Source organism: Hamadaea tsunoensis DSM 44101 (assembly GCF_000428945.1).
GTDB classification, from domain to species: Bacteria; Actinomycetota; Actinomycetes; order Mycobacteriales; family Micromonosporaceae; genus Hamadaea; species Hamadaea tsunoensis.
This window is the reverse complement of record NZ_AUAX01000018.1, coordinates 173,014-230,007: the sequence shown is the minus strand read 5'-3', so window position 1 is coordinate 230,007 and position 56,994 is coordinate 173,014. Positions and strand designations below refer to the sequence as shown.

The window sequence follows — 56,994 nt, the reverse complement described above, 5'->3', positions numbered from 1 at the left end:
TGGGCGCCGACCGGGACGGACAGGGCCAGCAGCAGCGAGCTGATCAGGGCGCCCGCGACGGTGCCGACGCTGAAGCCGGCGTGGAACCGCGACATGATCGAGCGGCCGAGCCGGCGCTCGACGACGGTGCCCTGGACGTTCATGGCGACGTCCCAGATGCCGTTGGCCAGGCCGAGCAGGAACAGCCCGGCCGCCAGCACCGGTACGCCGACCGTGTAGCCGGCGGCGATGACCGCGAGCGCCCCGCCGAGGGCGATCGCCGTCGTCATGACCGTGCGCCGGGAGCCGAACCGAGCGACGATCCAGCCGGCGATCGTCACGCCCAGGAACGCGCCGACCGACAGCGACAGCAGCACCAGACCGAGCGTGGCCGGGGTCAGCCGCAGATGGTCGCGCACCTGCGGGATGCGCGCCGCCCAGCTGGCGAAAGCGAAGCCGGAGCCGATGAAGGCGGCGTAGGTGGCCGTCCGCGCGGCGAGTACGGGCCGGGGTGTCGTGGTCATGCCTCTGTCCTGACGGTCTGGATGGTCACGCCCGCACCGGCGAGCGCTTCGGTCGCGGCGGCGGGCGCGCCGTCGTCGGTGACGATCGTGGTGATGCTCGCGGCCGGCGCCACCACCGCGAGCGCCGTGCGCGTCAACTTCGTACCCTCGGCGACCGCGATCACTCGGCGGGCCGCCGCGATCGCGGCCCGCTTGACCGCCGCGTCGGCCAGGTCGTAGGCCGTCAGACCGCTCTGCGCGGTCAGGCCGCAGCAGCCGATCACGGCCGTGTCGAAGCGCAGCGCGGCGATCGACGCCTCGGTCAGCGGCCCGGTCAGCGCCAGCTCTCCCGGCCGCGGCTCGCCGCCCGGCAGCAGGAGGCGTACCTGGGCCGCGCCGGTGAGGGCGTTCGCGGCGTGCAGGGACAGCGGCATGATCGTCAGCCGTCGTCCGGCCAGCGCCCGCGCCACCTCCAGGCACGTCGTCCCGCTGTCGAGGAGCACCGATTCGCCGTCGCTGATCAGCTGGGCGACCTGCGCGGCCAGTCGCCGCTTCAGCTCCAGCCCCTCCTGTACGCGCAGCGCGAACGGCGGTTCGTCGCCCCGCAGGATCAGGCTGCGCGCGCCGCCCCGGTAGCGTTCGAGCAGGCCCTGAGCGGCCAGCGCCTCCAGGTCCCGGCGGATCGTCATGTCGGACGCGCCGGTCAGCTCCATCAGCTCGGCGACGGTGCAGCGGCCGGCGGCGCGTACGGCGTCGACGATCTGCTTCCAGCGGTCAGGGCTGCCCATCAGCGCATTAAACACGATCCTTGTTCGATCATGCTAGTAGCGAACGTGATTTGTGTTCGATACGACCGCTAGACTCCTTCGCGCAGTGCTTGGAACAGCCGCTCCACGCGTACGCGATGGTCGGCGGCCACCGCGTCGGCCGGATCGCCGGCGACCAGGCGGCGGGCGGTCTCGACCAGCACCGTGCCGTAGCCGGCGACGAAGAAGGCCGCGAACAGCGCCGGATCGCCGGCGAAACGCGGGTCGCGGTCCAGCTCCACGGTCAGGGTCTGCTGCAATTCGGCGGCGATCTCCCGGGCGCGCGCGATCAGAGCCGGCGATGCCGCGACCGTGCGGAAGAACGGAACCGATCCGTCGGCGACACCGGACAGCGCGTGCCGCTCGTCCAGCAGGCGCAGGCTCGCCTCCCGGAGCGACGCCCGCACGTCGGTTCCGTCGGCGCGGTCGCGTACGGCGGAGCGCAGGATGTCGGCGGCGTCGATCTCGCGGTCGAGGAGCAGGTCCTCCTTGCGCGGGAAGTGCTTGAAGACCGTCACGCTGGAGACGCCGGCCGCCCGCGCGACCTCCGCGACCGTGACCGCGTCGAAGCCGCGTTCGAGGAACAGCCGGGTCGCGACCTGCGAGATCTTCGCGCGCGTCTGCGGGCCGCCGCGTTCCGCCGTTCTCGGCATCGGATCACACTTCCTTGCGTCACTAAATTTAGTCACATAACATAGTGGCATGTCCACCGCCACTGTCCCCGATAAGAGTGTCCCCGGTAAGAGTGCCCCGGGTACGCGAGCCCGCGGCCCCGCCGCACGCCCACCGCGCTCCTTGGGGGAGGCATGGGTGGCACTGGCCGGGTTGTCCGCCGTCTTCCTGTTCGAAATGCTCGACAACTCCATCCTCAACGTCGCGCTGCCCACGATCGGCCGGCAGCTGCACGCCTCGACGACCGCGCTGCAATGGGTGACCGGCGCGTACGCGGTCGCCTTCGGCGGGCTGATGCTGGCCTTCGGCGCACTCGCGGACCGGTTCGGCCGCCGCCGGATCATGATCATCGGCCTGGCCCTGCTCGGCGCGGCCAGCCTGGCGACCGCCTTCGTCACCACGGCCGACCAGCTCATCGCCGTACGCGTCGCGACGGGGATCGCCGCCGCGATGACCACGCCGGGCTCGATGGCGCTCGCCTTCCGGCTGTTCGACTCCGACCGGCTGCGGGTGAGCGCGACGACCCTCATCTCGACCGTAGGCCTGGTCGGTCTCGCCATCGGGCCGACCGCGGGCGGCCTCGTCCTCGCGGTCGCGCCCTGGCAGGTGCTGCTCCTGGTGAACGTGCCGATCGCCGTACTCGCGATCCTCGGCGTCCGGTTCGGGATCGCCGCGGACGATCCGGCGGGGCTGCACCGCGACCCGATCGACGGCGCGGGCGCGCTTCTGGGCACGGCGACGATCGTGCTCGCCCTGGTCGCGCCGACGCTGTTCGTCCACGACGGCACCGGCTCGTGGCTCCCGTGGGTCACGGCGGCCGCCGCCGCGGCCTGCGCGCTGCTCTTCCTGCTCCGCGAGCGTTCGGCCCGCCATCCGCTGCTCGACCTGCGGCTCGTCGCCCACCCGCTGGTCTCCGGCGGCCTGGCGTTCAAGGCCGCGGCCGGGCTGGCGACCGCCGGCCTCGGCTACCTCGTGACCCTGCAACTCCAGCTCGACTGGGGCTGGCCGCCCGCGCTCGCCGCGCTCGGGATGCTGCCGCAGGTCGTCGTCCTCATCGCGGGCGGCGCGTTCATCAATCCCTTCGTCCGGCGCGTCGGCCTCGACCGCGCCGCCTGGATCAGCGCCTCGGTGGTCGTCGGCGGCCTGGCCGTCTACGCCCTGTTCGGCCGCCACGGGTACGCCTGGGTCGCCGTCGCCCTGATGCTCGTGGCCGCCGGGATGCGGGTGGTCGGCGTGGTCGCCGGGGTCAACGTCCTGCGCGGCCTGCCGGAGAACCGGACCACGATCGGTGCGGCTCTCACCGACACGGCCGCCGAGGTCACCTCCGGTGCGGGCATCGCGCTCACCGGCACGATCCTCGCCGCGCTGTTCACCGGCAGCATCGCCACGACGCACTGGACCGCACGGCAGACCGCCGAGTTCCGGACAGCCACCACGATCGCGGGCCTCACGATCACGGCCCTCGCCGCCGCGCTGGTCGCCTGGGGCATCCTGCGTACGCGCGACCGCGCCGCTACGGCAGGGCAACCTGCAGCAGGTGCTCCACCAGTTCGCGCGGCCGGCTGAGCGCGGCGAGGTGGCCGCCGGGGATCTCCGTGATCCCGATGCCCAGCCGCTCCCGGGCGATCCGCCGCTGGAACTCCAGCGGGAAGAACCGGTCGTCCACACCCTGCAGGAAGGCCGTCGGCACGTCCGGCCACCCGTCGAGCGGCCACGGTTCGGCGAACAACCGCTCGGAAGGTCCGGACGGCGTACCGGCCATGGCTTCGGCGGTCACGTCGGCCGGCACGTCGTGGAAGAAGTCGTCGAGGAGGTCGAACTCCTTGCCCTGCCTCGCCTTCGCATGGCCGACGTCGTCCCACCACTGCCCGGCGGTCTCCCCCGGCGCGGGCACCATCGCGTTGACGAGCACGATCCGCTCGACCGGCGTACGCGTGGCGACGACGGGTGCGATGAGGCCGCCGAGGGACTGGGCGACGAGGACCGGATTCCGGAGATCCTTCATCGGACCCAGGACGGCGTCGGCGTACGCGTCGTAGCCGGCGTCGGCCGACCGCGGGAAGTCGACCGCGACCGCCTCATGGCCCTGCTCCCGCAGCAGCGGAACGGCACGGTGCCAGTACCACGCCTGGCCGTCCGCCCCCGGTATCAGGACGAACGCCGTCATGACAGGGCCCCCGGGAACCGGGTGACGAAGTCGAGCGTGCCGACCCAGTCCGGGGTGAGGCCGATGCGGACCATCCGGCGGCCGGACCGCTCCACGTCGGCGATGTTGCGGGCGCCCTGTTCCGGTCCGTAGTAGCGGTGGTGGGCCGACGCGTACTCCGGAATGATGCCCTCGGCGTCCGTGACCTCGGCGTTGCCGCGCAGCAGCAGGACTTCCGGCGGCGGGCCCGGCGTGTCGATCGTGATCGCGACCGCGGGGCGGGAGCGCAACGCGGCGATCTTGGCGCTGCCGGCGAACGTGCCGAACACGAACTCCGTGCCGGTCCAGTGGAACATCACCGGAAAGACGCGGGGCGTGCCGTCCTTCGCCACGTACGCGACGCGCGCCAGCTCGGCCGAGGCGAGCAGCCGCCGCGCGAGCTCCGTCTCCAGCAGCCTGAGGTCTCCCTGCTTCACGGTCATACTCCTAACTTAGGAGTAACCACTACCAGAACGCAAGTGTCCGGCCCTATGATGTCCCCGTGGTGAGCGAGACGGCCGGCCCGCGCGGGTTCGACGATCCCTGCGGGGTGGCGCGGGCCCTCGGCGTCGTGGGCGAGCGATGGGCGCTGCTCGTCGTGCGGGAACTGCTCCTCGGCCCCAAGCGGTTCACCGAGCTGAGCCGCGGCCTGCCCGGCATGAGTCAGAACGTGCTGTCGCAACGACTCCGCGAACTGGAGCGGTCCGGGATCGTCCACAAGCGACGGATCGGCCCGCCGGTGAGCGCCACCGCGTACGAGCTGACGGAGGTGGGGCGGCTGCTCGATCCGGTCCTCGTCGCGCTCGGGGCCTTCGGCAGCCGGCTCCCGCTGCCCGCCACCGACGCGCCGATGAGCGCCGACGCGTTCATCCTCGCCCTGCGGACGACCTTCGCCCCGGCGGCCGACTTCTCCGGCGTCTACGAGCTCCGGCTGGACGGCGACGTCTTCCACGCGGCGGTGCGCCCCGGCCGGTTCGAGGTGGCCCGGGGAACGGCGGCGCATCCGGACGCGACCATCACCGGCAGCGTCGCCGCCCTGCGCGCGGTGGTCTTCGGCGGACAGCCGATCGAGGAGCCGCTACTGGTCGAGGGAGACGAGGACGCCGTTCGGCGGTTCGCCGGCGCCTTCCCCCGCCCCCGGCCATATCCCGCCACCTGACGCGCTTCGGGAAGTATCGGGACTATCGCTGGAATGCCCCGCGGCCGTCTCAGCCGACACGATTCAGGCCACACCACACCGCCCTGCGTACCCGCCTCCACCAGGGTTTTTCGGCCTCGAACGAATGTCATTGATGATCAATAATCCGCATGGCTCAATGTCTTCACCCTCACAACGGGCGCCCCGGCGCCACCTGCTCATCAGCGACCTCTCACCCGCGGCCGCACGGCGTACAGCGCCCTCGACCCAACAACGGGAGATGCCATGCTTCGTCACGCAAAGCGGCTAGCACTGGTCGTCGTGGCCCTGGTCACGATGACGGCCGGCGTACAGGAGGTGGCGCACGCCGACCTCGGTGCGCCGCAGTACTGCACGGCATGGGTCAACGTCGGTCAGTTCCGCCACCAGGCCTGTGTCACCAAGATGCCGGCCACCATCCTCTTCGAGCACTACGTCCAGTGGACCGGCGGCGGCAGCTCGACCATCTCGCAGTGGATCAACCGCGTGGTCGGCGGCTCCGCGTACACCTGCAACTCCTCGACCAACTCGTACAGCACGTACTACCTGTACTTCTCGTGCAGCACCGGGCGGATCGCCGGGCAGACGTACCGGACCGACGCCTTCATCGCCGGCGCGCAGACCAGCTCGCAGACCATCACCGGCTGAGATGACCGGCCGGTCCGGCTCTGCGCGCGCCCGCCATGGCGCCGGGTCGGACCGGCCACACCGCTCACTCCGGTTCTTCTGCCCGATCACTGTCCGAGCGGCTCAGGGCCTGGTCGCGCGGATCGGGCGTCCGGGCGTACCCCGACGCCTGACGCCGTACCGGCCTACCATCGGTGGATGGCCCCTGACCTGCACCGATACGCGGTCCGTCTGCGTACGGGCGTGACCGTCTCCGCCGTCGCCCAGGGCGACCGCTTCGGGGTGCCGGTCGTGCTGCTGCACGCGTGGGGCGAATCGGCCCGCAGCTTCGACCGGCTGCTGCCGCTGCTGCCGCCGGCGTGGCACGTCGTGGCGATGGACCAGCGCGGCCACGGGGCGGCGGACAAGCCCCCGGCCGGCTACGCCCTGGCGGACCTCGCCGAGGACGTCGAAGCGTTCCTGGAGGCGTTGAACCTTCCGCCGGCCGTGCTCGTCGGCTCCTCCAGCGGCGGCTACGTCGCCCAGCTCGTGGCGGTACGCAGTCCGGAACGCGTACGCGGGCTCGTCCTTGCCGGTACGCCGCGCAGCCTGCGGGGCCGGGCGCCCTTCGCCGACGAGCTGGACCGGCTGACCGATCCCGTCGACCCCGCCTGGGTACGCGCGTGCCTGGACTGGTTCCCCCGCTACCAGAAGGTGCCCGACTGGTACGTCGAGGACCGGGTCGAGGACGGCGCCGTGATGCCGGCGGAGGTCTGGCGGGCGTCCCTGGCCGGCTTGTCCGAGGCGGTCCCGCCGACGGAGACCGGCCCGATCACGGCGCCGGCGTTGATCCTCCGGGGCGACCGGGACGAGGTGCTGCCCGCCGCCGACCATGAAAAGCTGGCCGCCGCGATCCCCGGAGCCCGCCTGGTCGCCTACGCGGACACCGGCCACCTGGTCCTGTGGGAGCAGCCCGGACAGATGGCCGCCGACCTGGCCGGCTTCGTGGCCGAGCTGCCCTAGCCGGCCACCGCCTCGGTCTCCCGGAGTACGCGTACCGCGTTGTGCCAGGTCAGCTTGCCCAGATCGGCGTCGGACCAGCCTCGCGAGGACAGCTCTTCGAGCAGCCGCGGATAGCCGGCGACCGAGGACAGGCCGTCCGGCAGGGCGACCACTCCGTCGAAGTCGCCGCCCAGGCCGACGCAGTCGAGGCCGGCGATCTCGCGTACGTGCTCGACGTGGTCGGCCGCGTCGGCGACCGTGCACGGCGGCCGGGGGTTCGCCCGCAGCCAGGCCGTCTCGGCTTCGAGGTACTCCGGGCTGTCCTCGGCGAACCGTTGCGCCGTCGCCTGCGAGACGGCCATCATCTCGTCCATCCACACACGACATTCCTCGGTGAGGAAGCCCGGGACGAACGTCACCATCACGATGCCGCGGGTGTCGCGTACGCGCCGCAGGACGTCGTCGGGGACGTTGCGCTCGTGGCCGCACAGCGCGCGGGCCGAGGAGTGCGAGAAGAAGGCGGGCGCCGCGGAGACGTCGAGCGTCGCGTGCATCGTGGTGTCGGCGACGTGCGACAGGTCCGCCATCATCCCGAGCCGGTTGCACTCGCGGACCACCTCGCGCCCGAAGTCCGACAGCCCGCCGACGCCCGGCACGTCCGTGGCGCTGTCGGCCCACTCCGTGTTCTTCACGTGGGTCAGGGTCATGTAACGGACGCCGAGGGCGTACATCATCCGCAGGACGCCCAGCGAACCGGCGATGGAGTGGCCGCCCTCGATCCCGATCAGGCTGGCGATCCGCCCCGCCGCCCGGGCGTCCTCCATCTGCGCGGCGGACGCGACGAGGACCAGGTCGTCGGCGTACCGGGCGGCCATCCGGTGCACGGCGTCGATCTGCTCCAGCGTCGCCGTCACCGCCTCGTGCTTCGGCAGGCCGCACGGCACGAACGCGGACCAGAACTGGCCGCCGACCCCGCCGAGCCGCAGCCGCGGGAGGTCGGTGTGCAGCCCCGCCCCAGTCGTGTCCCGGCCGATGTCGAGCGCGTCGAAGTCGTAGCGCGCGCGTACTCGGTGGGCCCAGGGCAGGTCGTTGTGCCCGTCGACGACCGGCGTGTCCCGCAGCAGCGCCTCGATGCGCCCAGTGATCATCGCCCTACGGTAGTGGAGATTCGGCGCTCGCGGGTGACGGATGGGCCGCAGCGATCGAGGAACCCCCAATGAACAGGTCGACGTCGCGCATCGCCTCGCTGAACACCTCGGCCGGCACCTCGGCCAGCGGGGCGGCGGTCCAGACGCCCGCCTCCCGGCGCGCGAAGCGTACCTGGCCGGTGGTGCAGAGGCGGGCCTCCCAGTCGAACCGGTCCCCGTTGTCGACGAGGTCGTGGAAGAACGCGGCCCGCCAGGTTCCGTCACGGAACTCCTTGACCGCCGTGCTGTGCCCGCCGCCGTCCCAGGCGCCGAGATAGGGCGCGTCCCAGCCGCGTACGCGCATCAGGGCGTTGGCCTGCCGGTAGCGCAGGATGTGCGCGGCGAACCGGTGCGAATGGGTGGCCGTCTGTTCCTCGGCCGGGGTGAGCCGGTAGATCTCGCGGTACACCTGCCGGACCGGCTGGCGGTCGATCCGGTCACGCCAGCGGCCGACCTCCGCCGGCGTGGCGTGCAGCGGATGCCACAGGGAAACCCGCTCGCCGCGCGCCCGCTCACCGTCCAGTCCACACAGGACCCAGCCGTCGGGGTCGCGCTCCGGCAGGCCGACCACGCCGCCTTCCGTCCGCCAGAGCAGCGTCCGGCCGAACACCGCGGTGACCGGGTGGTCCAGGTAGCGCTGCTGCCAGTCCGCCCACGCCCAGGTTCGGCCGGCCGAGAACAGCCCGTCGATCCGCTGCCGCTGCGCGGCGAGCGTCTTGCCGATCTCCTTCACCGCCGCCCGCAGCGGCCCGATCTCGTCCTTGACCGCCTCGGGTACGCCGGTCAGCGCCCGGCCGCCCCGGCGGACGAACAGGCGGGCCTTGTCCGCGGTGACCTCGACGACCACCTCGTACGCCCCGACGGCCGTGACGAGCCGCCCGTCGGCATCGAGGCCGTGGTCGTCGACGGCGAGCTCCATGACCTCCGCCGGCGCCCAGCCCCGGGCCTCCGCCGCCGTGGCCAGAGCCGCCTGGACGCGGTTCGCCAGCGCCTTGTTGCGTACGCTCGACGCCAGCCGGGCCAGCGTCCGCAGCGCGACCTCCGGGCGGCGACGGCCGAGCGCGGTCACGGCGGAGGCGGCGAGCCTCGGCGCGCGCGGGTAGCCCGGCAGCCCCGCGGGTGTCGACGCGGCGGCGACCGCCACCCGGGCGAGGAGTTCGGTGTCCTCCTCGTCGGCAGCCTCGTCGGTGTCGTCCGCCGGCAGCCACACCAGCCCGCGCAGTGCCGTCTCGGTGTCCTCGGGCAGGTCCGAGCGGTCGCCGCGCGCGCCGGCCGCGCAGAACAGCTCCAGCACCGCCCGCTTCGCCTCGCCGGACCGGGGCGCGGCGGCCATGAGCGCGCGGGCCCTGGCCGTCCGCGCGCGGGTCGGTTCGACCTTGACCTGCCCGAGGCAGTGCTGCACCACCTCCGGTACGCCGTCCGCCGACATGATCTCCGTCAGTCGGCCGGTCTCGGCGGCGGCCTCGGCCGGGACAGGGCTGAGCAGGCTGCGCCACAACGGATCCAGCGACGGGCCGGCCCGGTCGAGAAAGTCCGCGATACGCTGCCGCAACGCCGGGCCGTCCGCGTCCGGCGGCTCGGTCGGCCGCGCGCCGAGGCGGTCGGCGATCCAGGACAGGCGTTGCGAGACCGCGCCGGCGTCGAACCCGTCCAGCGCATCGGCCGCCGCCACCGGGGCCAGGTACGCCAATCCCCAGGGCAGCCGGGTGAACGCGGCGGCGTCGAGCATCCACTCGACCTGTGCCAGGTTCCAGGCCGGCTGCGGCCGGGCGGCGACCTCCCGGACGAACCGCTCGCACCAGGTCCGGCCGAGGTGCTCGCCGGTGACCAGTTGCCGGTGGGCCCACAGCAGCACGGCCCGGAAGTCCTCATCGGACCATTGCCCGCGCAGGCCGTCCGCATCGAGCCCGAGACGGGCGGCCGTGAGCGCGGCGTTCTCCGCCCGGTCGGCGTCGGCGGACACCACTGCCAGCATGTGATCATCTCCCCGTGGTCGCGGGGATCATGCCACCGGCCACCGACAGAACGCGGCGGCGGCTGACAGCTGCTGGGGATTGACCCTACTGCTGGGGATGGGCCGCGGGGCTGCCCTCAGGCGCGGGCGGCGCGTCGATACGTCGCTGCGGCGGTCCCGCGACCGCCTGGTCGATGATCTCGTTGAGCTCGTTCTGCACCTTGTCGATGTCGGGCAGCGCCCGCAGGACCGACTGCCCCCGCTCGCCCGCCGACTCGATGACCATCGTGCCGCAGCCGAGCATCCGGTCCAGCACGGTCTGGCTCGTCGAGTGGTCGTTGATCCGGTTGAGCGGGATGTCGCGGCGGTCTCGGCGTACGACACCGGAACGCAGCATCACGCGCTCGTTGGTGAACACGTAGTGCGTGCTGCGCCAGTCCACCCAGGGCCAGACCGCGAGCCAGACCACCGCCAGCACCGCGAGGATGGCGCCGATGCCGACGACGTACTGGTTGCCGATCCAGAGCGCGACGGCTAGCACGAGCACCATCGCCAGCACGGCCAGCAGCACCCGGCCGAACAGCACCTTCCAGTGCGGCCGCAGGTGCAGGATGACGTGCTCGTCGGCTGTGAGCTGGTCGTCCGGGAAGGCCACCGGGTACTCCTTCGCGTCGCGTACCTCTGACCGCATTCTGCCTGGCCGGGCGCGGCATATGCGGCAGATGCCGGAATTAGCTCAGGCGAGGCGCGCCTGCAGGTCGGCGGCCCGCGCGTGGCCGGTGGCCTCGTAGATGCCCAGAGCGTCACGCCAGGCCAGCCTCGCCTGACCCCGCTCCCCCGCGGCCGCGTGCGTGTCGCCGAGATTGGTCAGCGTGTCGGCCTCGGCACCGCGGTCGCCCAGGCCGCGGAACAGGGCGAGCGCACGGGCGTAGCAGGCGGCCGCATCGGCGTACGCGGCCCGGGCGTGGTGGGCCACGCCCAGCGTGTCCCACGCGGCGGCCTGCCCCGGCTCGTCGGCGAACTCGGCGAAGCGCTCCAGCGCCAGCCGCCCGTGCTCCAGCGCCGCGGCATGCTCGCCCAGCGCGCTGTGATCGCAGCTGATCTGGTTGAGCGCCAAGGCTTCCCCGTGCCGGTCCCCGGCCGCGCGGAACAGCTCCAGCGCCCGGCGGTCGTCGGTCATCGCCTCCGCGTGCCGCCCGCGGCGCCCCGCCAGCCCGCTCAGATTCAGCAGCGTACGCGCGCACCCCCGCTCGTCACCGAGGAGTTCGTAGAGTTCGAGGGCCTGGCGCGAATGCTTCTCGGCGTCGTCGAGCCGTTCCAGCCGGGCGTACGCGCGGGCGAGGCAGCGGTGCGCGTGGGCCTGTCCGGGGGTGTCCCCGAGCCGGACGGCCGCCGCCAGCCCGACCTGGTGCGTGGCCGCGTACGCGCGCCAGTGCCCCCGGCGCTCGAAGTAGGTCATCAGCGTCCAGGCCAGCCGCCACGTGTGCTCGTCGAACCCGCCGGTACGCGCGGTGTCGACGGCCGCCATCAAGTTGTCGTGCTCGGCGGCGAACCAGGCCAGCGCGTCGGGGGCGGTGGCGAACGAGCGCGGACGGACGGACCGGGCTGCCCGCGGCAGGCTGATCGGCAGCCGGTTGGGTTCCAGGGCCACGTTCGCCGCGTACGCGCTGTGCAGGTAGTAGTCGAGGATGCGGCGTACGCCCGCCCGCCGGATCCGTCCCGAGTCGACGGTTCGGGTCAGCTCCGCCGCGTACGCGCGCAGGAGGTCGTGCAGCCCGTAGCGAGTGGGACCGGAGCGGTACACGAGGTGCGCGCGGACGAGATCGTCGAGGAGCGCGCGCGAACCGGTCAGGGTGACGGCCGCCCCGGCGCCGAACGTGCGGCCGGGATGCAGGCCGAGGCGCCGGAAGGCCCGCGCGGTCTCGACGGGCAGCCCGCGGTAGGACCAGGAGAGCACGCCGCGCACGACACTGTGCGGATCGCCGCCAGCGTCGAGCAGGTCGAGCCGGCAGCGCTCGTCGGCGAGCTCGGCGACCAGGTCGGCCAGCGGCGCCGCGGGGCGGCCGGCGGCGAGTTCCGCGGCGACCCGCAGGGCGAGGGGCAGGCCGGCGCACTGCGCGGCGAGCGCGGCGGCCGCGGCCGGGTCGGCGGCGACCCGGGGGCCGATGAGCAGGCGCAGCAGCGTGGTCGCCGTGTCGGTGGCGAACGGGGCCACCTCGACCCGGGCCGCACCGTCGCGGGCGGCGAGGCCCGGCAGCTCGTCGCGGCTGGTGACGAGGACGAAGCAGGCGCCGGCGCCGGGCAGCAGCGGCCGGACCTGCTCCACTGTGGAGGCGTTGTCGAGCAGGAGGAGCAGCCGCTTGCCGGCCAGCAGCGTACGCAGCAGGGCGGCCCGCTCGTCGGCACCGGGCGGCAGGGAGCGGCCGTCGACGCCGAGCGACCGCAGGAAGCCGCCGAGGGCGTCGGCGGCGGTCACGGGGCGGCCGGGATCGTAGCCGCGCAGGTTCACGTAGAGCTGCCCGTCGGGGTACGCCGTCCGGACCGTGTGCGCCCAGCGCAGCGCGAGCGCGGTCTTGCCCACCCCGGCCGTCCCGCACAGGACGGTCAGCCGGCCGGCCGCGGCGTACCGGTCGAGGTCGGCGAGTTCGCTTCGGCGGCCGGTGAACGCCGTCGGTTCGGCCGGCAGCTGCGCCGGGCGGGGACCGGTGCCGTCCGGGCCGTTGGCCGCCCGCTGCCACAGCTGCTCCCACTCGTCGGTCCAGGGCTCCCCGAGCTTGCCCACCAGCGCCGTCAGCTCGTGATACTCCGGCGCCGTCCGCCGCGTCCGGACCAGGTACTGCAGCGTGCTCTTGGACAGCCCCGTGTGCCGGGCGAACTCCCGGAACGTCCAGCCCCGGCGCCGGCGGGCGGCGTCGAGGCGGCGGCCGAGCGCGCGTACGGGGTCGTCCACAGGCAGCTCCGTCCGGCGTTGTCCTAATCCGTCCCAATGACGCTATCAGGGTAGGCATCGACGCGCGACGATCAACGCAGTCGGCTCGCCGCCGGGCGGGCCACAGCTCGTGAAGGAAGAGCGCATGAGCGTACCGAAGGGCCTGCTGCGCCGGGCCGGGGTCGCGGTGGTGGCGGCGGCCATCGCCGCGACCGTCGCCGCCTCGCCGGCCAGCGCGCAGGTGGGCACCAACTTCTGTGTCAGCCAGGGGCACGACGTCTACTCCAGCGCGTCGGTGAACTCCACCCGGGTGGGCTGGGTGTCCTACTACGACGTCTGGCACCACTACTCGACCAGCGGCAACTGGAGCCTCGGCTACGTACGCGGCAATCCGGGCATCGCCGGCTACGTCCCGCTCGGCATCCTCGCCCAGGACCTGGGCAACTCCAGCAACGCCACCAGCTGCCCGTACCACTGAGACCGGAGGACACATGAAGACCATGCGCAAGCTCGCCCTCGCGGCGGCGGCCACGACCGTGCTCACCGGTACCGTCGTCGCGGCCACCGCCGGCCCGGCCCTGGCCCTCGAACGCCGGACGGTCTGCGCCCAGAACGTCTGGGTGCGCTCGGCCCCCGGGAGCGCCGCGATCGCCATCCTCTACCAGGGTGAATCGTTCGACTACGACCACAGCGCGACCATCAACGGCTACCAGTGGGCGTACGGGTTCGCGTACGGCGGGGAGAACGTCTGGGGCTGGGTGTCCTACAGCGCACTGACGAACAGCAGCGGCCAGTGCTGAAGCGCTTCGCCGTGCTGATCGCGGCCGTCCTGACCGTCGGGGCGGCCGCGGCCCATCCGGCCTGGGCGGTGAACCGCCACACGATCATCGCCAACGCCCCGAAGCCGGCGGCCGCGTGCGGCAACACCGGCACGATCCCCGCGGGCACGTGGCTGCAGAACAAGCCGTGCGGCTACTTCGTCGGGATCGCCCGCGCGGGCACGTCGTTCGGCGTCCACGAGACCACGGCCAGCGGCTACCACTACGGCCGCAACTACGGCAGCAACAACTTCTGCGCCTGGATCCCGCCGGGCGCGGTCTCCGGGCCGACGGCGACCGGCCTTTCCGCACGGGAATGCGGCGCCTCCTGACGAACGGGGACGCCGCGTTCCGCCGTGCTCAGCGGCCGACGATCACCAGTTGCGCCACGTTGCCCGGCATCCCGGCGATCGACACGCGGCTGCCCTTCGCGGGGGTCGGCGTACCGTTGCCGGGCAGGGTGCCGAACGCGCTCCAGGTCCCGTTCGCGGCCCGGATCCGGTGGTAGACGGCGTCGTCGGCACCGATGATCACGACCTGCGCCGCACCGTCGGCCGTGCCGGCGATCGAGACGTCCTGGGCGACCGCCGGGGCCGTCGTCCCGACTCCGGGGACCGGCTGGAACGCCGACCAGGTGCCGTTGGCGTACCGGATGCGGTGGTGCAGGGCGCCGCCACCGCCCGCGATGACCGTCTGCGAGGAGCCGTCGGGCAGGCCCGTGATCGCGACGGCGCTGCCGAGCGCGGTCGCGGTGGTGCCGTTGCCGTTCAGCGGCCCGAAGGCGGACCAGCTGCCGCCGGCGCCGCGTACGCGGTGGTAGATCCCGTCGTCCATGCCGACGATGAGCACCTGGGCGGAGCCGTCGGGCATCCCGCAGATCGCGACGTCCTTGGCGCCGGCCGGTGCCGTCGTCTGGTAGCCGCTGACCCGGGTGAAGTCCTGCCACGTGCCGTTGGCGTTGCGTACGCGGTGGTAGACGGTCCCGTCGGCGCCGATCATGAGCAGCTGCGCGCTCCCGTCCGGCAGGGCCGCCAGGCTGATCCGCTTGGCCTTGGCGGCGCTGGTCGTCCCGACCCCGACGACCGGCTGGAACGACGACCAGGTCGCGTTGGCGTTGCGTACGCGGTGGTACACGCAGTCGTCGGCGCCGATGATCGCGACCTGGGCGCTGCCGTCGGCGAACCCGGCGATCGCCATGTCCTTCGCGTTGCCCGGCAGCGTCGTCAGGTATCCGTTCAGCGGCTGGAATCCGCTCCACGCCCCGCTCGCCGCCCGGATCTCGTGGTACATCGGGCCCGACGTGGGAGCCGGCGACCCCGGATGCGCCGCGATGTACGCGAGCGGGTCGATCCGCGTACCGCTGGGGTCGATCATGTGCCAGTGGCAGTGCGGGCCGGTGGAGCTGCCGGAACCCGGTGCGCCGGCCGCCCCGCCGGACAGGCCCACGATGGCGCCGGGGCCGACGGCGGTGCCGTTGGCGAGCAGGAACTGCGAGAGGTGCATGTACTGGCTGCGGTAGCCCTCGCCGAGGTCGATGGTGACGGTGTTGCCGCCGGTCCCGTTCTCCGGGATGTTGGTGACGACGCCGGCGCCGCAGGCGGGCAGCGGCGTGCCGACGGGCATGACGAAGTCGATGCCGCCGAGCGAGCCCCGGTTGATGTGGTCCTGCCACCCGTCGCTGATCGGGTAGCCGGCGAAGGGGTTGTAGACGGCGGGGAAGGCGAAGGCGGGGGTGGCCAGGAGGATGCCGCCGGCGGTCGCTCCCAGGGCGGCGGCTCCGGTGGTGGCGGCGAGACGAAGAACATCGCGGCGGGCGAGGCCCATGTACGGCTCCCTCGGGGGTTCAGGGGGTGTCGGAGCCTGAGATTAAAGTTACGTTGATCTATTGCCAACCCCACGGATCCGCGAAGATGCGGGCCTGCTTTCCAGCCGGCTTGGAACGACGTTCCAAGCCGTGCCAGGATGGATGCATGGCAGGGAGAACCACGGAGCGGCGCGAGCAGGCGCTGTCGCGCGAGCGCATCGTCGCCGCGGCGATCACCCTTCTCGACGCGGACGGCGAGGACGGGCTGACCTTCCGCGCGCTCAGCGCCCGCCTGGCGACCGGTCCCGGCGCGATCTACTGGCACGTGGCGAACAAGAACGAGCTGCTGGTCGCCGCCACCGAGGCGGTCCTCGCCGGCGCGACCGGCCGGCCCGACGCCGCCGACCCGGCGCAGGCCGTCCGCGCGGTCGCGCTCGCCGTCTTCGACGCCGTCGACGAGCATCCCTGGGCCGGCGCGCAGCTCTCCCGGGCCCCGGCCCAGCCGGCGATGCGGCGGATCCTCGAACGGCTCGGGCAGCAGACCCTGGCGCTCGGCGTACCGGCGGCGGACCGGTTCACCTCGGCATCGGCGCTGCTGAACTACATCATCGGCAGCAGCCGGCAGAACGCCGCGAACGCGCGTACGCAGCCGCCGGGCGGCGACCGCACCGCGATCCTCGCGGCCGAGGCGGCCGCCTGGCGGACCCTCGACCCCGACGAGTACCCGTTCCTGCACGAGATCGCCGACCAGCTGCCCCGGCACGACGACCGCGCCCAGTTCCTCGCCGGCGTCGACCTCATCCTCGCCGGCATCGCCCGCCTGCCGGGCTGAGGTCCGTCGCGCTGGCGACACAACGACCCCACAACCTCCCCGCCGTACGCATACTGCGCCTGTGCGGCGTACGAGCGCGTTCCTCCTGAGCCTGGCCGGAGTGCTGGGCGTCCTGCTGACTCCGTCGACCGCCCAGGCGGGCGCCGCTTCCGGGTACGCGTACCTGTGGGCGGACCAGCCGTCGGCGGCGGCCTACGACCCGGCCGCGGCCTACAGCTTCAACTCGACCGGCGGCGTCAACCACGTGGTCCGCCTCGCCGCCGGCCAGTACGAGGTCCAGCTGCCCGGGCTCGGTACGAGCGGCGGCGTGGCGCACGCGACGGCGTACGGCTCGTCGGGCAACACCTGCCAGATCGGCTTCTGGACCTGGTCCGGCGACCTCCTGAAGATCCGGGTCTACTGCTTCCACGGCACCGCGTACGCCGACACCCAGTTCACGGCCGCCTTCACCAACCGCCCGGCCGCCCCGGAGTACGCGTACCTGTTCGCGGATCAGCCGGGGGCGGCCGCCTACACGCCGACGGCGACCTACCAGTACAACTCGTCGGGGCAGCTGAGCACGATCCAGCGGCTCGGGACCGGCGACTACCGGGTGACCGTGGCCGGCGTCCGGGGCGTCGGGGACGTCCAGGTGACCGGGTACGGGTACGCCGCCAACCCGTGCTCGATCGCCAGCTTCGCCTCCCCCGGCTACCCGGACTTCGGCGGCACCGTGTTCGTCCAGTGCGTCGACGCCGCGAGCGCGCCGGTCGACGCGTACTTCACCCTCACGACGTCCATCACGACCGGGTTCCTCGGGCACGTGCCCGCCGCGTACGCGCGGATCGACCCGCCGGCGCCGCTCAGCCGGACCACGCCGTACACGCCGACGACCTCGTACAACACGACGGGCTCGGCGATGACGGTCACGCGTACCGGGGTCGGGCGGTCGGTGGTCACGATGCCGGGACAGCCGTTGACCGGCGGGAGCGTCCACGTGAGCGCGTACAGCTTCGGCATGGAACGGTGCGGGGTCGTGTTCTGGTGGATCACGGGCGTCGTCGTCCAGTGCTGGCAGGGCTCGGCGGCGTTCGACAGCCCGTTCACCGTGGACTTCAGCGTATAAATCGGCCGCCGTCTTAGCGAACGCCTGCTACAACTGGACCGTTCGCGAAGCGGGAGGTCCACAGTGGCGCATCAGCGGCGGGGCCCCCGGGCACCCCGGTCACCGTATCGGGGCCCGGGCTGGAAACAGCAGCCCACGCTCGGCGTCGACGTCGGCGGCGTGATCGTGGCGCTGGCCGGGCGGGACGAGGACACCTCCTTCTTCGGCACCCGGCCGCTGGAGACCCCGGCGACCGACGGCGTCTTCGAAGCCCTCGCGACCCTCGCCGCGGGCCCGTACGCCGGCCGCGTCCACCTCGTCTCGAAGGCCGGCCCCAAGGTCGAGGCCAACACCCGGGCCTGGCTGGAGCACCACGACTTCTTCACGCGTACCGGGGTGGGCCGGGGCGACGTGCACTTCGTCCGGGAGCGGCGGGACAAGGCCCCGGTCTGCGAGCGCCTCGGCATCACCGATTTCGTCGACGACCGGCTCGACGTGCTCGCGTACCTGGAGACGGTCGACCGCCGCTACCTGTTCACCGGCGGGACCGCGGAAGCCACCGCCGGCGAGCTGCCGGACTGGGTGACGGCCGTCGACTCCTGGGCGGCCCTGACGGTCCTCCTCGGCGGCGGCGGCGAGGCGCTCTGACGGTTGCCCGTCCGACGGCCGGTCGCCGAACCGACAGTCCACATCGCCCCGATCGGGACATACTCGCCACGTCGCGGCGCACCGACGGCGACTGCCCGTTCGATCGGAAGCGAGGGCCCACCATGGCTGATCCGCTCTTCGTCATCCTCGTCAGCGGCGACCCGGAAGGGCACGACGACGGCTTCGCCCGCTGCGCCTGGCTGCGCGTCGGCGAACTGGTCGCCCAGTTCTACCGCGACCGGGCCAAGCCCGGGGCGGTCGTGAAGGACGACACCGTCCTGCGGTTCGTCCACTTCGACTGCCACTCGGCGAGCACCCTGATCTACGAGCACGACTTCGCGACCCAGAAGGGAGTCGTCGCCGATCCCGCCGCCCGCCACGTGCAGCGCAACTGGGCGACGCTGGACGCGGACTTCGCCACCGCGCACGGGCCGCTGGACGCCGCGAGCGATCCGAAGAGGTTCGTGGACTGGCGGCCGGTCGCGGCCGCCCGGGCCGCCGCGTCCGACCACGCGGTGTCGATCGTCAACGCGTACCACACCGTGCGCAGGGCGCCGCGGGGCAGCGTGCTGGAGCTGAGCATCTTCTCGCACGCCTTCGTGGACGGGCCGGTGCTGTTCAACACCTCCGCCGGCGCGGGCGACCGGCGCGATCCCGACGACACCGACGGCCGGGCGGCCGTCGACTTCCAGCCCGACATGGGCGAGGACGGCGCAGCCAACACCCACGCGCTGGAGGAGTTCCGTCTCGGGTTCGCCCCGGCGGGCAGCTTCCGCGTCTGGGGCTGCAACATCCAGGACATCGTCGAGACGGTACGCGTACCGGGCAGCACGTCCACCGAACGCTGCCTGATCATGAGCACCGTGCGCCAGGTCGTCGACGAGGCGTACACCCGGCAGCTGCGGCTCGGCGGGACGGTCGCCGCGCTGCTGCGGGACGCGAAGCTGCCGCCCGGCGACACGAAGGTCATGCTGGACATGGACCGGCAGTTCTCCCACGAACGGGAGCTGCAGTCCGATCCGCACGCCGGGCACGGGTTCACGCCGTTCCCGGTCGCGCGGCTCTTCGAGATCCGCTACGACGAGGTGTCCGCCGGGCACGCGTACCACGATCTGTTCCGGGGCGAGCGCGACAGTCACCACCACTTCGCCCGCACGATCACGCGTACGCTCTCCGACGTCGTGCGGTTCGTCGCGCAGGAGACGCTGCCGAGCTACTTCTTCGTCGCCGCCCGGGCCTTGCGGACGGTGACGGTGGTGGGCGGCGCGCCGGGCACGAGCGCCGAGCTGGACGCCGCCGGGCAGCAGATCATCGGGCCGGCACGGCTGGACCAGGCCCGCTTCTTCAGCAAGTTCTTCGGCGTCTCGATCACCGATCCGGAGGCGGTGGTGCAGCGGCACTACGCGTTCCTCGACAACCAGGGCGACGCAGTGCGCACGATCCTCGACCGCGCCGCCCACGGCCTGCCCTGACCCGGGCCGGGGTCGTGGTAAGAATCCGGTAACAGCCCTGGTCGACGCTCAGCCGGTGGCCAACGCAGTGATGTTCGTCGGGTTCGCCGCCCGCCGCTTCGAGGTGCGGAACAACACCGGCAAGGAAATCAAGACCCGTCCGCGGGTGGTCGCTCCGGCCGGGACGGCCCTTGCATTGTCACAATGCAACAGCCACACTCGTCGCCATGACCCAATCGGGGGACGTCGTCCTCGACGGCGTACGCAAGGCGTTCGGACCGGTGACCGCGTTCGACGGCGTCAGCCGGGCCTTCGGGCCCGGCACGATGACCGCGGTCACCGGGCCGGGCGGCTCGGGTAGGTCCACGCTGCTGCACCTGATCGGCGCCGCCGACGCCGCCGAGACCCTGGCCCGCGGGGAAGGCCCGCGCCGGTGATCCGCCTGATCTGGGCCCAGTTGCGCCTGCGCCGCGGCCGTTCGGTCGCCACCCTCGCCGCCGTCGCCATCGCCGTGGCGAGCTTCGCGCTGCTGTTCTCCGCCGCCCGCCAGTCGCGGCTCGAACTCACCGCCACGGTCACCGACGCCGCGCGTCCGGCCTACGACCTGATGGTACGCCCGGCCGACGCCGTCACCCCCGTCGAGCAGGCCCAGGGTCTCGTCCAGAGTGGACAGCTGGCCGGGATGTCGGGCGGCATCACCGAGGCGCAGTGGCGGCGGATCGCGGCCCTGCCGGACGTGGACGTGGCGGCGCCGATCGGCGTCGGCGGCTACGTCATCCAGTACGGCCGGGTGAAGATCGACCTGACGCCCTATGTGAAGTCCGGCGTGGACCAGCAGGTGCTGCGGGTCTCCCCGACCTTCGTCGCGGACGGCGGGACCAGCCGCCTTCCGGACGGGGACATCTACCTGTACGTGACGAAGAACCACATCGACTGGGACGGCAGCCGGCTGCACGAGCGGATCGGCGGCCGGTCCGTCGACGTGTGCGGCAACTCCGGCGGCTACTCCGACACCAACCTGCTGCCGTCGCAGCGGCGGGTCCTCGTCTGCTGGTCCACCGACCCCACCTCCGCGTCCATCCTGGAGGACGGGATGTCCGGCGGGCATCCGTACGTCTACGTCCAGTTCGGCTTCCCGATGCTGGTGGTCGGCGTCGACCCGGCGCAGGAGGCGCGGCTGGACGGGCTGGACACGGCGGTCACCGCCGGCCGCTACCTGACCGCCGCGGACGGGCCGTCGACGCGGACGATCTCCCAGGTCCCGGCCGGATCGCGGATGCCGCCGGGGTCGTATACCACCGCGACCATCCCGATGTTGCTGGCCGGGCGTACGCAGGTGGACGAGCGGGTCGAGCTGTCGGTGTCCCGGGTGGACGGAGTCCCCGCCGTCACGACCGTGTCCGACAGCACCGCCGCGATGAACGTCCTCGACGAGCGGCCCGGCCAGGTGGTCGGCCACGAGACGGTGGGCGCCGACACCGCGTACGCGGACGTGGTCCGGGCCGTCACGAAGGTGCACGACCGGCCGGACGACTACTACGCCGAGGTGAACAACCTCGTGGTGACCGGTCCGGTGGCGGTGGATCCCGCCCTGCGCGCCCAGGCCGTCCCGCCGTCGGCGCAGCTGATCGCGGGGCCGTTCGACTACTGGGGCTGGCAGAACCCGATCGACCTCGGCGACACGATGGTCCGGCCGTTCACCGACCGCAGCCCGGACGGCGCCTCCTACGAGCAGGTCGAGGACGGCACGTGGGTCAAGCAACTGCCGGACCTGCAGGCCGTCGGGCAGTTCGATCCCGATCGCATCGTCACCGGGCCCCAGTTGACGCAGGCGCCGATGGACCTCGCGTACGTGCCGGGGGCGACCGCCGCCGACGACGCCGCCCGGGCCGCGCTCGGCGACCGCAAGCTGCTGCCGTCGACCAATCTCGGCGGCCTGATCGCCCACCGCCCGTCCGTCGTCACCACCCTGGCCGGGATGCAGGCCCTGCTGCGCGATCCGTTCCGGCAGGTCACCAACGCCGACAAGCCGATCAGCATGGTACGCGTACGCCTGACCGGCGACGTCGGCCTCGACGACCTGTCGACCGAGCGGTTGCGGGCGGTCGGCGACCGGATCCACGCGCTGACCGGGTTGCGGGTCGACGTGGTGGTCGGCGCGTCACCGTCCAACGTGGACATCAGCCTCCCGGCCGGGAAGTACGGGCGGCCCGCGATGGTCGTGGCCGAACCCTGGTCGAAGAAGGGCGTCGCAGCGAACGTCGTGACCGCCGTCGACCGCAAGACGGTCCTGTTCGCCCTGCTCGTCCTGATCGCCTGCGGGCTGGCCGTCGGCAACGCGACCTCGGCGGCCGTGCGTACGCGCCGCACCGAGCTGGGCGTCCTGTCCTGCCTCGGCTGGCCGGCCCGGCGGCTGTTCGGCCTGGTCCTCGGGGAGGCGGCCGCCGTCGGGCTGGCCGCCGGCGTCCTGGGAACCGGCGCGGCGTTCGGGCTCGCACCGCCGCTCGGCGTACCGATCCAGCACCGGGTGGCATTGCTGGCGGTCCCGGCGGCGGTCGGGCTGGCCCTGCTCGCCGGTCTCGGCCCGGCCGTCCGGGCCACCCGGGCGACACCCGCGGCGGCCCTGCGCCCGGCGGTGACGGCACGCCGGCACGGTGTCGCGCTGCGCGGCGTGTTCGGGCTCGCCGTCCGCAACGTCGCGCGTACGCCCGGCCGCAGCGTGCTCGGCGCGTTGAGCCTCACCGTCGGCATGACCGCCGTCGTACTGCTCGCCGTGATCGACGTGGCGTTCCAGGGCGGCATCACCGGTTCGCTGCTCGGCAACGCCGTCACCGTGCAGGCCGCCCCGGCCGACTACCTGGCCGCCGCGATCACCGCCCTGCTGGGCGCGGTCTCGGTCGCCGACGTGCTCTACGTCAACGTCCGTGAACGATCCGCCGAGTACGCCCTCCTGCGCGCCACCGGATGGGCCGACCGGCCGCTGGCCCGGCTCGTCGCGTACGAGGCCGCGTTGATCGCCTCGGCCGGGGCGGTGGCCGGCGGCGTCCTCGCCCTCGGGCTGACGGCTCTGCTCGCACCGCAGCTGACCCGCGACGCGTACGCGGTGGCGGCGGCCTGCGCGGCCGGGGGCGTCGTGCTGGCCCTCCTGGCGTCCGCGGTGCCGATGCGGATGATCCGGTCGATCCCGGCCGCGCGGCTGCTCGCCGAAGACTAGGCCCGGATGGTTCGCGGTCCGTCGGCTCCAGGGTGGCCGGCGGTCCGCATCGTGGTCGCCGGACATCGACGGGGCGGCCACGGCTGGTACCGTCCGGCCGGTGGAACTGCGGCTGCTCGGTCCGATCGAAGCCGAGGTCGACGGCCGTCCCGTCGTGATCGCCCGCCGCCAGGAGCGGCTGCTGCTGGCCGTCCTGGCCCTGGAGGCCGGCCGGCTGGTCCCGGCGGCCCGGCTGGAATCGCTGCTGTGGCCCGCCGGTGCGCCCGACGGCGCCCGCCAGGTCGTGCAGACCTACCTCTCCCGGCTGCGCTCCGCGCTCAGACGGGCCGGCGCCCACGACGGCGTCATCGAGCGCCGCGACAACGGCTACCAGCTGAACGTACGCCCGTCCGATGTGGACGTACACCGGTTCGACGAGCTCGTCCGGCGGGCACTGGCCGACCCGACCCCGGCCGGGCGGGCCGCGCTGCTGCGTACCGCGCTGGAGCTGTGGCGGGGGTCGGCGTTCGGCGATCTCAGCCTGCATCCGACCCAGACGGCTCTGCGTACCGGACTCGACGAGCGGCGGCGGCGGGCTCTCGTCGAACGGATCGCCGCCGACCTGGCCCTCGGCCGCGATGCCGATCTCGTGGCCGAGATCCTCGCCGCGCTCGCCGAGACGCCGGCCGACGAACGCCTCATCGGGCTGCTCATGCGCGCGTACGCCGCCTCAGGTCGCCGCGAGGAGGCGCTGACGGTGTTCCACACGGCGCGTACGCGCCTGTCCGAGGAGCTCGGTGTGGATCCCGGGCCGGACCTGGCCGCGGTGCACACCGCGATCCTCCGCCAGGAACCGGCGCCGTCCGGATCCGGTACGCCGCCGCCCGCGCAGCTCCCCCGGCCCGTCCACCCGTTCGTGGGGCGGGAGGCCGAGCTGGCGGCGCTCGACGAGCTGGTCCGGGGCGCCGGACCGGTCGTGCTCCACGGGCCGGGCGGCGTCGGCAAGACCGCCCTGGCCGTGCGGTACGCCCACGACATCGCCGGGCGGTTCCCGGACGGGCAGCTGTTCATCGCGTTGAACGGATACACCGGCGCGACGGAGCCGACGGATCCGCGTACGGCGTTGCGGGAGGCGTTGCTCGCGTTCGGGGTCGACGACCCACCGTCGGACCTGTCCGCGCTCACCGGCCGTTACCGCAGTACGCTCAGCGGCCGCCGGGTCCTGGTGGTGCTCGACAACGCCCGGACCGCCGAGCAGGTACGCCCGCTGCTGCCGCACGCCGCCGGGTGCGCCGTCCTGGTCACCAGCCGCAGCCACCTCACCGGCCTTGCGGTGACGGACAGCGCGGCGTCGCTGCCGGTGGCCGTGCTGGACGACCCCGACGCGGCCCGGCTGCTCGCCGCCCGGATGGGCAGGCGCCGGGCGGACGCCGAACCCGAGGCGCTCGGCCGACTGGTCAGTGCCTGCGCCGGCCTGCCGCTGGCGCTGTCGGTGGTGGCGGCCCGCGTGACGGCCAAACCCGCGTTCCCGCTGCTCGCCTTCGCCGACGAGGTCGGCCGGCCGGACCGCCTGCTGGCCGCGTACACCGGCGACGACCTGGACTCCGATCTGCGTACCGTGCTGTCGTGGTCCTACGACCGGTTGAGTCCCGCCGCCGCGACGACCTTCCGGCTGCTGGGCCTGCCCGGCGGCGCGCACGTCACGATCGAGGCCGCCGACAGCCTCCTCGGGGAGGGCCGCGGTCCGGCCGTCCGCGCCCTGCGCGAACTCGAGGAGGCCAGCCTCCTCACCGAGGTGTCGCCCGGGCTGTTCGTCCTGCACGACCTGCTGAAGGCGTACGCCGTCGAGCTGGCGTCGGCCGGCCCGGCACCCGTCGCGGCGGTGCGGCGGCTGCTCAGCCACTACCTGCGTACCGCCCGCGCCGGTGCGCTGCTGGTGTTCCCCGAACGGCCGCGCGACCAGCTGATCGACACCGAACCGGGGGTAGCCGTACCCGCGCTGCCCGACCGCGCCGCCGCGCTGGACTGGTTCGGGCGCGAGACCGCCGCCCTCGTCGCCGCCGTCGAACTCGCGGCCGGACACGGCCTCGACGCGCTGGTGATCGGTCTCGCCGGCGTCACCAGCGAATACTTCTACCGGTCGGGCAGCGTCAACGAAGCGATCGCGACGCTGCGGGCCGAGGCGGCCGCCGCCGAGCGTACCGGTGACCTGACCCGGCGCGGCCTCGCGCTGCGGTCGATCGCCAACAACTACGTGCGGTCGAGGGACGCACAGCGGGCCATCGACCACTTCCTGCTGGCCTTGCGGTGCTTCACCGACGACGGCGATCCGGCCCTGCCGGCGAGCATCCACATGGGACTGGCGAAGGCCGCCGACCAGCAGGGGCGCCACCACGACGCGCTGAACCACGCGCTCGACGCGCTGCCGCTCTACCACCGGTCCGGCAACAAGCGCACCATCTGCCGGGCGCTGAACACCGTCGGCTTCTGCCACACCCGGACCGGCGACTACGAGGCGGCGCTGGAGTACTGCACCGAAGCCCTGGAACTGAGCGCGGCGGTCGACGACCCGCACGGCGTGGCGGCGATCTGGGACAGCCTGGGCCACGTCCATCGCGGCCTCGGCGACTTCGACGCGGCCCGGGAAGCCTTCACCCGGGCCATCGACATGTACGCCGAGCTCGACGACCTCTACCAGCAGGCCGATTCCCTGACCGGCCTGGGCGACAGCGAGGAGGCCGCCGGCCGGATCGGGGCGGCCGAACGCCACCGCCGCCAGGCGGCCGACTTCCTGGATCAGCTCGGGCACCCGGCGGCCGCCGAGTTCCGGGCTACGCTCCAGGGCCGGCGGTGACGCCGGGTTCCCGCCGGGCCCCGAGTTCGCGGAGCACCACGCCGACCACCGTGTCCGCCCTGACGTAGCCGAAGTTGCGGGAATCGAGGCTCAGCACGGCGTCGCCGAGGACGACGATGCGGCCCGGCGGGACCGGTCCGGCGCCGATCCGCGTACGCGTCGCCTCGGGCACCGCGTCGCCGGCCGTCGCCGCCACGCGTTTGACGAGCATCGCCGGGCCGGGTTCGGGGCCGTGCGGGTTGGCGAAGACCACCACGTCACCCGGGCGGCAGGCCGGGCCCGTCCGCACGAGCAGCCGGTCACCGTCCTGATAGGTCGGTCGCATGCTGTCGCCCTCGACCGTGACGACCAGGCGCCGGCGGCGTATTGCGAGGATTCCCAGGCCCGCGACGGCGGCCAGGGCCAGGGCGGCGACGGTCACGGCGGTCATCGCGGGCCGCCCGGTACGGCGTGGGCCGGGGAGTCCTCGCGGTAGCTCGCCGCCTGCAACGCGTACAGGCCCGCGTAGACCCCCGCCCCGGCGACCAGCTCCTCGTGCGTTCCGCGCTCCACGACCACCCCGTCCGCCAGCACGACGATCAGGTCGGCCCCGCGCATGGCGCCGAGCCGGTGCGAGATGAGGACGCTCGTCCGGCCGGACCGGTACTCCCCCAGCGTCGCGTACACGTGGTGTTCGGCCTGCGGGTCCAGCCCGGAGCTGGGTTCGTCCAGGATGATCAGGTCGGCGTCCTCGCGCATCAGCGTCCGGGCGAGGGCCAGCCGCTGGTTCTGCCCGCCGGACAGGCTCACCCCGGCCTCCTCGGCGTCGTCGTGGAAGAACGCCCGGCTCAGCAGCGTCTCGTACCGCCGCGGCAGCGCCGCCACGTCACCGTCCAGACCGGCGAGGGCCGCCGCGCGCGCGTACGCCGTCCGGTCGCCGAGCCGGTCGAGCGCGCCGACGCCGATGTTCTCGGCGATGGTGAGGTCGTACACCTGGAAGTCCTGGAAGGCGGTGGCGATCCGGCGGCGCAGGTCGGCGACGGAGTACGCGCGCAGGTCGACCCCGTCCCACAGGATGCGGCCGCGCTGCGGGTCGTAGAAGCGGCACAGCAGCTTGACGATCGTGCTCTTGCCCGCGCCGTTGCGGCCCACGAGTCCGAGCGAGCGCCCGGCGGGAATGGTCAGGTCGACGCCCTTCAGGATCCACGGTCCACTGTGGTCGTACCGGAACCACACGTCCTCCAGCACGATCCCGGTACGCAACGGCCCGGGTACGCCGACGCCGTCGGGCATGGCCTCGGGCGCCTCCATCACGTCGAGGTAGCTGGCGAACAGCCGCGTACTGCGGGCCGCCGCCTGGACCTGGCCGACGATCGTGAGCGTGGCCGACTGCACCGCGGCCACCGCCGTCAGGAACAGCGTGACGTCACCGGCGGTCACATCGCCCCGGATCGCGCGGGCGATCACGACACCGATGCCGATCGCCGCCACCACGGCCCCCGCGGCGGCCATACCGCTCTGCAGGACGGCCGCCCGCGTGCGGACGCCGGCCTCGGCCTGGTTCGCCCGCCGCAGCGCCCCGAGCATGCGTACGCGGAAGAAGTCGCCGAGCCCGAAGACGCGGACCTCCTTGGCCACGGCGTGGTCGGTCAGCAGCCGGCGGTACATGAGCTGGCGGCGCTGGGTGGCCGTGTTCGCCTGGATCATCTCCGACTCGCGCCGGGCCACGGTGAGCTGGACCGCCACGGCGGTGACGGCGACGATCGCCAGCAGGGCGTTCATCGGCGGCCACACCGCGTGCAGCACCGCGACGAACGAGGCGATGCCGACGACCGACCGCACCACGGCCAGCGTGAACTCCGCCAGCATCGCGGGCGCGTCCGTGGCCGCGTCCTCGGCCAGCCGCAGCCGGTCGGCGAAGGCCGGGTCCTCGAAGCGGTGCAGCCCGGCGAACCCGTTGATCCGCGCGTACAGCCGCTCCTGGACGTGCAGGGTGACGGCGTTCTGCATGCGGGTCGCGAGCAGCCCGCCCGCGTAGCCGACGACGAGGCCGCCCCCGGCGACGGCGGCCGAGGCCACGCCGAGCCAGACCGCGCGGCCGGGGTCCGGGGCGCCGCCCGGGCGGGTGAGGTCGTCGATCACCTTCTTGACCAGCCAGCCCGCCAGCGCGGGCGCGGTCCCCGAGACCATGGTGAGCGCGAAGGCGGCGACCGCCAGTCCCCCGGCCGCGCGGCGGCCGAGGGACAGCGCGGCCCGGGCGGCCCGCAGCGGTGCGAGCCGGCCGGTCACGCCGCGACCGGCTGGTTCGGTGCCGCGGCGATGGTGTCGGCGATGGCGATCATGCGGCCGCCGGCCACCTCGACCACCGACGGGAACACCGCCATCTGGAAGGCCTCGCACATCGGACTGCCCAGCGGGGCGAAGAAGACCCGCAGGTCGTCCGGGATGGACTCGCGCATCGCCACGGCGTCCGGGTGGCCGGCCTCCTCGGCGACGACCACCAGCAGCGTCCGGTCGGACAGGATGCCGGGCCGCAGCGCGCTCAGCAATCCCTCGCAGGGGCCGCAGCCGGGCATGACGAAGGCGAACCGGGTCAGGCCGTGCCGCAGGTCCTCGTCGGTGAGCCGGAAACCGTCGTCGCTCACCGCGTCGAACCGGCCGACCGGGGTGCCGACGGGCGGGCGGTGCGTGTCGGCCTCGGCGCCGCCGCTCTCCTTCATGGTGCGCAGCCGGCGCAGGATCGCGAAGGTCAGCAGCAGGTTGAGCGCGACGACGGCGGCGAGCACGACCACCGCCGCGGCCAGGGTGGGAATCATGGAAGCTCCTCGCAGCGGGTGGCGGTGGCGCCGCGCGACGGCGGCGCCACCGTCGTGATTAGCAGCGGATGGTCGTCGCGACGCAGTTGCCGTAGCAGTTCTGCGTCTTCCAGTAGCAGATCTTGCCCTCGCCGCCCTGCACGACGCAGAAGCAGCTGCAGCGGTTGCCCTGCGTCGGAACGCAGGCGCCCGCGGCGGCCTTGGGCAGGAACAGGCCGAGCAGCCGGTCACCCGCCTGGCGCAGCATGGTGGACATGTCCTCACCTCCTCGTTTCCCGTACTCGGATCCGTGATGAGATCCACGAGGATCGTGCGGCGGCGCTCTGTGTTAATTCTGTGGAACCGCTGCCCGGTCAGGACCGGACCGACAGGGCGACCAGTTCGGGCAGCTCGTAGTAGGTGCCGTCGGAGCACGTCAGCAGGTGCGCGTCGACGAGGTCGTCCAGCCGGCGGCGTACCTCGGGGGCCGGGCAGCCGGCGAGCCGGGCCGCGCTGCCGGCGGTGAACCGGCGCGGGCCGGCCCGGCCGAGCAGGCCCAGCAGGTCCACCGTGGTCGGTGCGAGCGCCGGCCAGCCCGACCGCAGCCGCTCGGCCAGATCGAGGTCGCCGGCGACCAGCTCGGCCAGCCGGCCCCGGGGCTCGCGCAGCCGCCGGACCAGGGTGGACACCGCCATCGCCGGATGCCTGGCCAGCCGCAGCGCCGCGATCCGGACCGCGAGCGGTACGCCGCCGCAGAGCCGGACGAGTTCCAGCGCGTCGGACCGGTGGTCGCGTACGCGCTGGTGGCCGGCCACGTCGCCGAGGAGGTCCAGGCAGTCCGGGGGCGGCAGGACGTCGAGGGCCAGACCCGTCGAGCCGTCCAGCCCGCCCAGGCGGTGCCGCGAGGTGATCAACGTGGTGTTCCCGCCGGCCGGCAGCAGCGGGCGTACGTGCTCCTCGCTCTCGGCGCCGTCGAGGACCACCAGCATCCGCCGGCCGTGGGTGGCCGACCGGAACAGCGCCGCCAGCTCCTGGACGTCGTCCCCGACCGGGCCGGGCGGCCGGCCGAACGCGTGCAGGAATCCGGCCAGCACCGGCGCGGGCCAGGCCGGGCGGCCGTCGGTGGACCGCAGGTCGGCGTACAGGCAGCCGTCCGGGTAGCGGTGCTGCATCTCGTGCGCGGCCAGCAGGGCCAGCGCGCTCTTGCCGATGCCGGGCAGGCCGCACACGACCACCACCCGGTACGCGTGCGGCACCGCCACGGGCAGCAGCAGCCGACCCAGCCGGGCCAGCTCCGTACGCCGGCCGGCGAGATCGGGCGCCGCCGGAAGCTGCCGGGGGACGGCCCGGTCGGCCACGGCGGCGGGCGCTACGCGTACCGGCTCGTCGGCGAGGATCGCGCCCCGGACGGCTTTCAGCTGCCCGCACGGGTCGAGGCCCAGCTCCTCGGCGAGCAGCCGGGCCCCCGCGTCGTAGACGGCCAGCGCCTCGGCCTGCCGGCCGGACCGGTGCAGCGCGACCATGAGGTGGCCGCGCAGCCGCTCCTGCAACGGGTCCGCGGCCAGGGCCGGGGTCAGCTCGTCGATCAGCTCCGTCAGCGCTCCGCGGTCCAGCTGGACGGTGGCGTACTCCTCCAGGGCGGCGTGGCGCAGTTCCCGCAGCCGGGCGGCCTCGCAGGTGACGGCCGTGCTGTCGACGTCCTCATAGGCCGGTCCCCGCCAGAGCCGCAGGCCGGTCGCGAAGCAGTCGGCCGCGCCCCGCCGGTCGCCCATCGCCCGCAGCGTCCGCCCGCGCTCGATGAGCCACGCGAACTCGGCCGCGTCGAGCTGGCCGGGGGTGGACAGGTTCAGGACGTATCCGGTCGGCCGGGTGACGATGACCTCCCGCCCCAACCGCCGCCGCAGCCCCGAGATCACACTGTGGACGCGGTTGCGCACCGACGGCGGGGGCGCCTGCGTCCAGGCCGCGTCGATGATCCGCTCGGTCGGCACCAGCCGGCCGGCCGCGGCGGTCAGCACGGTCAGGACGCCGCGCTCCCGGGCGGTCAGGCGGAGCATTCCGTGGCCGGTACTCACTTCGATCGGCCCCAGAACCCGGATGGACAGCGACGTTGCGGGCCCCATGGCGCGAATACTAAGTGGTGATCACATACATTTGAGATACTTAAATGATCCATTACCTACATGCCGAATCCTTGCCGGAGAGCATGTCCGACAGCACGCTGGGCGGCGAGGGGGCCGGGTCACGCGTACGCGTCGCCCGATCCGGGACGGCATGTCTGCTTGGTCGACCACCGAACCGGGTGGCCGCTGCGGGCTGATATCGGGCAGTTTCGAACGTTCGGGGGAGAACGGGCCGATCACCTGCGGGATATGGTCAGCGCCGTGACGCGAGCGGCCTTCCGGCCGACGGCGAGCCCGGCGGTCGATGCGGCCGAACCGGTGGTACGCAAGGCCGTCCGTCGATATGTGGGGGCCACCGCCGCGGTGGTCGCCCTCGGTGCCGCCTGGTGCGCGGCGTACTTCGCCGGCGTGGGCGGCAGCGAGGCCCTCGGTTACGTCTTCGTCCCGGTCGGCGGCGCGCTCGCCACCGCCGCCGTGCATCACCTGTGCCGCCACGACACCGCGCTCGACCGCGTCGCCCGGCGCTTCTGGCGTACCGTGCGCCTGGCCCTCGCCGTGATCTCCGTCGGCTACGGCTGGCTGGCGGTGGACATGCTGACCCACGCCGCCCAGGCGCGTACGCGTGCCATGCCCCTGCCGGCCGCGGCCTGTGTCGCGATCGGATTCTGCGTCGCGATCTGGGGCGTGGCCCGGGTACCGGTGGCCGTCGCGGGCGCCGGCGAGTGGTGGCGGCTGCTGCTGGACCGCACGATCGCGTTCCTCGGCTGCACGGCCGTGCTGTGGTACGCCGGGCTGGCCCCGATGCTCACCGCCGCCGAGCCGTGGAGCCGGCAGGCGATGGCGCTGGTGGGGCTCGGCTTCCTGGTCGCCGTCGGCGCCGCGACGAAGGTGTCGTACGTCGCGGGCGGCCCGGTCGATCCCACGGCGCTGCGGTTCATCGCGGCCGGCGGCGGCGTCGTCGCCGGGGTCGTCGCGGTGCTCGCCGTCCGGTTCGGATTCGTGGCGGGGATTCCCGTCCAGACGGTCGTGATGCCGATGGCGCCGCTGCTGGTCACATTCGGCGTCGCGGCGCAGTGGCTGGCCGCCCCGCAGGACGGCCGGCGGACGGCCCGCCGGGACGTGCTGCTGCCCTACCTGGCCGTCGCCGCGGTCGACCTGCCGCTGGTCGCGGTCGCGTTCGGCGCGCCGCTGCGGTGGCCGGGCCGGGTGGTCGTGATCGCCGCGGTGGTGGTGACCGCGCTGGTCACCGTCCGGCAGTACCTGGCCTTCCGGGAGAACTCCCGGTTGCTGCGGTCCGCGCGGTCCCAGGAGGAACGCCTGCAGTACGAGGTCAGCCACGACGGCCTGACCGGGCTGGCCAACCGGGCGCTGTTTCGGGACCGGCTCGCGACCGTCCTGGCCACCCGGGGACGGGCCTCGGTGCTCATCCTGGACCTCGACGACTTCAAGACGGTCAACGACCTGCTCGGCCACGGCGCGGGCGACCGGCTGCTGGTGTCGATCGCCCAGCTGCTGCGGGCCGAGGTCGGCAAGGACGGCCTGCCCGTACGCGTCGGCGGCGACGAGTTCGCGGTGCTCCTCTTCGGCACGCACGCCGACCCGGAGGAGATGGCCGCCCGGCTGCTGGACGCGCTGGACCGCCCGATCAGCGAGCACCGGCTGCTGGTGCAGGCCAGCATCGGCATCGCCGACGCCGGGCCCGGTGCGACCGTCGACTCGGTCCTGCGCGACGCCGACGTGGCGATGTACGCGGCCAAGCAGCGCGGCAAGGCGGGCTTCGTCCGGTACGCGGACGGCATGGGCGAACCCGTACTGGCGTACATGCAGCTCGGCGGCGAGCTGCGCCGGGCCCTGGACGAGGGCGAGTTCGAGCTGGTCTACCAGCCGATCCTGCGGCTGTCCGACCGCCGGGTGGTGGGCGTCGAGGCGCTGCTGCGCTGGCATCACCCCACCCGGGGCGTCCTGCGCCCGGCCGAGTTCATCCCGGCCGCCGAGCGTACGGGCCTCATCGTGCCGGTGGGCCGGTTCGTGCTGCGCGAGACGTGCCGGCAGGCGGCCGCGTGGCTGGCGGAGTTCGGCCTGGACGCACCGCAGGAGGTGGGTCCCAACGTCTCCGTCCGGCAGCTGCACGACCCCGACTTCGTCGCCGACGTGTGCGCCGCGCTCGCCGACAGCGGGCTGCCCGGCGACCGGCTGGTGCTCGAGGTTACCGAGTCGGCCATCCTGCGCGGCCAGCAGGTCGCCCGGACGCTGTCCGAACTCGACCGCATGGGCGTGCGCCTCGCGCTCGACGACTTCGGCACCGGCGAGTCGTCGCTGAGCCTGCTGCGCGCCTTCCCCGCCTCGATCGTCAAGCTGGACAAGTCCTTCGTCGACGGCATCGAGATCGACGACGGCCTGCCGGCCGCCGCCAGCACCCGGCAGGCGGTGGCGCGCGCGGTGATCCAGCTCGCCCGCGCGCACGGCCTCGACACCGTCGCCGAGGGCATCGAGAGCGCCGAGCAGGCGACGGTCCTGCGCGAGCTCGGCTACACCCTGGGCCAGGGGTACCACCTGGCCCAGCCGATGACCGCGGACGGCGTGTCCCGCCTGCTCGCCGGCCAGCGCGACCTGGCCGCCGCCGACCGATGAACCCCGCCCCACCCGCAATGGCGCACTTACGATGCGGTCATGAACCTCGCCCTGGTCACCTCCCTCCGGTTCCCCGAGTCCCACTGGTCCGACGCGGACACCCCGCTCGTCGCGGCCCAGCTCTCCTCCTGGGTACGCGTGGACGTGCCGGCCTGGGACGATCCAGCGGTCGACTGGTCGGCCCATGAGACCGTCGTCCTCCAGTCGCCGTGGAGCATGTGGCTGGACCTGCCCGCCTTCCGCAGCTGGCTGGACGAGCGCGTCGCGGCGGGGGTACGCGTACTCAATCCGCCGCCGGTGATCCTGCGCGGCTGCGACAAGCGCTACCTCGCCGAGCTGGCCGAAGCCGGAGTGGCGACCGTGCCGACCACGTTCGTCGACAGTGGATGGTCGCCGGACCGCCTGCGGCACGAGCTGGCGGCCGCGTTGCCGTCGAACGCCGCCCGCCGCACGATCGTCGTGAAGCCGGTCGCCTCGGGCGGCTCGCTCGGCGCCGCCGAGTTCGCGGACGTGGACGAAGCCGCGCAGCACATCGCGGCCCTCCGGGCGGCCGGGTCGGACGCGATGGTCCAGCCGTACATCGAATCCATCGACACCCATCGCGAACTGGGCGTCGTCACGATGGGACCGGACATCTCGCATGCGATCAGCAAGGCGGCGATCCTCCAGCCGGGTACGCGTACCCACGCGTTCCATCCCGATCCCCGGCCGGCCCGGCTCACCGACGCGCAGCTGGACGTCGTGCGGGGTGTCCACGACGCGTACCTCCGGCTGGTCGGCACGACTCCCCTGTCGGTACGCCTCGACTTCATCCCCGATCCGGAGGCGGGCCTGCTCCTGCTGGAGATCGAAGCGGTGGCTCCGGTCCGCTTCCTCCGCTTCTTCCCCGACGCCGTACGCGCGTACGGCGATCTGATCCTCGAAGCGCACTAAAGCCGACAGGCAGATCAAACCACTCATACACCCGCAAAATTTGCAAAAAGAAAGTGTGGACGACGTCGCGTAACCGCTGGAATACTCGCCGTAGTCGTCTTGACCTGCACCACTACCCGCACCACGCCGAAGGAGTGCTCATGCGCCGGAAGCTGATCATCGGATCCACCGCCATCGCGGCGGTCGTCGTCGGGCTGACCGCGTCGGCCCTGCCCGCCTCGGCCGCCGGCAACACCGGCGCGTTCCTCGCGGCGAACGGCAAGACCGCGTCGTCGGCAGCGGTGAAGCCGCAGGTCGCTCCCGTCTCGCGGGACTCCTCGCTGCGCCTGTCGGACATGACCTGGGCGACCTGGTCGAAGACCGCCACCGGCACCGGCGTCGCGACGATCAACCTGTGCGACCCGGACTGCGCGCACGGCAAGGCCGCCGACATCCCGGTGAACGTGACCCTGGCCACACCACAGCACGTCTGCGGCGGCGAGTTCTACACCGAGATGAAGCTGGCGTTCACCGCCACCCCGCCGGCCGGACTGCCGCAGACCACGTCCGTCCCGGTCGCGCCGACCTGCTGACGCTCCATCGTGTGATCTTCGGTCGGCTTTCGGCCGTGCCGGCGGCCCGCTGCTGGGACGCTGGACTCTCCACCTGAGGAGAGGACGGCACGATGAGCGACGGACAGGCTGCGCCGCAGGCCCGGGGTGTCACCGTGGAACTGCTCGCCACGGTCGACCTCGGCCCGGAGATCGAGGGCATGGCGGGTTACCGGCTGCGGATGCGCAAGGTGACCATCGAGCCCGGCGGCGTCTTCGGCCCACTACATGATCACAAGGGTCGGCCCGGAACGGTCTACGTGCTCCAGGGGACCATCACCGACCATCGGGACGGCACCGCGACGGAGTACGGGCCGGGCCCCGGCTGGCCCGAGGACCGCGACACCCTGCACTGGCTGGAGAACCGGGGAACGGTGCCGGCCGTCGAGGTGTCCGTCGACGTCGTCCGTGCCGAATAAGATCAAGATCATATCTTTGTCCCGGGTTCGTCGATCTCACCTCCGCTCCTGTGGGGTAGCCGGCGATCTTGCGCGAATGTCCCGGATCCGCAGGTGGAGCGCGCGGTGATCCGGACTCGTTGACATCGCCCACCCCCACCGCTAGCGTCCACAACCACAACCGAATAACGCCGTTGAGCCCGGGCGGGAGAGAATCCCGCATCGATGCAGCGGGGTCGCCGTAGGAGCAATACTCCCAAGAAACTCTCAGGCACCCACCACCGTCCGGACGAGGCGAACTCTGAAAAGCAGGCGCGTGCGCGCGCCTCACCCACGGTGCAAGCCACCCGGCGACGGGCGGCGAAGCTCTCAGGTCAATGACAGAGCGGGAGGCCAGACGTCCGTCGACCGACGTGGGAGCCTCCATGCATCGCGCCTCACCGCGCCCTGTCCCTTCGCGTACGCCCCTGTATGACGTCCACCAGGCGCTCGGCGCCCGGTTCACCGACTTCGCCGGCTGGTCCATGCCGCTGCGCTACACGAGCGAGACCGCCGAACATCACGCCGTACGCGCGTCCGCGGGCCTGTTCGATCTCAGCCACATGGGTCAGATCAGCGTCACCGGTCCGGAGGCCGGCCGCGCCCTGGACTATGCGCTCGTCGGCTCCTTCGCCTCGCTGGCCGTCGGGTCCGCGCGCTACACGATGCTGTGCCACGGCAACGGCGGCGTACTCGACGATCTCGTCGTCTACCGGCTGGAACCCCGGCTCTTCCTGGTGGTGGCGAACGCGGCCAACGCCGCCGTCGTGCTGTCGGAGTTGCGGGACCGGTTCGACGGCTTCGGCGCGTACGCCGACCTGGCGGACGATCGCGCGCTGATCGCGGTGCAGGGGCCGGCGGCCGACCGGATCCTCGCGTGTCCGCAGGCGAGCGCGTTGCGGTACTACCAGGCCGCCGCTGTGCGGTGGGCGGACCGGCCGGTCGTGATCGCCCGCACCGGGTACACCGGCGAGGACGGCTTCGAGTTGTTCTGCCGCGGCGAGGACGCGGCGGAGCTGTGGTCGGCGCTGATCCGGGCAGGCGAGCCGCACGGGCTGCGGCCGGCCGGGCTGGCCTGCCGTGACACGCTGCGGCTGGAGGCCGGGATGCCGCTGCACGGCAACGAGCTGCACGTCGGCGTCTCGCCCTACGAGGCGAATCTCGGGCGCGTCGTCGACCTCGCGAACAAGGGCGACTTCGTCGGCCGCCGGGCCCTCGCGGCCCTCGCCGCCGAACCTCCACAGTCGACACTCGTCGGCCTCACCTCCGCCGGCCGCCGCGCGGCCCGGGCCGGGCATCCGATCCTCGACCCGGCCGACGGCCACACCATCGGCCGGATCACCAGCGGCGCACCGTCGCCGACCCTCGGTCACCCCATCGCGCTCGGCTACGTCCTTTCGGCGTACGCCGAGACCGGCCGCGGCGTGGCCGTCAGCATCCGCGGCACCGACGAGCCGTTCGTCGTGACCGCCCCCCGCTTCTACCGCCGGAAGGACATCCGATGAGCGTGCCGACGCACCTGCACTACAGTTCCGAGCACGAGTGGGTCGACGGCCTCAGCGGCGTCGCCAAGGTGGGCATCACCGACTTCGCGGCCGAGGCGCTCGGCGACATCGTCTTCGTGCAGCTTCCCGAGGAGGGTACGACGCTCGCCGCCGGGGACACCTGCGGCGAGGTCGAGTCGACCAAGTCCGTCAGCGAGCTGTACGCCCCGGCCGCCGGAACGGTCGTCGCGGTCAACGAGGCCGTGGTGGCCGACCCCGGCCTGCTCAACTCCGACCCCTTCGGCGCCGGCTGGCTGTACGCGGTCCGGATCGCGCAGCCGCCGGCGCTGATGACGGCCGCGGCGTACGAGGGGTACATCGGGGGCGCCCCGGTGAGCGAGTACGCGCTGTGATCAGCGTCTTCGAGCTGTTCAAGATCGGTATCGGGCCGTCCAGCTCGCACACCGTGGGCCCGATGCGGGCGGCCGCCCGGTTCGTCGACGGGCTGCGTACCGACGGGGTTCTGGAGCGGGTGTCGATGATCCGCGCCGAGCTGTTCGGGTCGCTCGGCGCCACCGGGCACGGCCACGGCAGCGAGAAGGCCGTCCTGTTGGGACTGGCCGGGCAGCAGCCGGAGACCGTCGACACCACCACCGCCGACGCGACGGCCGCCGCGTACCGGCGGACGGGCCGGGTCGACGGGTTCGCGGTGGAGGTCGTGCTGCATCGCCGCCGTTCACTTCCCTTGCACCCCAACGGAATGATGTTCAGCGGATACGCCGCCGACGGCGCCCTGGTACGCCAGCGCCAGTACTACTCGGTCGGCGGCGGTTTCGTGCTCGACGACCACGGCGTACAGGCGGAGGTCGGTCCGGCGGTCCCCTATCCGTTCACGACCGGTGCCCAGCTGCTGTCGTTCGGCCTGCCGGTCAGTGACGTGATGCTCGCCAACGAGCAGGTACGCCGGCCGGCCGAGGAGATCCGGCGCGATCTGCTGCACATCTGGCGCGTCATGCAGGACTGCGTGGACGCGGGTCTGCGCGCCGACGGCGTACTCCCGGGTGGTCTGAAGGTGGCGCGGCGGGCCGCGGGCATCAAGCGGCAGCTGGAGTCGGAGCATTTCGCGACCGACCCGCTGCGGGTGATGGACTGGGTGACGCTGTTCGCGCTGGCGGTGAACGAGGAGAACGCGGCCGGCGGGCGGATCGTGACCGCGCCGACCAACGGCGCGGCCGGGATCGTGCCGGCGGTCCTGCACTACTACCGGCGGTTCGTGCCGGGCGCGAGCGACGAGGGTGTGGTGCGGTTCCTGCTGACCGCGGCGGCGATCGGCGTGCTGTTCAAGGAGAACGCGTCGATCTCCGGGGCGGAGGTTGGCTGCCAGGGCGAGGTGGGCTCGGCGTGCGCGATGGCGGCGGCCGGGCTGGCCGAGGTCCTCGGCGGCAGCCCCGAGCAGGTCGAGAACGCCGCCGAGATCGCGATGGAGCACAACCTGGGCCTGACCTGCGACCCGGTCGGCGGGCTGGTGCAGATCCCGTGCATCGAGCGCAACGCCGTCGCCAGCATCAAGGCCATCACGGCCGCCCGGATGGCCCTGCGCGGCACCGGCGAGCACCACGTGTCGCTCGACAAGGTCATCAAGACGATGCGCGAGACGGGCGCCGACATGAAGATCAAGTACAAGGAGACGTCGCGGGGCGGCCTGGCCGTCAACGTCATCGAGTGCTGAGTACCGGCGGCCGGGTCTCGACAGGGGCCCGGCCCGTTGGGATAGTGGCAGGCACCCGGGTCGTCCGATCAGAGGTGCGCCGTGGCCGTGGAAGTACAGCCGGGTCCGCCCGCCGACCGTGAGCTGCGCCGGCTGCTGCGGCAGGGCACGTTCGCGCAGGTCCTGGACCGGGCGCTGAACACGCGCGGGCTGACCCTGGAGCGCGTCCAGCACCACCTCGCCGAGCAGGGCATCCGGGTCAGCCGGGCGGCGCTGAGCTACTGGCGCCACGGGCGCAGCCGCCCCGAACGCGCCGAGTCCCTGCGCGCGGTGCAGGCGCTGGAGCAGGTGCTCGGGCTGCCGTCCGGGTCACTCGTGTCGCTGCTCGGACCGCTGCGCCCGCGCGGACGGTCCCGGGTGGAGCTCGGCGCCGTCGACCGGCGCCGGTTGTGGCCGTCGCACGCGCCCCTGATGGCCGCGCTGGAGGCACCGCCGGAGGGGCGGCTGCGGCAGCTGGCCGTGCACGAGCACGCGCAGGTCGGCCGGGACCACCGCCTCGTCGAGGTACGCGCCCGCCTGGTCCTCGAAGCGGTCGTCGACAACGTCGACCGGATCATGGTGTACCAGTGGACCGAAGCCGCCGACCTGCCGGAACTGGGCCGCCTGCGCTACTGCCGGGCCGGGCGCCTCCGCCGCGACGAGGCCCACGGCGCCACCGTGGCCGAGCTGGTGCTCGACCATCGGCTGGCGGCCGGTGAGCGTACGGTCGTGGAGTATTCGTGGCGTTTCCGGTCCGGGCCGGTGCTCACCGACTATCACCGGCGGCTCACCCGGCCCCTGCGCGACCTGGTGCTGCAGGTCCAGTTCGCCGGTGCGGCACCGGCCCGCTGCGTGCCCTACCGCCAGGTGGCCGTCGAGTCGCCGCGCTACCTCGACCCACCACTGTGGATCGGCAGCTCCCACACCGTCCACCTGGTCCTCAGCGAGGTGCCGCCCGGCATCGTCGGCCTGCTGTGGGAATGGGACTGACCACATCCGCACGACCGCCCCGGGGACGGTGCCGCGGTTCCGTACCGCCGCAGCAGCACGGAACCGCGACGGGACCAGGCGGGTCGCGGGGTCACGCGAGCGCGGTGACCAGCAGGGCGAAGGCCGCGATGATGACGGCGACGCGGATGTAGTGGTAACGGTCCCACCGGCGCAGCTGCTGCTTCCAGTCGGCGGGCCGGTTCTCCGGCGTCCAGGTCCGGTTGCGGTTGTTGATCGGGACGAGCAGCAGGATCGACATGACCACGCTGACGATCAGCAGGCCGGCGGCGGTGACGACGAGCCCGGCCTCCTGGTGCCGCCATCCGGCCACGGCCCAGACCGCGCTGAGGACGAGCGAGCCTATGTACCAGAACGGCATGAGGGCGCCGAGCATCCGGCCGCCGTGCGCGTGGCCGAGCTGGCCGCTGTCCCCGGGCAGCGCATTCAGGATCGGGCCCATGATGAAGGCGACCGAGAACTCCACTCCCACCATCAGGCCGACGAGCACGACGGTGACGATCTCCAGTGCGTTGAGCACGACTGTTCCTCCCCGGAATCTAGCGTTGCTAGCTGATAATGCGACGCTAGCGTACCGCTGCTTGATTGTCTAGCAGTGCTAGGATTCCGTCATGTCGGTACACGAACGCAAGCAGCGCGAGCAGGCCGTCCGCGAGCGCCTCATCGTGGCGACCGCCCGCGAACTCGCCGAACAGCAGGGCTGGGACGCGGTCACCACCCGCCGGCTCGCCGAGCGCATCGAATACAGCCAGCCCGTTCTCTACAGCCATTTCCGCGGCAAACGGGAGATCATCGGCGCCGTCGCCCTGCAGGGCGCGACCGAGCTGGCCGAAGCGGTGCGGGCCGCGACCGCCGCCGAGACCGACCCGCGGGCCCGGGTCACCGCACTGGCACGCGCGTACCTCGACTTCGCCGCGCGCCACCCGGCCGTCTACGACGCCCTGTTCCAGCTCGACGGCGGCCTGGCGTACGCGCAGGAGGACACCCCGGCGCCGCTGAAGGACGCCTTCGCCGCGCTGATGGAGAGTCTGAGCGAGGTCGCCGGGGACGGTGTCGACCCGGGGCTGTTCACCGAGGTGTTCTGGGCGTCCCTGCACGGCGTGGCGACCCTGACCCGCGCGGGCCGCCTGCTGCCGGAGTACGCCGAGCTGAGGGTACGGCTGCTGGTCGACCGGCTCGCGGTCTGACCGTCCGGTCCGGCCGTCTGCGGTGGACGCAGGGCTGACCGGCGGCCCCAGGAAAGCCGCCGGTCAGCCGTCTCACCGCGCTACTGCACGCGCCGGATTACTGGACGCGCCACGAGAACTGCGTCGTGGCGTTGTGCCCGGCGTTGTCGAACACCCCGACCGTGACCTGGTACTGGCCCGTGCCGTACGTCACGCCGGTGATCAACCCGGTGCTCGTGTTGATCAGCAGGCCGGGCGGCAGGCTGAGCGCGTACCAGAGGTAGGGCGCCGTGCCCCCGCCGGCCGACATCTGCAACCGGGCCTGTACGCCGTGCACCGTGGTCTGCGATCCGGCGTTGACGACGGTCAGCACGCCCGGCTGTCCGGACTGGACGGTCAGCGTGAACGTCGCCGTGTGGGTGAACGACGCGCTGCGGCCGGTGACGGTCACCTGGTAGGTGCCCACCGGAGTGGTCGTGGCGGTCGCGATCGTCATCGTCGACGAGCCGCCCGCGTTGACCGTCCCCGGGTTGAAGGAGGCGGTCGCCCCGGACGGCAGCCCGCTCGCCGACAGCTGGATGTCCCCGCTGGGCGGCGTCGTGCCACCGGGCAGCTGGGCCTTGATCTCGTCGGCGTAGGTGGTGATCCGGGCGTAGACCCCGTACGTGTCGCAGTTCGTGGAGTCCCACGAGAACACCCCGACGATCTGCCCGCCGACCAGGAACGGGCTGCCGCTGTCACCGGTGCACACGCCCTGGTGGCCGTCGGCGTACCCGACGCACAGCATCGAGCCGTCGTTCTTCCAGTTGGACGCGAGGATCGGCTGCTGGGCGCAGGACGAGTCGCTCGCGACCGGCAGGTCGACCACCCGCAGCACGTTGGAGTAGGTGTTGGCACCGGTCAGGCCCCACCCGATCCCCTTGCCCGCGGTGCCGGGCGCGTTCAGGCCGGCGTCCGTCGCGATCGTCGGGTAGACGATGCCCGACGGCACCGGCACGTCACGGTCCAGTGTGTACACCGCGACGTCGTGGCCGTTCGCCCAGCCGGTGTAGTTCGGGTCGGTCCAGACGCTCTTCACCTCGGCCCGGAAGCCCGTGTCGCTGAGGTTGGTCGCGCCGTAGATGAACCACTTCGTGCCGGACTTCTCCAGCCAGCAGTGCGCCGCGCCGACCGCGGTGTGCGGACCGACCAGCGCCATGCTGCACGACTGCTGCCCCGGGAAGGCGCTGCCGTCCCGGCGCAACGAGATCATGAACGGATACTGGTCCACTGTGGTCGGATTCCCGCCCACGACACCGGGATGCGCCCCGGCACCGGATCCACCGCCGGTCAGCGCGGTCGCCGTGCGTACCGTGGCCGAGGTGGACTGGCCGGCGGTCACCGTCGCCGAGGTCGGCGCGACGCTGACCGAGAAGTCGCCCGGACCCGAGCCGTTGACCGTCAGGGCCACCGTGGCGGTGTGGCTGATCTGCGTACCCGCGCCGGTGACGACGATGTTCGCGGTGCCGGGGGTGGCCGACGCCGCGGCGGTCAGGGTCAGCGTCGCCGAGTTGCCGGCGGTCACCGACGACGGGCTGAACGCCGCCGTGACCCCCGTCGGCAGGCCGCTCGCCGACAGGTTGACCGTCTGCGCGCTGCCCTTCGTGACCGTCGTGGAGATGGTCGAGGTCACGGAGCTGCCCGGATTCACGCTCACCGACGACGGGCTCGCGGCGATCGAGAAGTCGTCCGCCGCCGGCGGCTGCGCGCCGTTGATCAGCGGATCGGCCAGGTTGTCGCCCTGCGGGGAACCCCAGCCGGTGCACAGGTCGTAACCGGTGCCCGCGCTGTAGGTCCCGTTGCTGCCCGAGGTCACGTCGTGGAACGTCGAGCCGTACTGGGAGCTCTGCGCCACCGCGTACAGGGTGGGGTTCATGCCGCCGAGATTGCCCTTGCCGGCCGCCTTGGACTTCTGGTTGACCATCGCGATGTAGCCGGCCCACAGCGGCGCCGACAGGCTCGTCCCGCCGACGTCCTGCCAGCCGCCGTTGACGTAGACCGACAGCGCGCCCGCGCCGTAGTCCGCGTCCAGCGCGACGTCCGGCACCGAGCGGTACTGGTTGCTGCCCGGCTGCCACGACGGCTTCGCGTAGATCGACGAGTACGCGCCGCCCGACCGCGTGTTGCCGCTGGAACCCTGATTCCAGCAGGACTCCGACTGGTACGTGCCCGCGCTGTCGCTGGTACGCAGCTGCGTACCGCCGACACCGGTGAAGAGCGGATCGCTGGCCGGGAAGTCGGCCTGGACGGTCGAGTTGTCGCCCTGGTACCCGCAGCCGGTCGCACCCCAGTCACCCGACGCGGACAGCATCGTGACGCCCTGCGCCGCCAGCTGGGTGTAACTGTCGTGCGAGGCCTGGATCGGCGCGGACTCGCACTTCTCGCCGTTGAGCCACGACCCGGACAGGATCGTGATCTTGTTGTCGCTGGCGATCTTCGCCATCTCGTCGACCCAGGCCTGGTCGCTGTTGGGGGCCTCGTAGACGATCTGCGCCGCCCGCGGCGCGGTGGCCGCGACCGCCTCGATGTCGAGCGTGACCTCCAGCTGGTCGCTGCCGGGCGTCGACTTGCCGCCGTCCACGGGTACGACCGTCGGCGTCACCGAGGGCTGGCCGTAGTTGGAGGTCCACGCGTTGATGTCGGACTGCTTGAACGCGTCGAACTCGATCAGGCCGACGGTCTGCCCGGACCCGTCGTAGGCCCCGGACAGGTTCTTCATCCCGTACGCCGTACGGAACTGGGCGGGCGTGTACCCGCCGCCCGGACCCGACGGACCCCCGGGCGCGCCGGCCCGGTGCGCCACGGGCCGGTCGGTCAGCCCGGTGACCGCCCGCGTGAGCGGGACCAGGCTCGCCGGCACCGAAGGAGCCCGGTCACCGGAGTAGAAGCTCGTGCCGTCGGCCGCGCTGTAGGACCCGATCGAGGTGCCGAACGCCGCCGAGACCTGGCCGGCGGTGCCCACCGCGTCCACGACCTGCCGGTTGCCGGACACGCCGGTCACCTTCAGACCCTGCCCGCGCAGGTACGCGGCCACTTTGTCCACATCGGACTGCGCTGGCGCGTACAGCTCGGTGTACTGCTCGGCGGTCAGATAGTGCCGGTACAGCGGCGACCGCGGATCGGAGACGGCGGCGACGAACCGGTTCAGGCCGGCCTCGTCGCGCGGCTTGAGCGCGAGCGCGACCGAGACCGGGCGGCGGGCGTCGAGGTTGCCGTGCCGGCGGGCGCCCGCCGGTACCGAAGGGTCGTGCCCGGACAGGGTGACCCGGGGCTCAGGCGTGGGACGGGCGATGGCCGGCCCGGCTGTCACCAGCGCGGCCGCCGCCGCGAAGCCGGCGACGGTGGCCACCCACTTCGTGACGGATAAGGACGTGTGCATTCGAGCCCTCCAGTTGAGGCGAAGGAATGACACGTGAAGTTAGGTGCGCGCGGCGGCCCGGCCACCGGTCAAGTGAACGTTCCGAGATGTTCACGGCCCCCTGTCGGAATCGGTGGAGAACCGCAGGTCAGGACCGACGGGCCGTAACAGACGTCCACAAGGAAGGGAACCCGTTCACCGCGTCAGACCCTCGATGAGGTCCACGGCCGCGGCGGTCCCGCCACCCTGCGCGAGCCGCGCGCCGATCTCCCCCGCGCGCTGCTTGATCCGCGGCTCGGCCAGCACCCGCCGGACCGCGTCGCGGATCCGTCGCGGGCCCGGCTTCCCCGTCCGCAGGTTCAGCCCGGCTCCGGACCACGCCACCCGGCGCGCCACCTCGGGCTTGTCCAGCGTCGCCCCGGCCACGACCAGCGGCACTCCGGCGTCCACGGCCGCGAGTACGCCGTTCCAGCCCCCGTTGGTGACCATCACGTCGACCAGCGGCAGCAGCAGGTCGTGCGGGAGGAACGGCGCTGTGCGCGCGTTCGCCGGAATGTCCATATCGGACGCGGCGCCGGTGGAGCACACGACGAGCACGCGTTCGCCTGCCAGGCCGGACATCGCCGGGAGCAGCAGGTCGCCGACATGCCCCGCGAACGGAAGCGAGGCCACCACGATGCGTGCCATCCGCGCATCGTAGACGGTGTCACCTCTCGTGGAACTCCTGGAAGGTGAAGGCTTCCGGGCTGGAACCGGTCTCCCGCAGCCGGGTGAGGCGCGCCATCCCCTCCCGGACCGACGGGCGGTGCCCCTCGGGGATCCACCACAGGACGCTCGACGGCTCGGCGGCCGTCCGGAACCACTCCCGCCGCCGGCGCAGTGCCGCCTGGTGCTCCGCCCGGTACACGTAGTTCCACAGATCGTCGCGCGTACGCCAGACCGACAGGTTGATCAGCAGGGTCGGATCGAAGGCGTACGCGCGCGCCTGGCCGGGATCGTTGTCGGACTCCTGGAGGCGCCACACGAAGCCGGGGGCGGCGTCGGCGAGCGCGTTGACGGGACCGAGGAGCGCCGCGAACCCCTCGACCTCCGGCGAGCCGAGCGGTGCGACGAGACGGCCGACGTTCAACTGCGCGAGGTGCATGATCCCCAGTCTGCCGGGCGCGGAAAATCAGCGTGAACCGCGTCGGGTGCCGGCGACATCAATCTGGTGGAACCGACGAAGGAGAACCTGTGCGCAGTACCGAGGAGAACGAGTACGTCGAGTACGTCCGGTCGCGCCTGCCCCGCCTGCATCGTGTCGCCTACCTCGTGCTCGGCGACGCCGACCGGGCCGACGACGCGGTACAGGACGCCCTCGCCGTGCTGTACCGGCGATGGAACCGGCTGGCGGGCGTGTCGAGCCTGGACGCGTACGTGCACACGATGGTGGTCCGGGCCTGCCTGGCCTACCAGCGCCGCTCGTGGGCACGGGTGCTGCTGCGGGGCGAACCGCCCGATCGCACGGTGGCCCCCGACACCACCGCCGACGACCGGCTCGTCCTGCGCGCCGCCCTGCGGCGGCTGCCCGAGCGCCAACGCGCCGCCGTCATCCTGCGCTTCCTCTGCGACCTGCCGGTCGACGAGACCGCCCGCGTCCTCGGCTGCTCCGAGGGCACGGTGAAGAGCCGCGTCCACCACGGCCTGCGCGCTCTGCGTACCACGCTGCGCGACCGTACTCATGCCACTCCACCCGCGGAAAGGACATCCCGATGATCGAGGAGCAGCTCCAGGAGTACGCCGGCCGGACCTCTCCGCCCTCCGGCCTGACCGCCGAACGGGTGCTGTCGACCGCGCGTACGCGGGCCCGGCGGTCCCGGCTCGCGGGCGGTGCGACGGCCGTCCTGCTCGTCGCCGCGCTCGCCGGTGGCGTGGCCGTCGCCTGGTCCCGCACCGGTACGCCGGCCGAGTTCGCCACGGCCGCCTGTGCCGTGGACCGCCTGCCCCTGCCTCAGCAGCTGGCCGACACGGTGAAGATCACCGGCATGGACCCGACGGGCCGGTACGTCCTCGCGACGGGCGGCTCCCCCGCGGCCCCGGTCGGTGTCATGTGGACGGACGGGAAGCCGGCGGTGCTCGCCTTCACCCCGCGATCGGTGAACTCCGCCGGTCTGGTGGTCGGCTTCACCGGCCCCGACACCCACGCCGACGACGCCGCCCGCCGCCCCGTACGCCTTCTCGGCGGCCGCCTGGCCGAACTGCCGCTGCCCACGGGGGCGTCCGGCGGCCTGGCCTGGGCCGTCGACACCGCCGGTGACGTGCTCGGATCGGCGTACTTCGAGCGGACGGGGTATCGGGCGGTTCTCTGGCGCTCGGGGGCGGCCGCGCCGGTGGTCCTCGACGGCGACGGCCTCTACGGAGAGGTGCTGACCGACGACGGCACGGCGCTGGGCTTCGCCGCCGACGGGGGCCGGTCCGTACGCTGGTCCCCCGGTCACGCGCCGGTCCCGCTGCCACTGCCGGTCGGCGTCGCCACGGCCACCGTCTGGTCCGCCGCAGGCGATTGGGCGACCGGCCACGGCGACGACGAGAACCTCAAGGGCGACAACGGTTCCGGACCCGCCGTCCGGTGGAACCTGCGGACCGGGACGGCCGAGCTGATTCCCGGGCTCCTCGGCCTGCCCGTGGTCAGCACGACCGGCGTCGTCGCGGGGTCGGTGGGGTCGGCGTACCCGGCGAGCGGGAAACTGCCCGGCTTCTGGCACGACGGCGCTTTGTACGCGCTCCGCCTGCCGCCCGGCGTGCGTCCGGCGGGGGGCGGTGCGGTGGCGGCGATCAGCGCGGACGGCCGCACGATGGCGGGCTACACGCAGCAGCCCGCGACGGCACTACTGTGGCGGAACTGCTGAGACCCCGTAGCAGGCAGCACGCCGTCGGGCCCGCTCGGCCACCGAGAGTTCCGTGAAGTCCCCCGCCGCCGCGTGTCCGGTCAGGCAGCATCGAGCATGACCATCAGCGGCGGCGGGGCCGGCGGATCCACCGGGTGACGCCGGCCAGCAGGCCGATCCCCACGATGCCGAGGACGCCGACCGCGATGGTCGTCGCCGGCGTCCACCCCGGATCGTTCACGACGGCGGGGACGGCGGCCACGGCGGCCGCCGCACTCGGCGACGGGGACGGACGCGGGGTCGGGGGCGCCTGGCCCGGTTCGACGAGGTTGCCCACCGACGTCCCCGTGGGCAGCCCGAATCCCCAGTTCAGCAGGGCCACCCCCTGCTCCCAGCCGGCCTGCGGCCAGGACTCGGCGCCCAGCAGGGTGACGACCAGCCGCCGGTTGCCGCGCTGGGCCGCCCCGACATAGGTGTGCCGGGCGAGGTCGGTGAAGCCGGTCTTGCCGCCGATCGCCCCGGGGTACTCGTAGAGCAGCTGGTTCTGGTTCTGGAAGGCGAAGCCCTTGTACTTCGGCGGCTGGGCGGGCATGTACGCGGTCCGCGTGGCCGTGTACCGGCGGAAGGCGTCGTCGGCGAAACAGGCCCGGGCGATGAGCGCCAGGTCGTACGCGCTGGTGAACTGGCCGGGCCCGTCATATCCCGACGGCGTGACGGCGTGGGTCTGGTAGGCGCCGAGCCGGGCCGCCTCCGCGTTCATCGCCGCCACTCCACGGGCCACGGTTCCGCCGCCGAGCCGGGCGAGCACGTTGGCGGCGTCGTTGCCCGACTGCAGCAGCAGCCCCAGCCACAGCGTCTCGACGCGGTACCGTCCGCCCGGCACAAGCCCGACCATCGAGCTGTCCGGCGGGATGTCGAGATCGCCCGGCGTCACCGTGATCAGCTGGTTAGGGTCGAGCCGGCCGACGAACGTGGCGGCCAGCAGCAGCTTCTGTACGCTCGCCGGCGCCGCGTACTCGTGCGGTCCGCAACTGCCCAGGATCTCGCCGGTGTCGAGGTCGGCGACCAGCCACGACGTCGCCGAGACGGCAGGCGGGCGGGCGCCCTTGCCGGGTACGACGAGTCCCGGCGTGTCCAGCCGGCGCCCGCCGATGGCCCGCTGGTAGTGATCGGCCGCCGGGTGCGCGGGCAGCGGCGGATGGTCGACGTTCGCCGCCGCGTCATGGGGACAAGGGACGGTCGCAGCCGAGGCGGGTGTGGCGAAGGTAGACGTCGCCAGGGCGGCCGCCAGCACCACCGCGGCCCACCGCCGTCCGAGTTTTCCCTGCTGAACAGCCATCGACAGCACCGTAACCGGGCACCGGGCCGCCATGTGCCGGAATCAGCGGATAGCTCTGACGACCAGGGCGGCCGGTCAGGCGCCGTACAGCAGCCGGTCGACGAGGCCGGCGACGTATTCCGGGGTGATCGGGCCGAGGCCGAACAGCGTGCGGATGTACAACGGCGCCAGGACGTGGTCCACGATGTCCAATGTGGAGCAGATCGGCTCGCCGCGCGCGGCTCCCCGGTCGAGCATCTGCTGCAGCTGGCGGCCGCGCTCGGCGAGGAACGCGTCCCGGGCGGCGACTCCGGACTCGCCTGCCGTGTCGAGGGCGACGACCAGGCGCAGCACGGCGAGTCCGGCCGGCCCGGAGACGTCCCGGGCCACCCCGGCGGCGTACGCGTGCAGGTCGCCGCGCAGGCTGCCGGTGTCGGGCATGGGCGAGGTGGCCGTCAGCCAGGCCAGGGCGACGTCGGCGGTGAGCGCTTCGAGGGTCCCCCAGCGGCGGTAGATGCTGGTGTCGGCGACCTGCGCGCGGGCCGCGACGTCGCCGATCGTGAACGCGCCGTAGCCGCGCTCGGCGGCCAGATCGGCGACCGCCTGGTGCACCGCCGCGCGGACGCGGGCACTCCGCCCGCCCGGCCGCTTCGCGCTCTCCATGGCCCGAGCTTAACGCAGCTCACACTTGCGTTAGTACGGCGCCGCGCCTAGCGTCACTAATGCAGTCCTCACCTGCGTTAAGGAGTCCGCCATGACCAGCGTCATCGACCGCATCGACGCCGCCCTCGACATGACCGGCGCGATCGTCGACCGGCTGTCCCCCGCCGACCTCGGCCGGCCGTCGCTCTGCGCCGGCTGGGACCGGCGTTTCGAGCTCAACCACCTGGTCGGCGGCATGCGCATCTTCGCCGCCGAGCTCACCGGGAGTACGCCCGGCGGCGACCACCACGACGACTGGCTCGGCGACGATCCCCGCCGGGCGTACGCGACCGCGGCCGCACTCGACCGCGCGGCCTGGCAGTTGCCGTCCGCGTTGGACACGACCGTCCGGCTGTCCTTCGGCCCGATGCCGGGACCGGTCGCGGCCTTGATCCACCTCACCGAGGTGCTCGTGCACGGGGCCGACCTCGCCGTCGTCGCGGGCACCCCCGAACTCGTCGACGACCGGCTCTGCGCCGACCTGCTGGGCCTCATGGCGGACGTGGACATGGACCCGTTCCGCCAGATGGGCGCCTTCGGCCCCGCCCGACCGACAGCACCGGACGCACCCGCCCACAACCGCCTGCTGGCCTTCCTGGGCAGACCCGTCTGACCGCGGCCGGGCGGACCGATGATCCGGTTTGGATCAGGGAAATCACCGTAATCTTGGCCCAAGATTACGTGCTGAACCCTGATCCAAACCGGATCTTCGGCACGGACGCGAACCTACGGAGGCAACCGGTCGCACCGGTCAGGCGCGCGCCCACTTCTGGTTGGCCGCCCCGGAACACGGCCAGATGATCAACAGTGTCCCGTTGACCGTCCCGTTGTCGTACGCGTCCAGGCACTTGCCCGACGCGACGCCGACCACCGAGCCGTCGGAGCGTACGCGCCACTGCTGGCCGGCCGAGCCGTTGCAGTCGGAGATCTGCACGGCTGTCCCGTCCGCCGTCCCGCCGCCCGCGACGTCGAGGCACTTGGTCGGGAACACGCGCACCTGCCCGGTGGCCGACACCGTCCACTGCTGGTTCGCGCCGCCGTTGCAGTCCCACAGCGCCGGACGCGTACCGTTGGCCTGGTTGCCGCCGGGCACGTCGACGCAGCGTGACGACTGCTGTCCTTTGAGGATCCCGGCGGTGTTGACCCGGGCCCAGATCTGGTCCGCGCCACCGGTGCAGGTGGAGATGACGATCGCGGTGCCGTTGCCGACGCCGTGCCCGCTCGCGGTGAGGCACTTGCCGGAGCCGGTGTTGACGACGGAACCGCTGGCGTTGACCGTCCATTTCTGGGCGGCGGTGCCGTTGCAGTCGTAGATCTGCACGACCGTGCCGTCGGCCGTGCCGCTGCCGCGGACGTCCAGGCACCGCGTCCCGTACGCGATCAGCTGCTGGGAGGCGGTGACCGTCCAGTTCTGGTTGGCGCCGCCGTTGCAGTCCCAGAGCCCGACCGCGGTCGAGTTGGCCTGGTTGAAGTTCGGGATGTCGACGCACAGCCCCGATTCCCGGCCGGTGAGGACACCGCCGGGCGGCGTACCCGTGCCGCAGGTCGTCAGGCCCGCGGTGTGGGGGCACACGACCGAGGCGAAGCCGCCCCGGGTGGCCTCGGCGACCGAGAGTGTGTCGGCGTTGGTGACGACCCGGGTCTCGCGCAGCAGACCGGAGGTGCCGTCGCGGACGGTCTCCAGCAGCCACTGCCCGCCGCCGAGGAACGACAGCGGGGCCGTGTACGTCTTCGCCGCGACCGCCGAGATGCCGCCGAGATACCACCGGCCGCCGTTGCGCCGGGCGAGGTACGCCTCCTGCCCGGGCGCGCCGCCGAGCAGCCGGGTCTCGTCCCAGGTCGTCGGCAGCTGGTTGAGGATCCGCAGCGCCTCCGGCCGGCCCTCATAGCTGGCCGGGTTGTCGGCGGCGTGCTGCCAGCCGGACTCGAAGACGATCGCGGTGGCCAGTTCGTGGGCGTCGGTCGTGTCCCGGTCGGTGATCGAGAACACCACCGGCGTGAAGTCCATACTGGACACAACGTTGCGGGTGAACGGCAGGATCGTGTTGAACGCGGCCCGGTTGCGCCACTGCTCGGCACCGTAGACGGCCTCGCCGCTCAGCACCTGCGGCCACGTACGCTGCATCCCGCGCGGGGTCGCCGTGCCGTGGAAGTTGACCATCAGCTTCAGCTCGGCCGTGCGGGCCAGGATCGCGTCGTACCACTGCAACGTGGACTGGGTGTACTGGTAGCTGAAGTCGATCTTCACCCCGGCCACTCCCCAGGACTTCACCAGCGGCAACCAGTTCTCGCGTTGCTGGCTGGTCGAAAGGTCGCCCGAGTTGAACCAGAGGATCACCTTCACGTTGCGGGCGGTGGCGTACGCGACCACGTCCGGGACCCAGCTCGACTGCCAGCCCTCGTCGATGAGGACCGCGCTCCAGCCGTTGCGGGCGGCGAAGTCGACGTACTGCTTCTGCCGCGCCGCGTCCGACGGGCTGGCGTGCTCGGTCAGCCACGACCAGGCCACCATTCCCGGCTTGATCCACGACTGGTCGGCCACCTGGGACGGCGGGGCGAGGTCGTCGACGATCGTCGAGGCGGTGACGGTCTTCAGGTCGCCGACCGCCGCCGTCCGCCACGGGGTCGACAGGGGCAGGCTCGTCGTGATCGGGGCGCCGGTCAGCGCCGCCGTGTAGGTGCCCGAGCCGGCCGTGTGGGCCAGCGCCGCGGACGCGTACCGGCCGTTGAGATCGGTCTCGGCGACCAGCGCGTACACGCTGCCGACCTGGAACAGAGCGGGGATGCCGTAGGAGTTCGTCGCCGCGCCGCCCGCCGTGGTCTGGAACCACACGCCCTGATCCTCCGCGTTCGGCGGCACCAGCCACGCCGGCGCCGTCGCCGGCACGCTCCACGAGGACGCCTCGCGGCGCACGGTCACCGATCCGCTGCCGGGCAGCACGTAGCGATAGGCCGCCCCGGTGTCCGAGGCCCGCACGACCACGTCCAGCCGCGCGCCCCCCGTGCCCGTGAAGGACAAGGTCGTCTCGGCGTACGCGACGGAGCGTGATCTTTGTTTGCCCGAGCTCATCGTGTACGCCTCGGTGACCGTGCGGTCCTGGCGCTGGGTGAAGGTGAGGTTCTTCGTGAGGTCGGCCGCGGCGGTCTCGATGCCGATCGGCGCCGGGGACAGGACGGTGGCGCCCTGCCGGGCCACGGCGAAGGTCAGGTTGCCGGCGTCGAGGGTGACCTGGGCGGAGATCGGCGATCCCGCCGACGGCCCGGTGACCGTCCACGTCGTCGCGGCCACGGCGGCGCGCGGCTGGGCCAGTACGCCGACCGCCGCCAGCGCGAGGGCCGCCAGGGTTGCCCGGGTCCTCATCGCGCCGACCACTTCTGGGCGGCGGTGCCGTTGCACTCCCACAGCTGCACGAGCGTGCCGTTGGCCGTGGCGGCCCCGTTCACGTCGATGCACTTGCCGGAGCCCTGGTGCACGATCGTGCCGTCGGTGTTGAAGGTGAAGTGCTGGGCGGCGGAGCTGTTGCAGTCCCAGATCTGCACCTTGGTCCCGTTGGCCGAGCCGTTGGCGTTCACGTCCAGGCACTTGTTGCCGTACACCCGCAGCTCGCCCGCGGCGGTACGCGTCCAGTGCTGGTTGCTCCCGCCGTGGCAGTCCCAGATGATCGTCTGCGTACCGGCGGCCGTGCCCGCGCCGTAGACGTCCAGGCAGCGCGTCGAGTTGGGGTTGGACAGCACGGCCTCGGCCCCGACCGGCGGGGTGGTGACCGTGGCGAGGCTGCCGGGCACCGACTGGAGGGCGGCGTACCAGCGGGCGGCCATCTTGTCGTAGCCGGTCGCGTTGGGGTGCAGCCCGTCGGCGAGGTCGGCCGTGGTGAGCGCCGAGTGCATGTCCACCAGATGCGTACGCGAGCCCTTGCCGGCGACGATCGCGGGCAGCGCGGCGTTGAACGTCTGCGACTGGGCCTCCTGCCCGGCGTCGCTGCGCGGGATCAGCTGCGCCACGTACAGCTCGACGAGCGGCGCGGTGGCCCGGATCTTGTCGATGAGCGCCGACAGCCGGGCGGGGGCGTTCGCGACGTCGTAGTTCTGCCCGATGTCGTTGGTCCCGATGTGCAGCAGGATCGTGCGCGGGTTGGCCTGCTGGATCCAGCCGACGATGTTCGCGTCGAGCTGGTCGATACGCCAGCCGGAGTGGCCCTCGTGATCGTGGTCGCCGAGGTTGGCCGGGCCGTTGGAGCCAGAGCCGACGAAGTCCGTGAGGTAGCCCCCGGCGGCCAGCCGCTGCCAGAGCCCGATGCGGTAGCCGCCCGGCACGTTGAAGCCGTCGGTGATCGAGTCACCCAGCGGCATGACGCGTACGCCGCCGTTGGACTCGGCCGCCTGGGCCGGCGCGGCGGCGCCGACCGCGAGGCCGACGGTCACCGCCGCGAGCCCGAGGCCGGCCGCGCACAGCCGCTTGATGGTGGATCGCATGGCAATCCCCTTCCTGATGAATGCGCATGAATCGATTACTTGGGGCGGAGTCACCCGGGTGCGCTGGGGAGCGGCCGGGAGGTGTCGCGGGCGCGGTGGGCACCGCGCCCGCGACGGAGAGCGCTCAGGCGGAGATCAGTTGCGGGACCACACCTGGTTGCCGGCCCCGTTGCACGGCCAGATCACCAGCGGCGTGTTGTTGGCGGTGCCGTTGCCCGACGCGTCCAGGCACTTGCCGGACGCGACGTTGACGACCGCGCCGCCCGACCGGACCCGCCACTGCTGCGCGGCGGTGCCGTTGCAGTCGTAGATCTGCACGGCCGTGCCGTCGGCGGTCGCCCCGCCGGCCGCCTCCAGGCAGCGGTTGTCGAAGACCGTCAGCTGATTGGTGACGGTCGACGTCCACGCCTGGTTCGTGCCGTTGTTGCAGTCCCACAACGCGACCTTGGTGCCGTTGGCCGGGTTGCCGGCGGGCAGGTCGACGCAGCGCCCCGAGCTCTGTCCCTTGAGGATGCCGGCGGCCGCGCCCCGGTCGAACTTCTGGTTCGTCCCGCCGTTGCAGCCCCAGATCACGATCGGCGAGCCGTTGACCAGTCCGTGACCGCTGACGTCCAGGCACTTGCCCGACCCGGTGTTGACCACCGAGCCGTCGGCGTTGATCGTCCACTTCTGGGCCCCGGTGCCGTTGCAGTCGTAGATCTGCACGACCGTCCCGTCCGCCGTACCGCTGCCGTTGACGTCCAGGCACTTGGTGCCGTAGACCGTCAGCTGCTGCGCCGGGGTCAGCGTCCAGCGCTGGTTGGTCCCGCCGTTGCAGTCGTACAGCGTCACGGCGGTGCCGTTGGTCGTGCTCTGGCCCGGGACGTCGACGCACAGCCCCGACTCCCGGCCCTTGAGGACGCCGCTGACGTTCCCGGCCGCGTTCGGGGTGACCGAGAAGTTGTCGATCATGTCGGTCTGGTAGCCCACCACGCCGAAGCCCGCCTGGCCGGTCTGGAAGGCGCTGTCGCTCGCCGTACCGAGGGTGGCGCCGTCCAGCGTGGCCGTGATCTGATCGCCGGAGAAGCCCAGCTTGATCGTGTGCCAGCTGTTGAGCGCCAGGGCGGCGTGCGTACCGGAGGTGAGCGTCGTCAGGACTCCGCCGGTGGAGTTGCGGGCGATCGACCACGCGCCGGAGTTGCTGAGCCGCAACTGGTACGCCGCCTGCTTGTACTGCGGCCGCAGCTGCGTGTTCGCCCGGCCGAGCAGGGTCACCGTCCCGGCCTGCTGCAGGTCGACGTCGACGCTGACGGTGTAGTTCGACCACGCGGGATCGCCCACCAGCGTGTACGCGTCGCTGTCGTCCTGCCAGTTGATCGGGCGTACCGGGGCGACCTGCTGCAGGCACTGTCCACCGTGTCCGGCGACGCACGGCCGGACCTCGTAGGAGCCCTGCATGTCGGAGAAGTACTTGGCCTCCGAGCGCGTCGCGTACGCGTCGAAGTCGTCGCTGTAGGGCAGCGGCAGCGAGCTGGTCGCGGGGCCGGCGGCGGTGCCCTTGCCCTGGCCGGTCGTGGTGGTGACGGTGTAGATGCGGTTGGGCTGCAACGTGAGCGAGTAGGTGCCGCCGCTCGGGGTGACGTCGGCCTGCTTGACGAAGTAGTCGGCCGGGTTCGACGAGCCCATGTCGGTCGACCAGACGTGCACGGTGCCGGTGCTCAGGCCGCCGGAGACGGTCACGTTCACCGTCTGCGCGGCCGTCGACCCGCTCGTCTCATAGATCGTCGAGTAGTCGCTGTTGTTGGTCGACTTGAGCGATACGTAGCTGCCGTTGGCCCGGTTCCCGCCCAGGTACGCGCTCGCCGAGCTGTCCAGGAAGTGCCAGCCGGGCTGGGTGAACTGGGTGACCTGGGCGCTCGCCCAGAGGTTCTTGCCGACCCGGTAGGAGCCCGACCACGGCGAGCCCGCGTCCATGAGGCCGACGGTCGCGTACGGGAGGTTGGGGGTGATGGCGGCGATCAGCGGCCAGTTCATGAACCCGGTGAGGCTCGCGTCCAGATACCCGCGGGTGATCGTGCGGATGAACGGGACCACGCCGTCGTTGTCGTCCTGCGAGCCGAACTCGCTGGCCCACAGGGGCTCGCCGCTGTTGCGGGCGTTGGTGGTGGTGGAGCACGAGTCGGCCTGCGACAGGTAGCCGCACACGTAGTGGTCGCCCAGCACGCCGACGGCGTTCTTCAGCGTGGCGTCGCCCGCGAACTCGTCGGCCAGCCCCCAGCCGCTGTCGTCGCCGACGATCTGGACCGAGGAGAAGCCCGCGTTGTTCAGCCCGGTACGCAGGTTCTTGTACCAGGTGCTGTCGTGGCCGCGCTCGTTCCAGCCGCCGAGATAGTTGATCGTCAGGCCGTGCTGCCTCGCGCAGTTGAGCCAGGCGACGTCATAGTCGATCATGTCCTGCGACCAGAAGTTGCCGCCGCCGATCCAGCCGGGTGCCGCCCAGGGCAGGGCGACCAGCTTGATGTTCGGGTTGCGGGCGACGGCCTGCTCGCCGAGCCAGAACTCGTAGCCGACGTTGCAGTTGACGTCGCCGCGTACGTGCTCGTGGCTGGGTTCGGAGCCGTCGGTGGAGTTCGCGTCCCCGCCGATCTCCAGCTTCAGCAGCTGCACGGCGGCCCCGTAGCCGGGCTTGAAAAGGTAGTCGAGGATCTGCGACCGCTGGGCGGCCGGGTAGTCGATCAGGAGGCGCGAGTTGCCGCCGCCGCCGCTGATCGCGCCGACCCCGTCGAACGTACGCCCGACGACACCGCCGTTGAGCGCGACGGTGGTCGTGGCGGCCTGGGCCGGGGTGGCGATCACGGCGGTGGTCACGCCGGCCGCCAGTAGCAGCGCGGCAGCGGTCACCGCCAGCCGGAATGCGCGTACGCGAACCGGAGGGTGCATGTCTTCTCTCCTTCGACAGGTGGGAGCAACCGGGAGGAGTCTGTTTCGGACTGAGACAACGTTGTCATCCGAGTGGCAGGGGCTCGCCCTGAGCGCGGGGCGAGGGGGCAGGTGAATCGTGCTGGCGACCGGGGTCCGTTGAGTTGCGTTGAATCAGCCCGCCGCGGCACGCGGACATCGCCCCTGACGAGAGGGGGTGTTCGCGGGGCGCTCCGCGATGTGGGGCTGTGATGGTTACTGTTGGACCTCGGTCGATATGTTCGACATAGGTTCGCTCCGCGGGCGCGCCGTGTCAACCATCGATAAAGAAACCGTCACATATTCGAGATCCCCGAAGGAGCGGCCGCGCGGCGCCCGGCAGGGCAAGCCGCCGGTCAACCGCCGCCGGACCGCCTGTCGCGCACCGCCGGCAGCCGGGACCGTGGAGGGCACGGGGGAATCGCACCCGAGCGATCCCGCAGACCTCCCGCGGAGGAACCGATGTCCAAGCTCCTGCGCCGGCTGGCAGCGCCGATCATCGCGCTGACCATGGCGGCCGGCGCGCTGACCCACGTCCAGGCGGCCGGGGCCGCGCTCGTCGTCGCCGAGATCCCCAACTGCGACCAGCGGCTGGAACAGTTCGCGAACATCAACGACACGCTGTACCACCGCTGGCAGCTCACCGCCGGCGGCTCGTGGAGCGGCTGGGTGAGCATGAACGTCTGGATGCTCTACTACCCGGCGGCCGCCCGCAACAAGGAC

51 protein-coding genes and 1 riboswitch (2 of these 52 cut by a window edge) are annotated in these 56,994 nt (G+C 72.6%); of the genes, 27 read left to right on the top strand and 24 right to left on the bottom strand.

Annotated elements, in window-relative coordinates; translation table 11 throughout:
* The 3 genes from G401_RS48255 to G401_RS0125030 all read right to left on the bottom strand — a co-directional run.
* Positions 1-503 carry the 5' end (the start) of an MFS transporter gene (locus tag G401_RS48255; protein WP_051367124.1) on the bottom strand. It extends 733 nt beyond the left edge of the window, so 503 of the gene's 1,236 nt are visible here — the first part of the coding sequence; its start codon is at positions 501-503; its stop codon lies off the left edge, out of view.
* Positions 500-1,270 (bottom strand): DeoR/GlpR family DNA-binding transcription regulator, encoded by a 771-nt coding sequence (locus G401_RS0125035; protein ID WP_027344640.1) that lies wholly within the window; start codon positions 1,268-1,270, stop codon positions 500-502. Before G401_RS0125035 ends, G401_RS48255 begins: the two co-directional genes overlap by 4 nt.
* A 68-nt stretch (positions 1,271-1,338) precedes the next feature.
* The gene (locus tag G401_RS0125030; RefSeq protein ID WP_027344639.1) at positions 1,339-1,941 is read right to left on the bottom strand and encodes a TetR/AcrR family transcriptional regulator; all 603 of its coding nucleotides are present in this window, start codon (positions 1,939-1,941) and stop codon (positions 1,339-1,341) included.
* A 157-nt stretch (positions 1,942-2,098) separates the two neighbouring features.
* Between G401_RS0125030 and G401_RS48250 the strand changes: the two genes are divergently transcribed.
* Positions 2,099-3,526 (top strand): MFS transporter, encoded by a 1,428-nt coding sequence (locus G401_RS48250; protein WP_051367123.1) that lies wholly within the window; start codon positions 2,099-2,101, stop codon positions 3,524-3,526.
* On the opposite strand, the gene G401_RS0125020 is transcribed toward G401_RS48250, so the two are convergent.
* Entirely contained in the window at positions 3,474-4,127 is a 654-nt protein-coding gene (locus G401_RS0125020) for an alpha/beta fold hydrolase (protein ID WP_027344638.1), read from the bottom strand. The genes G401_RS48250 and G401_RS0125020 overlap by 53 nt on opposite strands.
* Positions 4,124-4,588: a pyridoxamine 5'-phosphate oxidase family protein gene (locus G401_RS0125015; protein ID WP_027344637.1), complete on the bottom strand. Its 465-nt coding sequence runs from the start codon at positions 4,586-4,588 to the stop codon at positions 4,124-4,126. The genes G401_RS0125020 and G401_RS0125015 overlap by 4 nt, the downstream gene beginning before the upstream one ends.
* 59 nt (positions 4,589-4,647) lie before the next feature.
* Here G401_RS0125015 and G401_RS0125010 point away from each other — a divergent pair, with 59 nt between their 5' ends.
* From G401_RS0125010 to G401_RS0125000, 3 genes are all read left to right on the top strand, one after another.
* Positions 4,648-5,304 (top strand): winged helix-turn-helix transcriptional regulator, encoded by a 657-nt coding sequence (locus G401_RS0125010; protein ID WP_027344636.1) that lies wholly within the window; start codon positions 4,648-4,650, stop codon positions 5,302-5,304.
* A 264-nt stretch (positions 5,305-5,568) separates the two neighbouring features.
* Entirely contained in the window at positions 5,569-5,970 is a 402-nt protein-coding gene (locus G401_RS0125005) for a hypothetical protein (RefSeq protein ID WP_157546292.1), read from the top strand.
* 177 nt (positions 5,971-6,147) lie between these two features.
* The gene (locus G401_RS0125000; protein WP_027344634.1) at positions 6,148-6,951 is read left to right on the top strand and encodes an alpha/beta fold hydrolase; all 804 of its coding nucleotides are present in this window, start codon (positions 6,148-6,150) and stop codon (positions 6,949-6,951) included.
* Here the strand turns inward: G401_RS0125000 and G401_RS48245 are convergent.
* The 4 genes from G401_RS48245 to G401_RS48230 form a co-directional block, all read right to left on the bottom strand.
* Positions 6,948-8,078: a dipeptidase gene (locus tag G401_RS48245; protein ID WP_051367122.1), complete on the bottom strand. Its 1,131-nt coding sequence runs from the start codon at positions 8,076-8,078 to the stop codon at positions 6,948-6,950. The genes G401_RS0125000 and G401_RS48245 overlap by 4 nt on opposite strands.
* Positions 8,079-8,082: 4 nt before the next feature.
* Entirely contained in the window at positions 8,083-10,092 is a 2,010-nt protein-coding gene (locus G401_RS53295; protein ID WP_051367121.1) for a DUF4132 domain-containing protein, read from the bottom strand.
* An 85-nt stretch (positions 10,093-10,177) separates the two neighbouring features.
* Positions 10,178-10,726, bottom strand: coding sequence for a PH domain-containing protein (locus G401_RS48235; RefSeq protein ID WP_051367120.1), 549 nt, complete (start codon positions 10,724-10,726; stop codon positions 10,178-10,180).
* 81 nt (positions 10,727-10,807) lie between these two features.
* Positions 10,808-13,021: an ATP-binding protein gene (locus G401_RS48230; protein WP_051367119.1), complete on the bottom strand. Its 2,214-nt coding sequence runs from the start codon at positions 13,019-13,021 to the stop codon at positions 10,808-10,810.
* A gap of 124 nt (positions 13,022-13,145) precedes the next feature.
* On the opposite strand from G401_RS48230, the gene G401_RS0124975 reads away from it, so the two are divergent.
* Genes G401_RS0124975 through G401_RS0124965 form a run of 3 tightly spaced genes read left to right on the top strand, consistent with a single transcriptional unit; the run spans position 13,146 to position 14,150 of the window.
* Complete coding sequence (locus G401_RS0124975; protein ID WP_027344633.1) at positions 13,146-13,478, top strand: hypothetical protein; 333 nt, start codon at positions 13,146-13,148, stop codon at positions 13,476-13,478.
* Between the two features lie 13 nt (positions 13,479-13,491).
* Positions 13,492-13,800, top strand: a complete 309-nt coding sequence (locus G401_RS48225) for a hypothetical protein (RefSeq protein ID WP_051367118.1) — start codon at positions 13,492-13,494, stop codon at positions 13,798-13,800.
* On the top strand, positions 13,794-14,150 hold the full coding sequence (locus G401_RS0124965) for a hypothetical protein (RefSeq protein WP_027344632.1): 357 nt from the start codon (positions 13,794-13,796) through the stop codon (positions 14,148-14,150). Before G401_RS48225 ends, G401_RS0124965 begins: the two co-directional genes overlap by 7 nt.
* A 28-nt stretch (positions 14,151-14,178) precedes the next feature.
* On the opposite strand, the gene G401_RS53290 is transcribed toward G401_RS0124965, so the two are convergent.
* The gene (locus tag G401_RS53290) at positions 14,179-15,642 is read right to left on the bottom strand and encodes a peptidoglycan DD-metalloendopeptidase family protein (RefSeq protein ID WP_051367117.1); all 1,464 of its coding nucleotides are present in this window, start codon (positions 15,640-15,642) and stop codon (positions 14,179-14,181) included.
* A 146-nt stretch (positions 15,643-15,788) separates the two neighbouring features.
* Here G401_RS53290 and G401_RS0124955 point away from each other — a divergent pair, with 146 nt between their 5' ends.
* The 7 genes from G401_RS0124955 to G401_RS48215 all read left to right on the top strand — a co-directional run bounded on the left by G401_RS0124955 (position 15,789) and on the right by G401_RS48215 (position 25,684).
* Complete coding sequence (locus G401_RS0124955; protein WP_027344631.1) at positions 15,789-16,454, top strand: TetR/AcrR family transcriptional regulator; 666 nt, start codon at positions 15,789-15,791, stop codon at positions 16,452-16,454.
* A gap of 61 nt (positions 16,455-16,515) precedes the next feature.
* Positions 16,516-17,559 carry a hypothetical protein gene (locus G401_RS0124950; RefSeq protein ID WP_027344630.1) on the top strand — a complete coding sequence of 348 codons (1,044 nt, stop codon included), beginning with the start codon at positions 16,516-16,518 and terminating at the stop codon, positions 17,557-17,559.
* Between the two features lie 63 nt (positions 17,560-17,622).
* Positions 17,623-18,186 (top strand): hypothetical protein, encoded by a 564-nt coding sequence (locus tag G401_RS0124945; protein ID WP_211240835.1) that lies wholly within the window; start codon positions 17,623-17,625, stop codon positions 18,184-18,186.
* A 122-nt stretch (positions 18,187-18,308) separates the two neighbouring features.
* Complete coding sequence (locus G401_RS0124940) at positions 18,309-19,658, top strand: hypothetical protein (RefSeq protein ID WP_027344628.1); 1,350 nt, start codon at positions 18,309-18,311, stop codon at positions 19,656-19,658.
* Positions 19,659-19,864: 206 nt separating this feature from the next.
* A complete protein-coding gene (locus G401_RS58415; RefSeq protein ID WP_027344627.1) occupies positions 19,865-20,074 on the top strand; it encodes a P-loop NTPase family protein in 210 nt (69 codons plus the stop codon).
* The gene (locus tag G401_RS0124930; protein WP_027344626.1) at positions 20,071-22,851 is read left to right on the top strand and encodes an ABC transporter permease; all 2,781 of its coding nucleotides are present in this window, start codon (positions 20,071-20,073) and stop codon (positions 22,849-22,851) included. Before G401_RS58415 ends, G401_RS0124930 begins: the two co-directional genes overlap by 4 nt.
* A gap of 100 nt (positions 22,852-22,951) precedes the next feature.
* Positions 22,952-25,684, top strand: a complete 2,733-nt coding sequence (locus G401_RS48215) for an AfsR/SARP family transcriptional regulator (RefSeq protein ID WP_051367116.1) — start codon at positions 22,952-22,954, stop codon at positions 25,682-25,684.
* Here G401_RS48215 and G401_RS58520 read toward each other — a convergent pair.
* From G401_RS58520 to G401_RS48200, 5 genes are all read right to left on the bottom strand, one after another.
* Positions 25,662-26,114: a S26 family signal peptidase gene (locus G401_RS58520; RefSeq protein ID WP_051367115.1), complete on the bottom strand. Its 453-nt coding sequence runs from the start codon at positions 26,112-26,114 to the stop codon at positions 25,662-25,664. The two genes, G401_RS48215 and G401_RS58520, sit on opposite strands and share 23 nt — an antisense overlap.
* Complete coding sequence (locus G401_RS0124915; protein WP_027344625.1) at positions 26,111-27,952, bottom strand: ABC transporter ATP-binding protein; 1,842 nt, start codon at positions 27,950-27,952, stop codon at positions 26,111-26,113. The genes G401_RS58520 and G401_RS0124915 overlap by 4 nt, the downstream gene beginning before the upstream one ends.
* The gene (locus G401_RS0124910; RefSeq protein WP_027344624.1) at positions 27,949-28,479 is read right to left on the bottom strand and encodes a hypothetical protein; all 531 of its coding nucleotides are present in this window, start codon (positions 28,477-28,479) and stop codon (positions 27,949-27,951) included. Before G401_RS0124910 ends, G401_RS0124915 begins: the two co-directional genes overlap by 4 nt.
* Positions 28,480-28,537: 58 nt before the next feature.
* On the bottom strand, positions 28,538-28,735 hold the full coding sequence (locus tag G401_RS48205; RefSeq protein WP_034592987.1) for a hypothetical protein: 198 nt from the start codon (positions 28,733-28,735) through the stop codon (positions 28,538-28,540).
* Between the two features lie 97 nt (positions 28,736-28,832).
* Positions 28,833-30,581, bottom strand: a complete 1,749-nt coding sequence (locus G401_RS48200) for an AfsR/SARP family transcriptional regulator (RefSeq protein WP_084557576.1) — start codon at positions 30,579-30,581, stop codon at positions 28,833-28,835.
* Between the two features lie 261 nt (positions 30,582-30,842).
* Between G401_RS48200 and G401_RS48195 the strand changes: the two genes are divergently transcribed.
* From G401_RS48195 to G401_RS0124860, 8 genes are all read left to right on the top strand, one after another.
* Entirely contained in the window at positions 30,843-33,212 is a 2,370-nt protein-coding gene (locus tag G401_RS48195; RefSeq protein WP_245601831.1) for a putative bifunctional diguanylate cyclase/phosphodiesterase, read from the top strand.
* 39 nt (positions 33,213-33,251) lie between these two features.
* On the top strand, positions 33,252-34,145 hold the full coding sequence (locus G401_RS48190; protein WP_051367113.1) for an ATP-grasp domain-containing protein: 894 nt from the start codon (positions 33,252-33,254) through the stop codon (positions 34,143-34,145).
* A gap of 140 nt (positions 34,146-34,285) precedes the next feature.
* The gene (locus G401_RS0124885) at positions 34,286-34,717 is read left to right on the top strand and encodes a hypothetical protein (RefSeq protein ID WP_027344623.1); all 432 of its coding nucleotides are present in this window, start codon (positions 34,286-34,288) and stop codon (positions 34,715-34,717) included.
* Positions 34,718-34,809: 92 nt separating this feature from the next.
* Positions 34,810-35,154 carry a cupin domain-containing protein gene (locus tag G401_RS0124880; protein WP_027344622.1) on the top strand — a complete coding sequence of 115 codons (345 nt, stop codon included), beginning with the start codon at positions 34,810-34,812 and terminating at the stop codon, positions 35,152-35,154.
* A gap of 174 nt (positions 35,155-35,328) precedes the next feature.
* Positions 35,329-35,427: riboswitch (glycine riboswitch) on the top strand.
* 131 nt (positions 35,428-35,558) lie between these two features.
* Positions 35,559-36,677, top strand: a complete 1,119-nt coding sequence (gene gcvT, locus G401_RS0124875; protein WP_027344621.1) for a glycine cleavage system aminomethyltransferase GcvT — start codon at positions 35,559-35,561, stop codon at positions 36,675-36,677.
* Positions 36,674-37,069, top strand: coding sequence for a glycine cleavage system protein GcvH (gene gcvH, locus G401_RS0124870; RefSeq protein ID WP_027344620.1), 396 nt, complete (start codon positions 36,674-36,676; stop codon positions 37,067-37,069). Before gcvT ends, gcvH begins: the two co-directional genes overlap by 4 nt.
* Positions 37,066-38,385, top strand: a complete 1,320-nt coding sequence (locus G401_RS0124865) for an L-serine ammonia-lyase (protein ID WP_027344619.1) — start codon at positions 37,066-37,068, stop codon at positions 38,383-38,385. Before gcvH ends, G401_RS0124865 begins: the two co-directional genes overlap by 4 nt.
* An 81-nt stretch (positions 38,386-38,466) precedes the next feature.
* Entirely contained in the window at positions 38,467-39,393 is a 927-nt protein-coding gene (locus tag G401_RS0124860; protein ID WP_051367112.1) for an XRE family transcriptional regulator, read from the top strand.
* 91 nt (positions 39,394-39,484) lie between these two features.
* Here the strand turns inward: G401_RS0124860 and G401_RS0124855 are convergent, their stop codons facing one another.
* Complete coding sequence (locus G401_RS0124855) at positions 39,485-39,931, bottom strand: DUF1772 domain-containing protein (protein WP_027344617.1); 447 nt, start codon at positions 39,929-39,931, stop codon at positions 39,485-39,487.
* A gap of 91 nt (positions 39,932-40,022) precedes the next feature.
* On the opposite strand from G401_RS0124855, the gene G401_RS0124850 reads away from it, so the two are divergent.
* Entirely contained in the window at positions 40,023-40,598 is a 576-nt protein-coding gene (locus tag G401_RS0124850; protein ID WP_027344616.1) for a TetR/AcrR family transcriptional regulator, read from the top strand.
* 97 nt (positions 40,599-40,695) lie between these two features.
* Here the strand turns inward: G401_RS0124850 and G401_RS53285 are convergent, their stop codons facing one another.
* The 3 genes from G401_RS53285 to G401_RS0124830 all read right to left on the bottom strand — a co-directional run bounded on the left by G401_RS53285 (position 40,696) and on the right by G401_RS0124830 (position 45,118).
* Positions 40,696-43,995, bottom strand: coding sequence for a trypsin-like serine protease (locus G401_RS53285; protein WP_084557574.1), 3,300 nt, complete (start codon positions 43,993-43,995; stop codon positions 40,696-40,698).
* 174 nt (positions 43,996-44,169) lie between these two features.
* Complete coding sequence (locus tag G401_RS0124835; RefSeq protein WP_027344615.1) at positions 44,170-44,661, bottom strand: glycosyltransferase; 492 nt, start codon at positions 44,659-44,661, stop codon at positions 44,170-44,172.
* A gap of 19 nt (positions 44,662-44,680) precedes the next feature.
* Positions 44,681-45,118, bottom strand: coding sequence for a DUF3291 domain-containing protein (locus tag G401_RS0124830; RefSeq protein WP_034592986.1), 438 nt, complete (start codon positions 45,116-45,118; stop codon positions 44,681-44,683).
* 89 nt (positions 45,119-45,207) lie between these two features.
* Here G401_RS0124830 and G401_RS48175 point away from each other — a divergent pair, with 89 nt between their 5' ends.
* Together G401_RS48175 and G401_RS0124820 are read left to right on the top strand one after the other, a co-directional pair.
* Positions 45,208-45,729, top strand: a complete 522-nt coding sequence (locus G401_RS48175; RefSeq protein ID WP_051367110.1) for a SigE family RNA polymerase sigma factor — start codon at positions 45,208-45,210, stop codon at positions 45,727-45,729.
* The gene (locus tag G401_RS0124820) at positions 45,726-46,862 is read left to right on the top strand and encodes an NHL repeat-containing protein (protein WP_027344613.1); all 1,137 of its coding nucleotides are present in this window, start codon (positions 45,726-45,728) and stop codon (positions 46,860-46,862) included. Before G401_RS48175 ends, G401_RS0124820 begins: the two co-directional genes overlap by 4 nt.
* A gap of 103 nt (positions 46,863-46,965) precedes the next feature.
* Here G401_RS0124820 and G401_RS0124815 read toward each other — a convergent pair whose 3' ends face one another.
* Entirely contained in the window at positions 46,966-48,180 is a 1,215-nt protein-coding gene (locus tag G401_RS0124815; protein ID WP_051367136.1) for a D-alanyl-D-alanine carboxypeptidase family protein, read from the bottom strand.
* Between the two features lie 75 nt (positions 48,181-48,255).
* Positions 48,256-48,822, bottom strand: coding sequence for a TetR/AcrR family transcriptional regulator (locus G401_RS0124810; protein WP_027344611.1), 567 nt, complete (start codon positions 48,820-48,822; stop codon positions 48,256-48,258).
* 91 nt (positions 48,823-48,913) lie between these two features.
* Here G401_RS0124810 and G401_RS0124805 point away from each other — a divergent pair, with 91 nt between their 5' ends.
* Positions 48,914-49,474: a TIGR03086 family metal-binding protein gene (locus G401_RS0124805; RefSeq protein WP_027344610.1), complete on the top strand. Its 561-nt coding sequence runs from the start codon at positions 48,914-48,916 to the stop codon at positions 49,472-49,474.
* 138 nt (positions 49,475-49,612) lie between these two features.
* Here the strand turns inward: G401_RS0124805 and G401_RS48170 are convergent, their stop codons facing one another.
* The 3 genes from G401_RS48170 to G401_RS48165 all read right to left on the bottom strand — a co-directional run bounded on the left by G401_RS48170 (position 49,613) and on the right by G401_RS48165 (position 56,253).
* Complete coding sequence (locus tag G401_RS48170) at positions 49,613-52,222, bottom strand: glycoside hydrolase family 97 protein (RefSeq protein ID WP_157546289.1); 2,610 nt, start codon at positions 52,220-52,222, stop codon at positions 49,613-49,615.
* The gene (locus tag G401_RS0124795) at positions 52,219-53,334 is read right to left on the bottom strand and encodes an RICIN domain-containing protein (protein WP_027344609.1); all 1,116 of its coding nucleotides are present in this window, start codon (positions 53,332-53,334) and stop codon (positions 52,219-52,221) included. The genes G401_RS48170 and G401_RS0124795 overlap by 4 nt, the downstream gene beginning before the upstream one ends.
* A gap of 135 nt (positions 53,335-53,469) precedes the next feature.
* Positions 53,470-56,253, bottom strand: coding sequence for a ricin-type beta-trefoil lectin domain protein (locus tag G401_RS48165; RefSeq protein ID WP_084557573.1), 2,784 nt, complete (start codon positions 56,251-56,253; stop codon positions 53,470-53,472).
* A 480-nt stretch (positions 56,254-56,733) separates the two neighbouring features.
* Here G401_RS48165 and G401_RS0124785 point away from each other — a divergent pair, with 480 nt between their 5' ends.
* Positions 56,734-56,994 carry the 5' portion of a hypothetical protein gene (locus G401_RS0124785; RefSeq protein ID WP_027344608.1) on the top strand. It continues 240 nt past the right edge of the window, so only the first 261 of its 501 coding nucleotides appear in the window; its start codon is at positions 56,734-56,736; the stop codon falls past the right edge of the window.

Excerpts from the sequence above, each read along its gene's own strand:
- G401_RS0125035 (WP_027344640.1), bottom strand. The coding sequence starts at position 1,270 with ATGGGCAGCCCTGACCGCTGGAAGCAGATCGTCGACGCCGTACGCGCC.
- G401_RS0125030 (WP_027344639.1), bottom strand. The coding sequence starts at position 1,941 with ATGCCGAGAACGGCGGAACGCGGCGGCCCGCAGACGCGCGCGAAGATC.
- G401_RS0125020 (WP_027344638.1), bottom strand. The coding sequence starts at position 4,127 with ATGACGGCGTTCGTCCTGATACCGGGGGCGGACGGCCAGGCGTGGTAC.
- G401_RS0125015 (WP_027344637.1), bottom strand. The coding sequence starts at position 4,588 with ATGACCGTGAAGCAGGGAGACCTCAGGCTGCTGGAGACGGAGCTCGCG.
- G401_RS0125005 (WP_157546292.1), top strand. The coding sequence starts at position 5,569 with ATGCTTCGTCACGCAAAGCGGCTAGCACTGGTCGTCGTGGCCCTGGTC.
- G401_RS0125000 (WP_027344634.1), top strand. The coding sequence starts at position 6,148 with ATGGCCCCTGACCTGCACCGATACGCGGTCCGTCTGCGTACGGGCGTG.
- G401_RS48245 (WP_051367122.1), bottom strand. The coding sequence starts at position 8,078 with ATGATCACTGGGCGCATCGAGGCGCTGCTGCGGGACACGCCGGTCGTC.
- G401_RS53295 (WP_051367121.1), bottom strand. The coding sequence starts at position 10,092 with ATGCTGGCAGTGGTGTCCGCCGACGCCGACCGGGCGGAGAACGCCGCG.
- G401_RS0124975 (WP_027344633.1), top strand. The coding sequence starts at position 13,146 with ATGAGCGTACCGAAGGGCCTGCTGCGCCGGGCCGGGGTCGCGGTGGTG.
- G401_RS48225 (WP_051367118.1), top strand. The coding sequence starts at position 13,492 with ATGAAGACCATGCGCAAGCTCGCCCTCGCGGCGGCGGCCACGACCGTG.
- G401_RS53290 (WP_051367117.1), bottom strand. The coding sequence starts at position 15,642 with ATGGGCCTCGCCCGCCGCGATGTTCTTCGTCTCGCCGCCACCACCGGA.
- G401_RS0124955 (WP_027344631.1), top strand. The coding sequence starts at position 15,789 with ATGGCAGGGAGAACCACGGAGCGGCGCGAGCAGGCGCTGTCGCGCGAG.
- G401_RS0124940 (WP_027344628.1), top strand. The coding sequence starts at position 18,309 with ATGGCTGATCCGCTCTTCGTCATCCTCGTCAGCGGCGACCCGGAAGGG.
- G401_RS58415 (WP_027344627.1), top strand. The coding sequence starts at position 19,865 with ATGACCCAATCGGGGGACGTCGTCCTCGACGGCGTACGCAAGGCGTTC.
- G401_RS58520 (WP_051367115.1), bottom strand. The coding sequence starts at position 26,114 with ATGACCGCCGTGACCGTCGCCGCCCTGGCCCTGGCCGCCGTCGCGGGC.
- G401_RS0124910 (WP_027344624.1), bottom strand. The coding sequence starts at position 28,479 with ATGATTCCCACCCTGGCCGCGGCGGTGGTCGTGCTCGCCGCCGTCGTC.
- G401_RS48205 (WP_034592987.1), bottom strand. The coding sequence starts at position 28,735 with ATGTCCACCATGCTGCGCCAGGCGGGTGACCGGCTGCTCGGCCTGTTC.
- G401_RS48200 (WP_084557576.1), bottom strand. The coding sequence starts at position 30,581 with ATGGGGCCCGCAACGTCGCTGTCCATCCGGGTTCTGGGGCCGATCGAA.
- G401_RS48190 (WP_051367113.1), top strand. The coding sequence starts at position 33,252 with ATGAACCTCGCCCTGGTCACCTCCCTCCGGTTCCCCGAGTCCCACTGG.
- G401_RS0124885 (WP_027344623.1), top strand. The coding sequence starts at position 34,286 with ATGCGCCGGAAGCTGATCATCGGATCCACCGCCATCGCGGCGGTCGTC.
- G401_RS0124880 (WP_027344622.1), top strand. The coding sequence starts at position 34,810 with ATGAGCGACGGACAGGCTGCGCCGCAGGCCCGGGGTGTCACCGTGGAA.
- gcvT (WP_027344621.1), top strand. The coding sequence starts at position 35,559 with ATGCATCGCGCCTCACCGCGCCCTGTCCCTTCGCGTACGCCCCTGTAT.
- gcvH (WP_027344620.1), top strand. The coding sequence starts at position 36,674 with ATGAGCGTGCCGACGCACCTGCACTACAGTTCCGAGCACGAGTGGGTC.
- G401_RS0124850 (WP_027344616.1), top strand. The coding sequence starts at position 40,023 with ATGTCGGTACACGAACGCAAGCAGCGCGAGCAGGCCGTCCGCGAGCGC.
- G401_RS53285 (WP_084557574.1), bottom strand. The coding sequence starts at position 43,995 with ATGCACACGTCCTTATCCGTCACGAAGTGGGTGGCCACCGTCGCCGGC.
- G401_RS0124835 (WP_027344615.1), bottom strand. The coding sequence starts at position 44,661 with ATGGCACGCATCGTGGTGGCCTCGCTTCCGTTCGCGGGGCATGTCGGC.
- G401_RS0124830 (WP_034592986.1), bottom strand. The coding sequence starts at position 45,118 with ATGCACCTCGCGCAGTTGAACGTCGGCCGTCTCGTCGCACCGCTCGGC.
- G401_RS0124820 (WP_027344613.1), top strand. The coding sequence starts at position 45,726 with ATGATCGAGGAGCAGCTCCAGGAGTACGCCGGCCGGACCTCTCCGCCC.
- G401_RS0124815 (WP_051367136.1), bottom strand. The coding sequence starts at position 48,180 with ATGGCTGTTCAGCAGGGAAAACTCGGACGGCGGTGGGCCGCGGTGGTG.
- G401_RS0124810 (WP_027344611.1), bottom strand. The coding sequence starts at position 48,822 with ATGGAGAGCGCGAAGCGGCCGGGCGGGCGGAGTGCCCGCGTCCGCGCG.
- G401_RS0124805 (WP_027344610.1), top strand. The coding sequence starts at position 48,914 with ATGACCAGCGTCATCGACCGCATCGACGCCGCCCTCGACATGACCGGC.
- G401_RS48170 (WP_157546289.1), bottom strand. The coding sequence starts at position 52,222 with ATGAGGACCCGGGCAACCCTGGCGGCCCTCGCGCTGGCGGCGGTCGGC.
- G401_RS0124795 (WP_027344609.1), bottom strand. The coding sequence starts at position 53,334 with ATGCGATCCACCATCAAGCGGCTGTGCGCGGCCGGCCTCGGGCTCGCG.
- G401_RS48165 (WP_084557573.1), bottom strand. The coding sequence starts at position 56,253 with ATGCACCCTCCGGTTCGCGTACGCGCATTCCGGCTGGCGGTGACCGCT.